Origin of the sequence: Paracoccus sulfuroxidans, assembly GCF_007830335.1 — a bacterium.
Taxonomy (GTDB): domain Bacteria; phylum Pseudomonadota; class Alphaproteobacteria; order Rhodobacterales; family Rhodobacteraceae; genus Paracoccus; species Paracoccus sulfuroxidans.
In genome coordinates, this window is the sequence record NZ_VLKU01000001.1 from 55,815 (window position 1) to 110,229 (window position 54,415).

Genomic DNA, 54,415 nt, shown 5'->3' on the forward strand with positions numbered 1-54,415 from the left:
GAGGGGCCGCAGGGCGAGGCCTTGCAGGCGCTGGTCGCGCAGGAGGGCGTCGCGGGTGCCGTGACCTTCCATGGCTGGCTGGCGCATGGCGATGTGCAACGGGTCGCGGCGCGGGCGCAGCTTCTGACCTTCCCCTCGGTCCGCGAGTTCGGCGGGGGCGTGGTGCTGGAGGCGATGGCCCTTGGGGTCGTGCCGGTGGTCATGGATTACGCCGGGCCGGGTGAGCTGGTCGATGAGGCCACCGGCTGGCGCATCCCGATGGGCAGCCGGGCACAGGTGGTCGCGGCGCTGCGCGCGCGCTTGCAGGCGATTGCGGCAGACCCCTCGGTCCTGCCTGCGATGGGGCATCGGGCGCAGCAGAAGGTGCTGGAGGATTTCACCTGGGACGCCAAGGCGCGGCAGGTGCTGCGGATCTGGCAGGCGGTGCTGGCCGGTGCCTCGCCTCTGCCCGAGGCGCTGCCCCGCCCACACTAGGCGCGCGGCTGGCGCTTTGGGTCTGCGCGTGCAATCCTTGGCCGCGTACCCAGTCACGGAACCCTGCCGATGCGTTTTGCCCTTGCCGTTGCCGCCCTGTTTCTTGCCACGCCCGTTGCCGCCATGGACTGCGTCGGTCGCGATCTGATGACGGATCTTTCGCAGGCGCGCATCGATGAAATCGACGCCGCGACCGCGAAGGTGCCCTATCATCGCGGTCTTGTCTGGCACGCGAGCAAAGACCAGATGAAGGCCACCATCGTCGGCACCTATCACTTCGACGATCCGCGCCATCAGGCCACGCTGGAGCGGATCGGGCCGGAGCTTGACGCCGCAGCCATGCTGCTGGTCGAGGCGGGCCCCGAGGAAGAGGCGGCGCTGGCCAATGCGATGATCTCGGACCCGAATCGGCTGGTCAATGCAGAGGGGCCGACCCTGCCCGAACGCATGACGCCCGAGGAATGGACGCAGCTTTCCGATGAGATGGTCCAGCGCGGCATTCCGGCGGTCATGGCCGCGAAAATGAAGCCCTGGTATGTCTCGATCATCCTTGGCGTCTCGCCCTGTGTGTCGCGGGTGCTGGCGGCCGAGGGCAGCGGCAACGGCCTTGATGCCCAGCTGATCGACCGTGCCGAGGCGCAGGGGCTGCCGATCCGGGCGCTGGAGCCCTGGGACACGATCTTCACCCTGTTCGAGGGGCTGACCCCGGATGAGGAGATCGAGATGATCCGCACCTCATTGCCGATTGCGAAATATGCCGATGACTATACCACGACGCTGGCCAACGCCTATTTCGACGGCGACATCTGGCGGATCTGGGAGTTCGGCCGTTTCGACGCCTATGACAACTCTGGCCTCGATCAGAAGACGGTCGATGAACAGTTCCGTCTGGCCGAGGAATTGCTGATGGAACAGCGCAACCGCGAATGGATCGAGCCCATCGACCTTGCGGCCAGCGAAGCGGCGAAAGGGAACAAAGGCATCTTTGTTGCGTTTGGCGCTTTACACCTGCCCGGCGAGGAGGGCGTGCTGAGACTGCTGGAAAAGGACGGCTGGACCGTCATCCCGGCGAACTGAGCCGCAGGCCCTTTCCGCCGGAGCGGGTCGAATGCGCTGAATTGCGCAATGTCAGGGGGCCTGAGATGACGGCGGAGTTCTGGGACCGAGAGAAAGACTTCTGGAAGCAGGGCCCGGCCGAGGCCGCGCGCCGGCTGGATGTCTCCTGCCTGTTTGTCCATGCCGCCTGGGGCATCCTGAACCGCGACCGACTGCTGACCGCGATGCAGGAGGTGCCGCGCTGGAAAGAGGTCGCGCTGAGCGATCAGAAGGCGACGCTGGCCGATGAGGTGGTGGCGCTGGCCTATCGCGTCCTCGCTTCGCGCCCGGGGCAGCCCGAGTACCGGGCGCTGTGTTCGACCACCTGGGTCAACCGCTCGGGCGAGTGGCGCATCCTGCTGCATCAGCAGACGGCGATCTGAATGCAGATCCGGTGGCGGCGTCATCGGGGCTTCATCGCCTCGTTGCTGGCGGGGGTGCTGACCGGCCTCTGCCTGTTTCCACTGGGCGCGGTGGACCGGCTGCTGATCGGGGCGGATGTGATGTTCGCGCTCTATCTGATCCTGATGGCGCGCACCTCGCGCAGGCTGGATGCCGACAGCCTGCGGAAGCGCAGCGCTGAAACGGATGAGAGCATGAAGATCATCGTGCCCATCGCGGTCGCGGCGATCCTGATCAGCCTTTACGCCATCCAGCAATCGCTGGGTGCCGCGCATCAGGGCGTGATGCGGCCCTTGCTGGCGCTGGCCTCGGTGCCGCTGGGCTGGGCGATGCTGCACACGCTGATGGCCTTCCACTATGCCGCGCTCTGGTATGCGCGGGGCGATGACGGCAAGGACGCGCGCGGGCTGCAATTCGCGGGCAACCCCGATGAGGTCGGCATCAGCGATTTCATCTATTACAGCTATACGCTGGGCATGACCGCCCAGACCTCGGACACGGCGGTCTCGACCCAGAACCTGCGGCGCACGACGACGGTGCATGCGATGATCTCGTTCTTTTACAATACCGTGTTGCTGGCGATTGCCGTCAACGCAGCCGTGGCCTTGGGTCAATAGACAAGCACCAGTCAGCCGCTTATAAGGCGGCCCATCCCGAACCCTTCCCAAGGTATCCCCGTATGATCAAGGTTTTCGGCCACAAGGCCCCCGACACGGACTCGACCGGCTCGCCCATTATCTGGGCCTGGTACCTGACCGAGATGCGCAAGACCCCCGCCAAGGCTCTGCTGCAGGGAGAGCCGAATACCGAAGCCGCATGGATGCTGACCAAATGGGGAATCGCCAAGCCCGAGATCTTCACGGATGTCTCTGCAGGCGATCAATGCGTGATCGTCGACACCAACAACCCGGCCGAGCTGCCCGCCTCGATCAATGAGGCCGATGTGATCGAGATCATCGACCACCACCTGCTGGCCGGCGGCATCAAGACGCGCCTGCCGATCAACATCACCATCCGCCCGCTGGCCTGTACCGCGACCATCATGCACGACCTGATGGGCGATGAGGCCGTGGCCCGCGCACCGCGCGAGATCAAGGGCGCGATGCTGACCTGCATCCTGTCGGACACGCTGGAATTCCGCAGCCCGACCACCACGCCGCATGACCGTTTCGTGGCCGAGAAACTGGCCGCCGATCTGGGCCTTTCCGTTTCGGAATACGCAGCCGAGATGTTTGCCGCGAAATCCGACGTCAGCGCCTTCGCCGATGACGCGCTGCTGCGTATGGACAGCAAGGAATATGAGCTGGGCGGCAAGCAGCTGCGCGTCTCGGTTCTTGAGACCACCGCGCCGCAGGTCCTGCTGGACCGCAAGGCCGCGCTGATGGCCGCGATGCCTGCCGTCGCCAAGGCCGATGGCGCCGATGAGGTGCTGCTGTTCATCGTCGACATCCTGAACGAGGAAGCGACGCTGCTGATCCCCAACGACTTCGTCAAGCAGGTGGCCGAGAAAAGCTTTGGCGCGACCGTCAGCGGCGACAGCGTTGTCCTGCCCGGCATCATGTCGCGCAAGAAGCAGATCATCCCCGCTCTGTCCATCTGACGAACCAAAGGCATCCCCATGACGACGATCATCCGGTCGCTGGACGAGATTTCGGCGAATTACGACGTTCTGTTCTGCGATCTCTGGGGGTGCCTGCACAATGGCGTGCAGGTCTATCCTGCCGCCGCCGCCGCCCTGCAACGCTTCCGCGCTCAGGGGGGGCGGGTCGTGCTGCTGACCAATGCCCCGCGTCCCGCGCGCTTCGTTGAAGAGCAGCTTCAGCGCCTGGGCGCGCCCCGTGACTGCTGGGACGTGATCGTCAGCTCCGGCGATGCCGCGCAGGACGCCATGCTGGCCGGCGTGGTCGGGCGTCGGGTCTGGGCGATCTCGGGCCCCAAGGACGAAGGCTTCTTCGAGGCGATCCCCGCCGAGTGGCAGGATGCTCCCGCCATCGAGCGCGTGGCGCTGGATCAGGCTGACGGCGTCGTCTGCACCGGCCTTTTCGATGACCGGACCGAGGTCCCCGAGGATTATCGCGCACGCCTGACGATCGCGCGCGAACGTGGGCTGAAGTTCCTTTGCGCCAACCCTGATATCGTCGTCGACATGGGCGAACAGCGTCTCTATTGCGCAGGCGCACTCGCGCAGATGTATGAGGATATGGGCGGCAGTTCGCTTTACTTCGGCAAGCCACATCCGCCGATCTATGATCTGGCCCGCCGCAAGCTGGGGCTGGAACGTGACGCGCGCATCCTGGCCATCGGCGACGGCATCGGCACCGACGTCTCGGGTGGCGCGGGCGAGGGGATTGACGTGCTTTTCGTCACCGGTGGCCTCGCGCATGACCAGTTCGGCCCGGATGTCGAAAACCCGCAGCAGGAAATGCTGGACGAATGGCTGCGCATGCGCGAATCTGCCCCTGAGTACAGTATCGGGCGGCTGCGCTAGTCCTCTCGGTAATAATTAGTCCTGATTTCGTATGCGTGCGATATTTTGTTGCGCACGCGAATTGGTGCTGCTATGCAGCATCAAGAAAACCGGGGGTGTTTGATGATGCTGGACAATCTTCCGCGTGGCACGATCGTCATCGAGGATCTTGAAGTCGGGATGATGCGCTATCTCCAGAAGGAGATAACCGATCTGGATATCGAGATGTTCGCCACTGTCTCGACCGACCGCAATCCGGTCCATCTTGACGATGAATATGCGCAGGACACCATTTTCGAAGGGCGGATCGCGCATGGCATGCTGACGGCGGGGCTGATCTCGGCGGTGATCGGGGAACAGCTTCCGGGGCATGGCACGGTCTATCTGGGCCAGACGCTGAAGTTCATGGCGCCCGTGCGCCCGGGCGATGTCGTCCGCGCCGAGGTGACGGTCGAGACGATCGACCATGCAAAGCGTCGCGTGACCCTTGCAACCCGTTGCCTCGTAGGCGATACGGTCGTCCTCAAGGGCGAGGCGGTCGTTCTGGCCCCTAGCCGCAAGTTCGACTGACGGGCCGTCCGGCCCAGCGGGGGCCTCATTGCGAATCCACGACGACTGGAAGGCTGTGCCAGCTGACGCCCGCGGGGCGACGGTGGCCATCGGCAATTTCGATGGCGTCCATGTCGGTCACCGCTCGGTCATCGACCTGGCCCGGCAAAGCCTGAACGCGCCTCTGGGTGTCATCACCTTCGAGCCGCATCCGCGCGAATATTTCTTCCCCCATGCCGCGCCTTTCCGGCTGATGAACGCCGAGGCGCGGGCCAACCGGCTGGCGCGCCTTGGGGTCGATCACCTCTATCAGCTTCCCTTCGGCCCCGATCTGGTCAGCCTGACGCCCGAGGCCTATGCCCGCGACGTGCTGGTGGGCGGGCTTGGCGTGCGCCATGTCACCGTGGGCTCGGATTTCTGCTTTGGCCGCGAGCGTGCGGGCACGCCCGACACGCTGCAGGAACTGGGCGCGAAATTCGGCTTCGGCGTGACCATTGCGCCGATGGTCGGCCATGAGGGCACGCGCGTGAGTTCAACCGCGATCCGCGAGGCGCTGAGCGCAGGCCACCCCCGCGACGCCGAGCGGATGCTGGGCCATTGGCACCGGATCGATGGCGAGGTCCTGCACGGCTTCAAGCGCGGTCGCGAGCTGGGATTCCCCACAGCCAATATGTCGATGGATCGCCTGCATCTGCCAGCCTTCGGCGTCTATGCGGTGTTGGTCGACGTGCTGACCGGGCCGGACCGGGGCACCTACAAGGGCGTGGCCAATCTGGGCATCCGGCCCATGTTCGACGGCGAGAAGCCCAATCTGGAAAGCTATCTCTTCGACTATTCCGGCGATCTTTACGGCCAGCACCTGTCGGTCGCGCTGGTCGACTATCTGCGGCCCGAGATGAATTTTGACGGGCTCGAGACGCTCATCACCGCGATCAATGATGACGTGGCGCGGGCGCGCGCAATTCTGGCGGATCGCTGATGCGTGAACGGTTCTGGGAAATGCCTCTGGCCACGCTGAAACCCGACGAGTGGGAGGCGCTGTGCGACGGCTGCGGCAAGTGCTGCCTCAACAAGATCGAATATGAGGATGACGGCGAGGTGGCCTTCACCCGCGTCGCCTGCCGTCTGCTAGACGGCCACACCTGCCAATGCTCCAGCTATCCGAACCGGCATGACTATGTGCCCGATTGCGTGGTGCTGACGCCGAAGAAGCTGAAGGAAATCGCCTGGTGGCTGCCCGCGACCTGCGCCTATCGGCTGCGCTCCGAGGGCAAGCCGCTTTACGACTGGCATTATCTGATCACCGGCGACCGCGAGTCGATCCACCGCGCCGGGGCCAGCGTGCGCGACTGGACCGTCAGTGAGCTGACCGTCGCCGAGGATGACTGGGAAGACTATATCATCGAGGATCTGTCATGAATTTCGCATCCGATAACGCAGGTGGCGTCCACCCGCGCGTGATGGCGGCGCTGGCCGCTGCGAATGAAGGGCAGGTCCCCTCTTATGGCACGGACCGCATCACCCGCGCCGCGCAAGACCGCGTGCGCGAGGTGTTCGAGGCCCCGGACGCCTCCGTGCATTTCGTCATGTCGGGCACGGCGGCCAATGCGCTGTCGCTGTCACTGCTGGCCCCAGGCTGGGGCAAGATCTATTGCCACAGCGACGCCCATATCCAGACGAGCGAAACCGGATCGCCCGAGTTCTTCACCGGCGGCGCGAAGCTTTTGCTGGTACCCGGGGACGATGGGCGCATCACGCCTGCGGCCCTGTCGCGGGCCTTGGCGGCGAACGGGCGCGATTCGGTTCATGCGGGCGCGAATATGGCGCTGTCGCTGACCAATGCGACCGAATGGGGCACGGTCTATGATCCGGCCGAAGTCGCCACGCTCAGTGCGATTGCCCGCGAGATGGGGCTGTCGGTGCATATGGACGGCGCGCGCTTTGCCAATGCGCTGGCCGCGTTGCAGGTCTCGCCCGCCGATCTGACCTGGCGGGCAGGGGTTGATATCCTGTCGCTGGGGGCCACCAAGAACGGCTGCATGGGCGTTGAAGCCGTCGTCATCTTCGACCCGGAAAAGGCCGAGGAGTTCGAGTTCCGGCGCAAGCGCGGAGGGCAGCTTGCCTCGAAGCATCGCTATCTGTCGGCGCAGATCCTCGCTTGGCTGGAGGGCGGGCTGTGGCTGGATCTGGCGGGACGAGCGAACGCCACGGCGGCTGAACTGGCCGTTGGTCTGGCCGCTTTTCCGGGCGTCAGCATTGACCAGAAGGTCCAGACGAACGCGGTCTTTGCGACCCTGCCGCGCGCCCTGCACGACAAGGCGCGGGCTGCGGGGGCGCAATACCATCTGTGGCCGCATGATCAGGCCGAGGATGGGGACGAGCCGGTCTCGATCCGGCTGGTTGCGGGCTGGGACGCCGATCCGGCGGATGTCCGGGCGTTTCTTTCGGCGCTGGCCTGAGGGCCTAGCGCCGCAGCGCGTTCTTCAGCAGGCTCAATGCATGCTCGACCGTCGCCGCGCGCACCTTGTCGCGGCCGATGGCGCCAAATTCGACGGTCTCGGTCCGGGTGCCTTGGGCGGTGGTGATGCCGAAGCAGACGCGACCTTCGGGCTTGAACTCGGAACCGCCCGGACCCGCAATCCCGGTGACCGACACCGTCAGCCGGGCATCCGAACGCTCGAACGCGCCTTGGGCCATTTCGGCGGCGATTTCTTCACTGACGGCGCCATGCGCCTCCAACGTGGCGGGGTGGATGCCCAGCATCTGGATTTTCGCGGCATTGGAATAGGTGACGAAGCCCCGGTCGACCACATCGGATGAGCCCGCAACATCGGTCAGCCGCCCCGCGATCAGCCCGCCGGTGCAGCTTTCGGCGGTGGCGATCATCAGGCCACGATTGCGGGCCAGTTGCAGGATCAGGGCAGGGTCGGTCACAGCATCGGCTCCAGCACGGCGTGATACAGCCCCGCCAGAATGACCGATCCGATGCCCGCAAACAATCCGGCCCAGAGATCATCCAGCATCACCCCCGCCGCATCGCCGCGCCGGTCGGCCCGGCCGACCAGCCAGGGCTTCCAGATGTCGAACAGCCGGAACAGCAGGAAGGGGACGACATAGGCGGGCCAGGCGTCGAGGATCGACACGCCGTGCCGCCAGAGCGGGATCACCGTAAAGCACATGGCCAGCCACTGACCCGCAACCTCGTCGATGACGATTTCCGAAGGGTCCTTGTCGGCCTGACCGGCGATGGCGCGGGGCACGGCCCAGAAGCCGAGCACGGTCGCCAGCACGAAACCCAGCGGCACCAGCAGAGGCGCGCCCAGCTCATAAACCAGCACGGCCAGCGCCACGGCGGCGGCCGAACCCCAGGTGCCGGGGGCAGGGCGCAGCTTGCCGACGCCGAAAAAGGTGGTGATCATCTGGCTCATGCGGCTTGGTCCTTGATCAGCGTGACGGTGGCGATCGAGGCGATGCCTTCCTCGCGCCCGGTAAAGCCCAGACGCTCGGAGGTGGTGGCCTTGACGCTGATGCGGTCGGCGTCGACGTCCATGATCTGGGCCAGCCTTGCCTGCATCGCCTGCGCATGGGGGCCGATCTTGGGCCGTTCGCAGATCAGCGTCACGTCGGCATTGCCGAAGCGATAGCCCATCTTGCGCGCCAGTTCCGCTGCATGCGCCAGAAAGATGTGGCTGGCCGCGCCCTTCCATTGCGGGTCCGAGGGCGGGAAATGCCGCCCGATATCGCCCTGCGCCAGCGCGCCATAGATGGCGTCGGTCAGCGCATGCATGCCGACATCGGCGTCGGAATGGCCCAGAAGGCCCTTGTCATGCGCGATCCTGACGCCGCACAGCCAAAGATGATCGCCCTCGCAAAAGGCGTGCACGTCAAAGCCGTTGCCCAGCCGGATATCCATGTCATTTCCCTGCAAAATGCGTTGGGCGCGGGGAAAATCCGCCGCCCATGTCAGTTTCAGATTGTCCTCATCCCCCGGCGTGATCGTGACCGGGATGCCTGCGGCGATGGCCAGCCCCACATCGTCGCTTGCGCCATCCGGATGGGTGCGATGGGCGGCCAGAATCTCGGCCAGGCGAAAGCCCTGCGGGGTCTGGGCGCGGTATAGCCCCTCGCGCGGGGTCGATCCCGTGACGCGGCCATCCTCGCCCTGCCAGAGCGTATCGGTCACGGCCAGCGCCGGGGCGGCGGCCGGAGCGCCTGCCTCGAGTGCCGCCATGACGCCGCCGATCACCTCGGTCGGGACCAGAGGCCGCGCACCGTCATGGATCAGCACATGGGTGATGCCGCTGCCCTCCAGCACCTCCAGCGCCGCGCGCACGCTTTCGGACCGCGTCTGACCGCCCGCGACCAGCGTGACGGGACCGGCGATCTCGGCCGCGCCGCGTGCCATGTCATCGGGGTGAAGCGTCACGATGACGCGCTCACAGCCGCGAAAGGCCGCGATGCTGCGCGCCAGCACGCTTTGGCCCGACAATGCCCTCCATTGCTTGGGCATCCCGCCCCCGGCGCGGGTTCCGCGACCGGCAGCGGTGATGATGGCCGCAAAGCGGGCGGAAGGGGCGTCGGGCGAAGGGGCGGTGCTGTTCATCCCGCATGATTAGGCGACCCGCGCGGTCCGTGCAATCGGGCGGAATGCGGCGCTTTGTCTTGACCCGGAACAGTGGCCCCCGCGCGGTGTTAGGCCTATAAGACGTCAAACCCCGCAAACGGAGCCCCCGATCATGTCCGACCTGAAACCCGCCGATCTGGCCAAGGACGCCGCCGCCCGCGCGGCGGTTGCACTGGTCGAGCCCGGAATGAAGCTGGGGCTGGGCACCGGCTCGACCGCATCGGTCTTTGTGCGCCGTCTGGCCGAGCGCGTGGCCGCCGAGGGGCTGGAGCTGCGCTGCGCCGCGACCTCGAAAGCGACGGCGGATCTGGCCACCTCTCTGGGCCTGAAGATCGAGACGCTGGATGAGCTGGGCTGGCTGGACCTGACCATTGACGGCGCCGATGAGGTCGACCCCGACCTGAACCTGATCAAGGGCGGCGGTGGCGCGCATCTGCGCGAAAAGATCGTCGCGACCGCCTCGGACCGGATGGTGGTGATCGCCGACAAGATGAAGGTGGTCGAGCATCTGGGCGAGTTCCACCTGCCGGTCGAGGTCGTGCCCTTCGGCAAGGAGGCCACGAAAAAGCTGATCGAGCGCGTTCTGGACGGCCATGGTCTGGCAGGCCGTCCGGTGAAATGGCGCAACGGTCCCGAGGGCGGCCCGTTCCTGACCGACGAAGGCAATGTCATCCTTGATCTTTATCTGGGCCGCATCGCCGATCCCGAAAAGCTGGGGCGCGACCTTTCGTCCATCGCCGGGGTGGTTGAACACGGGCTTTTCCTGAATATCTGTCAGCTTGCGATCATTGGCGGCGAAGACGGCTCGGTCGTGGAACTGGAACGCGAGGATATCGGATGACTTTCGACTTTGACCTGTTCGTGATCGGTGGCGGTTCGGGCGGGGTCCGGGCGGCGCGCATCGCGGCTGGCGAGCATGGCGCACGCGTCGCGATTGCCGAGGAAAGCCGCATGGGCGGCACCTGCGTCATCCGCGGCTGCGTTCCGAAGAAGCTGATGATCTTCGCCTCGCAGGCCGAGGCTGCAGCCGCCGAGGCGCGCGGCTATGGCTGGAAAGAGGCGACGGCGGGGCAGTTCAACTGGGACGCGTTCAAGACGCGGCTCGACAGTGAACTCGACCGGCTTGAGGGGGCCTATACCAGCGGGCTGGTGGGTGCGGATGTTACCATCATCAGACAGCGCGCGCGGCTGGTCGACTCCCATACGGTCGAGCTGGCCGATGGCCAGCGCCTGACCGCCAAGCATATCCTGATCGCCGTGGGCGGACGCCCGCAGCTGCCCGGCATCCCGGGCGAAGAGCTGGGCATGATCTCGGACGATCTGTTCCTGATGGACCGCGTGCCCGGGCGCATTCTGGTGGTGGGCGGCGGCTTCATCGCCTGCGAATTCGCGACGATCCTTGCCGGGCTTGGTGCGAAGACCACGCTGTCCTATCGCGGCGATGCCGTCCTGCGCGGCTTCGATGACGAGATGCGCGGCCATGTGACCCAGCAACTCCGCAACATCGGCGTCGATGTGCAGCTGGGCAGCATGCCCTCGGCATTGGCGAAAGCGGGCGAGGAGATCGCCGTGACCTTCGCCGACGGTCAGGTGCAGCGCTATGATGCGGTCATGTGGGCCACGGGCCGCCAGCCCTACACCAAGGGCCTTGGCCTTGAAGAGGTCGGCGTCAAGCTGGGCCGCAAGGGTCAGATCGTGGTGGATGAATGGTCGCAGACCTCGGTTCCGTCGATCTTTGCCGTGGGCGACGTGACCGACCGGGTGAACCTGACGCCCGTCGCGATCCGCGAGGGGCATTCCTTCGCCGATACCGTCTTTGGGGCCCGGCCGCGCAAGGTGGATCACACGCTGGTCGCCAGCGCCGTCTACACCCGCCCGCATGAGCTTGCGACCATCGGCCTGACCGAGGAAGAGGCCGCCGCGCGCGGCCCCGCCGATGTCTTCGTTTCCAGCTTCCGCCCGATGCGATCGCTGTTTGCGGGCTCGGAGGCGCGGGCGGTGATGAAGCTGATCGTCGATGCCACGACCGACAAGGTGCTGGGCTGTCACATCTTCGGCCCCGAGGCCGGAGAGATGATCCAGATGGTCGCCATCCCCATCGGCATGGGCGCGACCAAGGCCGATTTCGACAATGCGATGGCCGTTCACCCGACCCTGGCGGAAGAGCTGGTGACCATGCGCAAGCCCACCCGCCGCATTGGCGACAGCACCGCAGCACAGGAAGTTCAGGCCGTTACGGCTTGACTTTCCTGACATCTGCACCAGTTAAAACCACTAAGACACGAACAGAGCGAGGCGAGGCATATGGCAGGGAACGGCCCTTGGGGCGGCGGCGACGGTGACAAGGGTGGCGGCAAGCAGCCACCTCAGGGCGGGCCGCAGCGCCCATGGGGAAGTTCCGAAGGGGATGACCGCGATCAGCAGCCGCAAGGCCCGCGTCGCGGCGACTCGATGCCCGAGATCGAAGATCTGGTGCGCAAGGGCCAGGATCGCCTGCGTGTGCTGATGGGCGGCAAGGGCAATGGCAATCAGGGACGCGGTGGCGGACCCCGCCGTCCGCAGGGTCCGCAGTTCTCGATGGGCCGGGGCAGCTGGGGGCTGATCGCCCTTGGCGTGGTCGCGGTCTGGGCCTTCAGCTCGTTCTATACCGTGAAGCCGGAAGAGCGCGCGGTCGAGCTGATGTTCGGCCGTCCCATCGCAACGGGTGAGCCGGGCCTCAACTTTGCCCCGTGGCCAATTGTCACAGCCGAGGTCGTCTCGGTCTCGGGCGAACGCACGACCGAGATCGGCACCGGACGGGCCGGTCCGATGGACAGCGGCCTGATGCTGACGCGCGATCAGAACATCGTCGACATGGCCTATCAGGTCGTCTGGAACATCTCGGACCCCGAGAAATACCTGTTCAACCTGTCGGACCCGGAAGACACGATCCGCGCCGTGGCCGAATCCGCGATGCGCGACATCGTGGCCCGCTCGGAACTGGCGCCGATCCTGAACCGTGACCGTGGTGCGATTGCCAACGATCTGACCGTCGCCGTGCAGCGCACGCTGGACGAATACGAGGCCGGGATCAACGTGCTGCGCGTCAACCTTGACCGCGCCGACCCCCCGCGCGAGGTCATCGACAGCTTCCGCGAAGTGCAGGCCGCGCAGCAGGAACGCGACCGGCTGGAGAAAGAGGCCGACGCCTACGCGAACCGCGTGCTGGCCAACGCCCGGGGTGAGGCTGCTGCCGTCATCGAGCGCGCCGAAGCCTATCGCGCTCAGGCCGTGAACTCGGCCGAGGGTGAGGCCGCGCGCTTCAACTCGGTCTATGACGAATACGTCAAGGCCCCCGAAGTGACCCGTCGCCGGATGTATCTGGAGACCATGGAGCGTGTCCTTGGCGGCGCGAACAAGGTCATCATGGATGGCGGTCCGAACGGCTCGGGCGTCGTCCCCTATCTGCCGCTTGACCAGCTGCGCAGCGGAACCACCCCGCCTGCACCCGGCAACTCGAACAGCGGAGGGAACCAGTAATGAGCCGCGCACTCTCAATCTTGGTCCTGCCCTTCCTGATCGTCATCGGTCTGCTGGCCGTCGCCGCGCTGTACATCGTTGATGTGCGTGAAAAGGCACTGGTCCTGCGCTTCGGTGAAGTGGTCGAAGTGCGTGAAAAGCCGGGTCTGGGGATCAAGGTCCCGTTCCTCGACAATGTGGTGAAATATGACGCGCGCATTCTGGGCATGCCGACCGCACCGATGGAGGTCACGCCGCTGGATGACCGCCGTCTGGTTGTCGATGCCTTTGCGCGCTGGCAGATCACCGATGTCGTCCAGTTCCGCCGCGCCGTGGGTGCGGGGGGCGTGCAATTCGCCCAGCAGCGGCTTGAGCCGATCGTGACCAACGCGATCCGTCAGGTGCTGGGCTCGGTGCCCTCGACGACGGTGCTGTCGGATGACCGCACGCCCTTGATGAACCAGATCCGCGATCTGGCCCGTCAGGAGGCCGAGAACCTTGGCATCCGCGTCATCGACGTCCGCCTGACCCGCACCGACCTGCCCGAGCAGAACCTGAACGCCACCTATGCCCGGATGCGGGCCGAGCGTGAGCGTGAGGCCGCAGATGAGGTCGCCCGGGGTGGCGAGGCCGCGCAGCGCGTCCGCGCCGCGGCCGACCGGACCGTGGTCGAGCTGACCTCCGAGGCGAACAAGCGTTCCGAGGTGGTTCGCGGTGAGGCGGATGCGCGCCGCAACGCCATCTATGCCGCAGCCTTCGGGCGCGACCCCGAGTTCTTTGCCTTCACCCGCTCGATGACCTCGTATGAGCGCGCGCTGAAGGGCGAGAACAGCTCCCTGGTGATCCAGCCGGATGGCGAGTTCTTCAGCTATCTGCGCGATGATGGCGCGGATCGGGCGAACCCGGTCCCGTCACCTGCACCGGCCCCCGCCCCGGCGGATGATGCGGCGGCCGAAGGCGAGACCGCGCCGGACGCGGAGGCCGTTCCCGCCGGTGGCACGCCCGGAGAGCCCGTCGCGCCGACCGAGACCACGCGTGAGGGCCGCCCCTTGGGCGAGGATGCAGGGGTGACCCTGACCCCGCTGCCCGAGGGGCTGGCCAGCCCGCCGCAGGAAGAGGTCCTCGTGCCGCCTGCCGCGAACTGACGGCAGGGACTATTGGAAGATGTCAGGGCGGGTGCTTGCACCCGCCCTTTCGATTCCGAATATTGAAAGAAAAGTCACGATCAGTTCAATTTCCGAGATCGTGCTTTTATTGCAACGCGACCCATATTGTTCTTGAACTTGGGCATGTTGTTGTCCGACGGATTTTCGCCGGTCGACACGGAAGGAGAGCAGCCAAATGTTGAAAAAATCACCGCATCAGATGCTGACGGTATCGGGGTTGGCATTGATGTTGGCGCTTGGCGCGGCGACCGCCCAGCAGAGCGCACCGACGCAGGAACCTGCCACCGCCGCAGCCGCGAATGAAAACCAGCCGCTGACCGCGCCCGCGACCAGCAGGCAGGTGATGCCCGAAAGCTTTGCCGATCTGGTCGAAAAGGTCAGCCCGGCGGTGGTGAACATCACCACGACCTCGACCGTTTCGACGCCGCTCGGTGGCAACCCGATGTTCCCCGAAGGCAGCCCCTTCGGTGATCTTTTCCGCGACTTCGGCTTCCCGAACGGCCCCGGCGGCCCAGGCGGTCCGGAAGGACGCGGCGGCCCGATGCAGCAGCAGCGCTCGAACGCGCTCGGCTCGGGCTTCGTGGTCTCGGCCGAGGGGCTGATCGTCACGAACAACCACGTCATCGACGGCGCGGATGAGATCGAGGTCGAATTCTTCTCGGGCAAGCGGCTGCCTGCGAAAGTCGTCGGCAAGGATGACAAGACCGATATCGCCGTGCTGAAGGTCGAAAGCAGCGAGCCGCTGCCCTTCGTCAAATTCGGCAACTCGGACACCGCCCGCGTGGGGGACTGGGTGCTGGCGCTTGGCAACCCGCTGGGGCAGGGCTTCTCGGCCTCGACCGGGATCGTCTCGGCGCGCAACCGCGCGCTCAGCGGCACCTATGACGACTACATCCAGACCGACGCGGCGATCAACCGGGGCAACTCGGGCGGGCCGCTGTTCGACATGAATGGCGAGGTCATCGGCGTGAACACCGCGATCCTGTCGCCCAATGGCGGCTCGATCGGGATCGGCTTCTCGATGGCGTCGAATGTCGTCGAAAAGGTCGTTCAACAGCTTGAGCAATTCGGCGAAACCCGGCGCGGCTGGCTGGGGGTGAAGATCCAGCCGGTGACGCAGGACATCGCCGATTCGCTGGGTCTTGCCGATGCCAAGGGCGCGATGGTGACGGATGTCCCGACCGGGCCTGCGGCGGATGCCGGGATGAAGTCGGGCGATATCATCGTCTCCTTTGACAATGGCAAGGTCGAGGATCCGCGCGATCTGGTGCGCCGCGTCGCCGATGCCCCGGTGGGCGAGGCCGTTCAGGTCGAGGTTCTGCGCAATGGCAAGCCCGAGACGCTGAGCGTGACCCTTGGGCGGCGCGAGTTGGCCGAAGGATCAAGCACCAGCGAAGTGACCAGCGCCACCGAGGATGCGACCGGGCTTCTGGGCATGACCGTCGCGCCGATCACGCCCGAGATCGCCGCCGAACTGGGCGTCTCGCGCGATACGAAAGGGCTTGTAGTCCAGTCGGTCGAGCCGACCGGGGCGGCGGCTGACAAGGGGCTGTCGGCCGGTGATGTCATCACCGAGGTCGGCCAGCAGCCGGTCGAGACGCTGTCCGATCTGGAAAGCCGCATCAAGGAAGCCCGCGATGCAGGCCGGAAATCGGTGCTGGTTCTGGTGCGCCGCGCCGGAGAGCCGCGCTTCGTCGCGCTGCCGGTCGAATAAGCGCATGAAAAAGAGCCGGAGGTTTGATCCCTCCGGCCCCTGAGATGAAAGAGGTGCCCTGAGGCACCTCTTTTTTATGTGCTTACTGCCTTGCGGGCGGGGTAGCAGGATCTGCCGGAGCCGCGGGTGCTGCCGGAGCCGCAGCGCCACCGGTCTGTGCCGGGGCAGCGGGCGAACCCGGGATCACGATGTCCTTGTTCGCTTCAAGCAGGGCGTTGTAGCCTGCGGTAAAGCCATTCAGCGACAGCTTCAGGCCGACCATCTGATCGGGCTGCGCGCCGAAGGGCAGCAGCGAGACGGTGGCTTCCTTGCCGCGCTTGAGCGCGTCAACCTCGGCTTGGCTCATCCCCACGCGCGAAATGCAGCCGACCTGGGCGCAGAGCATGAAGGGGAAGCGCGACGGCTTGTTGGCGTCGATCGCCAGACCCAGACCGGCCTGCAGGTCGGTCTCGAGCGGGGCGACGAAGGTCACCACGGCCGCAACCTGTTCCTTCATCGACAGGACCGAGGCTTCGGCGACAGCGCCGCCATCAGCGTCTTTCAGAAGCTGGTACAGTTCGCACGGATCCTTGCCATCGGGCGATTTGATGCAGCGCAGCATCCAGTCGCCGTGGGTTTCGCGCGGATAGGCCTGACCGACCTGTGCCTCATCGGCATTGGCAGGTGCGCTTGGCGGCGCGGCGGGGGCTGCCGCGGCGGGTGCCGCAGGGGCATCGGCTGCGGGGGCCTCTGCTGCCGGGGCTGCAGCTGCCGGAGCCTCTGCCGCGGGCGCTTCAGCAGCGGGAGCTTCCGCTGCGGGGGCTGCCGGAGCTTCGGTCGGGGTCGCGTCCTGCGCAAAAACGGCGCCAGTGCTGCCCGCAACGGTCAGAAATGCAGCGAAAACTGCCGCAGTAGTCCTGTAGGCCATGGTCCTCATCCTATGGTCAATCGTTGTAACCGCTCGTAACACGCGAAATCGGGCTTGTCAGGGCCGATCCGGTTTTGCGGGCGTCACCTTTGCGTTCCCACTCAGCAGGATGGGTGCGGTTTCATCGAAATGTTACCTGGCTGGGCTAGGCAACTGATGGACAAAAAAGAAAAAAGACCCGAAGGCTTGCGCGCTTCGGATCTTTCTATGCCATCCCTGCCGGACTGACCGGTCGTATGAGCCTGAAAACTAAAAGCAGCGCGCCCATGCGTCAACTGTCGGAAAGGTCAGGTTCCAATCCAAAAAAAGCCGCGCCCGAAGGCGCGGCAGTCCAACAGGGAGGAAGCCGGGTCAGCACCGATCCGCATAGCCCGGCATCTTCAGACTGACACAATTTCCCTCGGGTTGTATTGTCCTTTCGAATGATGCTGCACTTTTTTGCCGATGCGAGGACAACCATGGCCACAATCATAGATCTGCAAGCGGGAACGGCCTTTGTCGGTGGCGGGGGCGAGGGGCATGCAACGCCCGAGCTTTTGCTGCTGAAATACGCAAACCGGCACGGGCTGATCGCGGGGGCCACGGGCACCGGCAAGACGGTGACGCTGCAGACGCTGGCCGAATCCTTCTCTCTGGCCGGGGTGCCGGTCTTCATGGCCGATGTGAAGGGCGATCTGGCGGGCATCGCGCGCGCGGGCAGCACCGAGGCCTCGACGAATGAGCCTTTCCAGAAGCGCGCCGCGCAGATCGGCGTCTCGCTGGACTATCAGGCCTTCCCGGTCACCTTCTGGGACATCTGGGGCGAGAAGGGCCATCCCGTCCGCACCACCCCGGCCGAGATGGGGCCGCTGCTGCTGTCGCGCCTGATGGGGCTGACGGATGTGCAGGAAGGGGTGATGAACATCGCCTTCCGCGTCGCGGATGAGCAGGGGCTGGCACTTCTGGATCTGAAGGACCTGCAATCCATGCTGCTGTGGGTCGGTCAGAACGCCAAGGACCTCAGCCTGAAATACGGCAATGTCTCGACCGCTTCGGTGGGGGCGATCCAGCGTGCGCTGATGGTGCTGGAGAATGAGGGCGGCAACCTTCTGTTCGGAGAACCCGCGCTGGAGCTGACGGACATGATCCGGCTCGATGCCTCGGGCAAGGGGATGGTCAACATCCTCTCGGCCGAGAAGCTGATGAACGCCCCCCGGCTCTACGCGACCTTCCTTCTGTGGCTGATGTCGGAACTCTTCGAGCAACTGCCTGAGGTCGGCGATCCCGACAAACCGCGCATCGCCTTCTTCTTCGATGAGGCGCATCTGCTGTTCAACGACGCGCCGCCCGCGCTGGTTGAAAAGATCGAGCAAGTGGCGCGGCTGATCCGCTCGAAAGGGGTGAGCCTGTGGTTCATCACGCAGAACCCCGCCGATCTGCCCGATTCGGTGCTGGGTCAGCTGGGGAACCGCGTCCAGCACGCGCTGCGCGCCTTTACCGCCAAGGATCAGAAGGCGCTGCGTCTGGCGGCCCAGAACTACCGCCCGAACCCGGCCTTCGACATTGCCGAAGCCATCCAGTCGGTCGGCACGGGTGAGGCGGTGACCTCGCTTCTGGAGCTGAAGGGCGTGCCCGGCATGGCCGAGCGGACGCTGATCCGGCCGCCTTTGTCGCAGCTGGGCCCGATCACCGATGCCGAGCGGACGGCGATCACGGCGCAATCGCCGATGGGGCTGAAATACGACAAGACGGTGGATCGCGAATCCGCCTTTGAGCTGCTGGCAGCCCGGACCGAGGCTGCCGCCAAAGAGACTGCCGCCAAAGAGACTGCCGGGGTTCAGCAGAAGGCGGGCGACGATGACCTCTTCTCGATGGATGCGCCGAAAAGTCGGGGACGGCGCTATAATCCCGATCTGCAGATCCCGCGCCAGGAGCGGGCCCAGCCTTCGGCGCGCCGGTCCAGCAGCGATTCGATTGCCGTGACCTTCGGCAAAAGCCTTGCCCGGCAGCTCGGCACGAAAAGCGGACAGGCGCTGGTCAGGGGTGTGCTGGGCTCGCTGTTCCGGGGGCGCTGAAGAAAGAGCCCGCGACGGCCGGAACGGGCTGCGGCATGGCCGCGCGCGTTTCGGCCAGAATGGCAATCAGCAACAGTACATGGCGCTGCAGGTCATAGCTTGCAGCGCTTTCGCGTCGCTCATCCTCCAGCCGCTGCTCTTCCGCGTAAAGACGCGCAAGCACCGAAGCCTCGCTCAGCGGCTGATCGGATTTCAGCGCGCGGGCCAGATGGCGGTCGCGCTTCCAGCCGGACTGACCGGCGCGGGCGGCCTCGACCAGCAGGCGCGGGCGGCGCATCAGCCTGCCGCGCGGTTGGAAGGCATGCACATTTCCCATCATCGACATCGGTGGCTTCCCCTTTGGTATCGTTTGACCGGGGTCAGCTAATAACAACTTAAACGTGTGTTGCGTGCTTGCAGAATGCTGCGCGCGGATCAGCAAGGATTCTTTAGGATTTGTTAGGAAATATTGCCTGAGAGCAAAGATGCTCCTGTCTTTTCGTACAGGCTGAATTCAACCAAAGGGCGAGCTTTGCATGTTCGCTTTCAGGGAAAGAAGGAATGATCATGACAATTCTGACGGGCGATTTTGTTCAGGACGCCAAGATTGCCGGTCTGACTGCGGTTTCCGTTCCCGATGGGAGCGCCAATCGCGTGCTGGAGCCTGCCGGGGACGGCGACCTGCGGCTGTATCTGCGCCATGTCGAAGGGGGCGAATCGATCCGGGCCCTGGCGCGAGAGACGGGGCATCACGCCTCGACCATCCTGCGCCGCATCCGCCGGTTCGAGGCGAGGCGCGACGACCCGCTGGTCGACACGGCGGTCGACGGGCTGGGCGGCCGGGCGACCATTGAGCCGGGGCCGAACGGGCTCAAGCAGGTCCGCCGCGTGCTGCGGCGGCTGGCCGAGCCGGGGGCGATGCTGGTCGTGGCCGAAGGGATGGAGAAGGCCATCGTCATCCGCGATGAGATCCGCACCGCCATTCTGGACCATCAACTGGCCGGATATATGGCCGTTCGGGGCTGGGTCCGGCTGACGGCGCAGGGCAAGCTGAACCGATATGCGATTTCCTCGGCCGGGCGCGATCTGCTGCGCAGCGCGATGAGCCGGCAGCGGGCAGGGCACCTGCCCATGGGCAGCGATCTGGCCAGCGCCCAGCCGGTTGGCTGTGCCGAGGATGCCGCGCCCTTCAGCCATGCCGACCAGCATCGCGTCTGGGACGACAAGGTCATCATCGACCCCGAGGACGGGCAGCGCCGCCGCACCCGCGTGAACATCGCCGAAAGCCCGCTGCTGATGCTGGCGCGCCGCCGGGAAAGCGACGGCAAGCCGTTTCTGGCCCCCGAGCTGGTCGCGGCAGGCGAGCGGCTGCGCGAAGACTATGAGCTGGCGCAGATGGGGCCGCGCGTGACGCAGAACTGGGATGCGTTCCTGACCTCGGGCATCGACGTCAGCCGTCATGGCAGCCGCCACAATGGCGGCTCGGACGGGGCGCGCAACCGCGTGGCGGCGGCGCTGCGCGAACTGGGGCCGGGGATGGATGACATCTGCCTGCGCGTCTGCTGTTTTCTGGAAGGGATCGAGATGACCGAGCGGCGTTTGGGCTGGTCTGCGCGCTCGGGCAAGATCGTGCTGCGGCTGGCGCTTATGCGGCTCGACCGGCACTATCGCGACACCTATGGCGCGGGGGCCCCTTTGATCGGCTGAGCGAACGGCAAAGAAAGAAGGGCGCCCGAGGCGCCCTTTTTCATCCGTTCAGAACCGTCAGGTCACGCGGCCTTGCGCGACGGGTTGGCGCGCAGCCATTCCAGAACCGTTTCGGGCGAGGTCTCGCCATAGGGATCCTCGGGGCAGTTGTCGCTGCGGCCCGGCTCTTCGAACCAGATCTCGACCTTGCCGTCGTCGACGATCGCGGCATAGCGCCACGAGCGCGCGCCGAAGCCCAGGTTGTCCTTGCGCACCAGCATGCCGACCTTGTCGGTGAACTCGCCCGATCCGTCGGGGATCACGGCGACGTTCTGCAGGTCCTGCGATTTGGCCCATTGGTTCATCACGAAGCTGTCGTTGACCGACATGCAATAGATCGCGTCAATGCCCAGATCGCCCAGTTCGGCGGCCGATTTTTCGAATCCCGGCAGCTGATAGGTCGAGCAGGTCGGCGTGAAAGCGCCCGGCAGAGAAAACAGCACGACTCGTTTTCCCTTGAAATAATCGGCGGTCGTCATGTCCTGCCAGCGGTAGGGGTTGGGCCCTGCGACCGATTCGTCCCGAACTCGGGTCTGGAAGGTAACGTTTGGAAGTTGTTCGCCGGTTTTCATGATATATCCTTTCGCCATCCGCGCATCCATGGTCGCCGCTGCGGTGCGGCAACGGGCGTAGATGTGGACTGTCCTGACCCGTTGATCAATGAGGCAAAACGCCCTACTTTCGGCTGAGCCACAATTGAGGAAGCCAACATGGCCGACCCGACACCTCCGGTCCTGCGTCATCCCGAAAAAGCCCACCGTCCGGACCAGCCCCAACCCAAGAAGCCCTCGTGGATCCGGGTGAAGGCGCCGACCAGCCAGGGCTACAAGGAGACGCGCGACATCCTGCGCGAGAACCGTCTGTCGACGGTCTGCGAAGAGGCGGGCTGTCCGAATGTCGGCGAATGCTGGAGCCAGGGCCACGCCACCATGATGATCATGGGCGAGATCTGTACCCGCGGCTGTTCCTTCTGCAACGTCCAGACCGGCAAGCCCAACGCGCTTGACGTGTTCGAGCCTGGCCGCGTCGCCCATGCCGTCCAGACGCTGGGTCTGAACCATGTGGTCATCACCTCGGTCGACCGCGACGATCTGGACGATGGCGGGGCCGAGCATTTCGCCCAGACGATTCGCGCCATCCGCCACCGCTCGCCCAGCTCGACCATCGAGGTGCTGACGCCCGACTTCCTGAAGTCGAAGCCCGGCGCACTGGAAAAAGTCGTCGAGGCGCGCCCCGACGTCTTCAACCACAACCTGGAAACCGTGCCCGGCCTTTATCCGACGGTGCGCCCCGGTGCGCGCTATTTCCACAGCCTGCGCCTGTTGCAGCGGGTGAAGGAACTGGACCCGGCGATGTTCACCAAATCGGGCATCATGGTGGGTCTGGGCGAGGATCGTCAGGGCGTCTTGCAGGTCATGGATGACATGCGCGCCGCCGACATCGACTTCATGACCATCGGCCAGTACCTGCAGCCGACGCCCAAGCACCACCGCGTCGACCGTTTCGTCACGCCCGAGGAATTCGCAAGCTACGAAAAGGCGGCCTTCGGCAAGGGCTTCCTGATGGTCTCGGCGACGCCGCTGACGCGCTCGTCCTATCACGCCGGAGACGACTTCGCGCGCCTGCGCGAGGCGCGACTGACCAAGCTGGGCCGGGCCTGAGAATTTCAGGCCTGCCCCCCGCAGCTTTTGCTTGCAAAATCGCGGCCCGCGCTTTAGCGCTTCAGCCGACGCCCGAGTGACGGAATGGTAGACGTAGCGGATTCAAAATCCGCCGCCGCAAGGCATGTCGGTTCGAGTCCGACCTCGGGTACCACGTTGTTTTCACAGTAACATTCACGATTCTATCTCCCGTCGTGTTTGGTCCAAATTTGGCCGCGTCCCAAACCGCGTCCCACGTTCTCATTTTTCGGTCGATTCGGCCTTGAGGCGGCTGGCCTCTTTCGAGAGACGCTTCCGGCTCGCGAGCCGGTGGTACTAGGCGACCATCTCGGTGCTCTGGTTTGTGATCACTTGGATTTGTGCCTCAGAGCATCCAGACGCATTCCTCGCCCCAGGGTTGGCCATTGGTCGGATGTCAGGCCGAAAGCGGCGGAACAAACCCAAAACATGGCTCATCTTCTCTTGTATTGAACGCAGACTTCAGACTTCCTATCTTGTCTGTCAGCAGGAGACGTAGACTGCCTATTCCGGGGTTACGCCTCTTGGCGAGAAAGGACCTATTCCATGAACGAATTCGCCCAAAACACCCATCCGGTCCTCCCCCTGCGGGACATTGTCGTGTTCCCGCATATGATCGTACCGCTTTTCGTCGGACGCGAGAAATCGGTGCGGGCGCTGGAAGCCGTGATGGAGCAGGATCGCCCGATCCTTCTGGCTGCGCAGAAGGACGCCTCGGTCGATGAGCCCGACGCCGACGGGATCTTCCGCACCGGCGTGCTGGCGAATGTCCTGCAACTTCTGAAACTGCCCGACGGCACCGTGAAGGTGCTGGTCGAAGGGCGCGAACGCGTGCGCATCACCGAATTCGTGCCGAATGAAGATTACTTCGAGGCCCAGTCCGAACCGCTTGGCGAAGAGCTGGGCGATGAGGAAACCCTGACCGCGCTGACCCGCACCGTCGCGGAAGAATTCGAGCGCTATGTCAAAGTGCGCAAGAACATCCCCGATGAGGTGGTCTCGGCTGTGGGCGAGGCCCGCGATCCCGCGCGTCTGGCTGATCTGGTCAGTGGCCATCTGGGCATCGCCATCGACAAGAAGCAGGATCTGCTGGAGACGCTGACCGTCGCCGAGCGGCTTGAGAAGGTCTATGGCCTGATGCAGGGCGAAATGTCCGTCCTTCAGGTCGAGAAGAAGATCAAGTCGCGCGTCAAGAACCAGATGGAGAAGACGCAGCGCGAGTACTATCTGAATGAGCAGATGAAGGCCATTCAGAAGGAACTCGGCGAAGGCGATGACGGCTCGAACGAGCTGACCGAGCTGGAAGAGAAAATTGCTGCGACGAAGTTCAGCAAGGAAGCCCGTGAAAAGGCCGAAGCGGAACTGAAGAAGCTGAAGTCGATGTCGCCGATGTCGGCCGAAGCGACGGTGTCGCGCAACTATCTGGATTGGCTGCTGGCTCTGCCTTGGGGCGTCAAGTCGCGCACCAAGAAGGATCTGAACAAGGCCGAAGAGGTGCTGAACGCCGATCACTATGGCCTCGACAAGGTCAAGGAACGGATCGTCGAGTATCTGGCCGTGCAGAACCGCTCGCAGAAGCTGAAAGGCCCGATCCTGTGCCTCGTCGGCCCTCCGGGCGTGGGTAAGACCTCGCTGGGTCGGTCGGTCGCGAAAGCGACGGGTCGCGAATTCATCCGCATCTCGCTTGGCGGCGTGCGTGACGAATCCGAGATTCGCGGTCACCGTCGGACCTACATCGGCTCGATGCCCGGCAAGATCATCCAGGCGCTGAAGAAGGCGAAAACCACGAACCCGCTCATCCTGCTCGATGAAATCGACAAGATGGGTCAGGACTTCCGTGGCGACCCGGCTTCGGCCATGCTGGAGGTGCTGGATCCGGAACAGAACTCGACCTTCGTCGACCACTATCTTGAAGTAGAATACGATCTGTCGAACGTCATGTTCCTGACCACGGCCAACAGCTACAACATGCCTGGGCCGCTGCTGGACCGGATGGAGATCATCACTCTGGCCGGTTACACCGAGGACGAAAAGCGCGAGATCGCGCGCCAACACCTGCTGCCCAAGCAGATCGAGGCGAACGGGCTGCGTAAAGGCGAATTCTCGGTGTCCGATGAGGCGCTGACGCATGTGATCCGCTACTACACCCGCGAAGCCGGTGTGCGCTCGCTTGAGCGTGAGATCGCGAAACTGGCCCGCAAGGCCGTGACCGAGATCCTGAAAGGGCAGGTCAAATACGTCGATGTCACGCCTGAAAAGGCCGAAGAGTTCCTGGGCGTCCGTCGGTTCCGCTATGGGCTGGCCGAAAAAGACGATCAGGTTGGCGTGGTCACGGGTCTAGCTTGGACGCAGGTGGGCGGCGATCTGTTGCAGATCGAGGCGCTGAAACTGCCCGGCAAGGGCCGTATGAAGACGACCGGGAAACTGGGCGAGGTGATGAAAGAGTCGATCGAGGCTGCCTCCAGCTTCGTGCGCTCGATCAGCCCCGAGATCGGGGTGAAACCGCCGAAGTTCGAAAGCGTGGACATCCACGTCCACGTGCCCGAAGGGGCGACCCCGAAAGACGGCCCCTCGGCCGGTCTGGCGATGGTCACCTCGATCGTCTCGGTACTGACGCAGATCCCGGTCCGCAAGGACATCGCCATGACCGGCGAGGTGACCCTGCGCGGCAATGCGCTGGCCATTGGCGGGCTGAAAGAGAAGCTGCTGGCCGCGCTGCGCGGCGGCATCAAGACGGTGCTGATCCCGGCTGACAACGAAAAGGACCTGGCCGACATCCCGGCCAACGTCAAGGAAGGGCTGAAGATCATTCCGGTCAGCCATGTGCGTGAAGTTCTGAAACACGCGCTGGTCCGGATGCCCGAGCCGATCGAGTGGGACGAGGCTGCCGAAGAGGCCGCCGAGGCCAGCCGGCAGGCCGCAGCCCGCGCGCAAGGGGGCGGCGCAACCGTCGCCCACTGATTGACGCCAACAAGAACGAAGGCCGCGCGGTTCACACAGAACCGCGCGGCTTTTTTATTTGTTTCAGTCAGATGCGCCGTTTTCTGAAGATTTCTCGCAGTCCGGGGAATTTTTTCGCATGCCCGTCGTAAACACCCTGCAGAAGGACTGCATGTCGAAGAAAGAGGAACAGAAACATGGCGATTATCAATGGTAACGGTGGCAACAACCGTCTGAACGGCACCGCTGTTGGCGACATCATCAACGGGCGCGACGGCAATGACAGCATTTTCGGTCTGGGCGGGAACGACAGCCTTTACGGCGGTGACGACCATGACCTGATCCGCGGCGGCTTCGGCAATGATCGCATCTGGGGCGGTAAGGGCGAAGACCGGCTCTATGGCGATGACGGCAACGACTGGATCATGGACGAAAGCGGCAATGACAGCCTCTGGGGCGGCAACGGCAATGACACGCTGCTGGCCGGTGAGGGCGACGATTACCTGGACGGCGGCAACGGCAATGACTCGATGGTCGGAGGCGAGGGCAACGACATCCTGCACGCAGGCCACGGCCACAACCGCGTGTTGGCGGGCAGCGGCAATGACCGCGTCACCGCGGGCTGGGGCAATGATTTCGTCGTGTCGGGCGAAGGCAACGACCGCGTGACCACCGGCGCAGGCCAGGACACCATTTTCGGGGATGAGGGCGATGACCTGATCCTCGCGCAGGACGGTGCCGACCGCCTGTTCGGTGGCGAGGGCAATGACACCCTGAACGGCGGCGCTGGCAATGACCTGCTGACCGGGGGCGAGGGCGCGGACCGTTTCGTCTTCAACGGCGGCAGCGACCGGATCACCGATTTCGAGAATGGCGACGACCAGATCGACCTCAGCGCTTTCGCGCGCTTCACGAGCTACGCCTCGATCCGCGCGGCGGCCACGCAGGTCGGTAATGACGTGGTCATCGTCGCCAATGGCCACCGGCTTGAGATCGACAACTTCCGCCTCAACCAGATGAGCAACGACGACTTCATCTGGTAAGGCTGGCGGTCAATAGATTCCAGGGCAGGGGCGCGAAGGAAGACTTCGCGCCCTTCGCATTTTTCTGCCACGCACCCCTTGCGAGCGGCCATCGATCCCGCTATCTAGCGCGCACCGGGCGATTAGCTCAGCGGTAGAGCGCTTCGTTCACATCGAAGATGTCAGCGGTTCAAATCCGTTATCGCCCACCATTATTCTCCGCAATTCCGGTTTGCTACGTGATGAAGCTAAGCGCGACACAACGCGCTTGGCGGGTTTGTGAGCCTTGGTTTCCGACATCGGCTATTTCCTAGGGCGCCTCTGCGCACATCTCCCTCAGATAATCACGCCGCCACCCGCCTCGTCGCACGCTCGATCAGGGCGACGCCCGGTTCGATGGCCTCTTCCCGGATCGCGGCGTAACCCATGCGGAAATAGGGGCAGGGCTGTGGCGGCGTCTCATAGAAGACATCGCCGGGCTCGATCAGCACCTCATCCGCCTGCAGGGCGTTCGCAAGCCGCGCGCTGTCCGAGCAATGTGGGGAACGGACCCAGATGCTCGACCCGCCCGAGACCGCCGCTCCCGCGACCTCAAGCGATGTCGCCTTCAGCGCGCTTTCGAGGATCGCGCGCTTGCGGCGCAGTGATTCGCGCAGGCGGACGATATGCGCGTCGTAATGCCCAAGCGCCAGAAAATAGGCGGTGATGCGTTGCAGGTGGCCGGGCGGGTGGCGCAGCATGATCGTGCGCAGCGCGCGCGCCTGGGCGATCAGCGGCGCGGGCGCGACCATGTAGCCGATCCGCAGTCCCGGAAACAGCGATTTCGAGAAGCTGCCGATATAGATCACCCGCTGGGAATCATCGAGTGATTTCAACGCCGGGGCCGGGGGCGCGAGATAGGACATCTCGAAGTCGTAATCGTCTTCGATGATCAGGAAGTCATGGTCCTTGGCGCGCCGCAGAAGGTCGATCCGGCGCTCAAGCGACATCGTGGCTCCGGTCGGGATGTGGTGGCTGGGCGTGGTGATGACCAGCCCCGTGCCTTCGGGCAGCATATCCGGGCTCAACCCGTCGCCATCCACCGGCAGGAAGGTGGTGGGGCTTTGGGCGCGGCGCAGGGTCTCGGCAAAATCGGGGTAGCCCGGCTCTTCGGTGACGGCGAGGCGGTCAATGCGGCCCAGCAGTTCCACCGCCAGAAACAGGGCGTTCTGCGCGCCCATGGTGACCAGAACCTCGTCTGGGCCCGCGTGAATGCCGCGCCGGGGCAGGGTGTTCGAACAGATGTAATCGACCAGCAGCGGATCGTCGGCGCCATAGTGGTCGGCGGCGTGGATGGCGAACTCGCGTGTGCCCAATGCGCGCCGCGCACAGTCCCGCCAGGCGTTATGATCGAACAGATGCGGGTCGACCTGGCCATAGATGAAGGGATAGCGGAAGTCGCGCCAATTCGCGGGCTTGCGGATCACCCGGCGCGGCAGTTTGTGGTCCGAAAGCCAGTCCTCCCAACGGGGCGGCTGGCCCTGCGGCTTGTCCTTCATCGGGCGCAGCCGAGCATGCGGAACGGTCGCGGCGACGGCCACACCCGAGCGTGGAAGCGCCTCAAGATATCCCTGACTTTCCAGCTCATTATAGACCAGAGTTACCGTCAGACGTGAGATCTGCAGCGCCTCTGCCAGCTTGCGTGAGGAGGGCAGTCGCGTCCCCGGCGTGGCGCGGCTTTCAAGGATCGCCCGCACGATGGCAGCGGCCAGTTTGCCCTGCAGGGTCGGCGCCTCTTCCTGACGCAGAAAGATCGATTCAAGCGGGATGCGGCGCATCAAACTGGACCTAAAATGAGTATGAACTGGACATATCCCTTTCATCGAAGTGACGCAATGTTCGGCGGGACCAGTCTTGCGCAAAGCAAGCTCATACACCGTGGGAGGAGAGTTATGGGTTACTTCAACCGGGTATTTACCGGGTCCGTCATCATGGCGATGCTGGCCCTGCCAGTGGCTGCGAAGGAATACCGGGTCGCCGTGGGGGATGGCGCCGGTGGCACGCAGGAAGCATTGGGCAAGGCCTTTGCCGAGGCGCTGGCCAAGGAATCCGGCGGTGAGATGACCGCGAAACTGTTCCTGAACGGCCAGCTGGGCGATGAGCAGGACACCGTGACCGCCGCCGCCACCGGGACGCTGGATTTCTCGATCCTTGCGATCAACAACATCACGCCGTTTTCGCCCAGCGTCGGCACGCTGACGCTGCCCTATGTCATCCTCAGCCAGGACGATGCCGAGAAGCTGACCCAGGGCGAGGTCGGCCAGAAGATGATCGAACAGACCGTCGAGGATGCCGGCGTGCGTATCATCGGCTGGGGCTATTCGGGCTTCCGCGTGCTGACGAACTCGAAGCGTCCGGTCGCGACCGTGGACGATCTGAAGGGTCTGGTGATCCGGGTGCCGAAGAACGACATCATGATCGAGACCTACAAATCCTGGGGCGTGAACCCGACCCCGATGGCTTGGGGCGAGACCTTTGCCGCGCTTCAGCAGAAGGTCGTCGACGGTCAGGACAACCCCTATATGACGATCTATTCGATGAAATTCGATGAGGTCCAGAAGTACATCACCGATCTGCGTTACCTCTTCTCGATCGAGCCGCTGGTGGTCTCGGAAGCGACCTTCTCGAGCCTGAGCGAAGACGAGCAGAAGCAGGTTCTGGCAGCGGGTCAGGCCGCGACCAAAGCCTCCGCCGAATTCCTGCGCGCCGAAGAGGCGAAGATCCGCGAAGAACTGGTCTCGCGCGGGATGGAGATCACCGCGCCCGCCGATGAGGAAAAGCAGTTCATCGAACTGGCGACCACCACCGTCTGGCCGAAATTTTATGACCAAATCGGCGGCAAGGAGCATCTGGACGAGGTGCTGACCAGCCTCGGCCGTCCCCCCGCCAACTAGGTTGCGGCAGGCGTGCGGCCGCACCGCACGCCTTACCCCCGCACATTCGCAATGAACTCGCAGCCCCGCTTATCCGGAGGCCATTCATGACTGCATTCTTCAACTTCCTCGATCGGATCGAGAGCCACATCTGTCGCCTGCTTCTGGCTGGCTTCGTGGTGTTGCTCTTCGTCCAGATCGTGGCCCGCCAGTTCTTCAGCTATTCCTACACCTGGATCGAAGAGCTTTCCGTCATCCTGTTCGTCTGGTTCGCCTATCTGGGCGCAGCCTATGCGGCGCGCATCGCTGCGCATAACCGCGTGACCTTCCATCTGAACGCTTTGCCGCGCAAGACCGCGCGCATCATCGAGGCGATTGGCGACCTCTTCTGGATCGCCTTCAACATCGTGATGGTCTGGCAATGCGTCCAGTTCATCAGCCGGATGAAGCCCTTCGTGAAGGCGCAGACGCTCGGCTGGGAAATGCGCTTCGTCTATCTGCTTCTGCCGATTTCCTTCGCGCTGATGACCGTCCGGATCCTTCAGGTGAACTACATGAAGCTGGTCCAGGGCATCGATCCGCGCGACCCCGATGAGATCAAGACCGAGCTCGTGCTCGATCTCGCCCGCGATGAAGTCGCGGCTTACGAAAAGCAGCAGCAGGATCGCAAAGATGGATAATTATCTCGTAGAAATCCTGTTCGGCAGCTTCTTCTTCCTGCTGCTTCTGGGCGCGCCGATCGTTGTCGGTCTGGGCTGCTCGGCGCTGGCGGCGATGCTCTATCTGGGCGACAACCCGATCAAGATGGTGCAGATGGCCTGGTCCTCGGTCGGGGCTTTCCCGCTGATGGCGCTGCCCTCTTTCATCCTTGCCGGTGCGCTGATGGAGGCCGCAGGCCTTTCGCGCCGCCTGATCGCGGTCGCGGAAAGTCTGGCCGGTCCCTTCACCGGCGGCATGTCGGCGGCGACCATCGTGGCCTGCCTCTTCTTCGGCGCGATCTCGGGCTCTGGCCCGGCGACCACGGCGGCGGTCGGCATGCTGATGATCCCCGCCATGTCGCGCGCCGGTTACGGCAAGGGCTATGCGGCGGCGACCACGGCTGCGGCTGGCGGGCTTGGGATCATCATTCCGCCCTCGATCCCGATGGTCATCTTCGGCATCTCGGCCATGGGCATCGCGCCCGATCCGCAGGCCATCGAAAGCTTCGGCCCGTTCCAGAGCGTCTCGATCTCGAAACTCTTCATCGCGGGCTTCATTCCGGGCTGCATCATGGCCGGTGGTCTGCTGATGATGAACTACATCCGCTGCCGCGCCCGGGGCTTTCACGGTTCGGCCGAGCCGCTGTCGCTGCGCAACTTCCTCTGCGCCTGCTACAAAGGGTTCTGGGCGCTGCTGGCCCCCATCGTGATCCTTGGCGGGATCTATACCGGCGCCTTCACGCCCACCGAGGCCGCCATCGTCGCGATCTTCTACACGCTCTTCGTCGGTGTCGTGATCTACCGCGAGCTGGACGTCAAAGAGGTGGTGAAGTCGCTGGATACCACGACCTGGCTGGCCGGACGTGTGCTGCTGGTGCTCTTCGCCGCGACGATCTTTGGCCGCGTTCTGGTTGAAAACAACATCCCCGGCCTGATCGCAGGCGGTGTTCTGGGCCTTACGACCAACCTCTATGCGATCTGGGCCATCGTCATCGGCATCCTGCTGATCGTCGGCATGTTCATGGAGACGCTGGCCGCCATCATGATCCTGGTCCCGGTGATGCTGCCGGTCGCCTATATGGTTGGCATTGACCCGATTCACTTCGGCATCGTCATGATCTGTACGCTGTCGGTCGGCTTCCAGACCCCGCCACTGGGCGAGAACCTCTTCATCGCCTCGGGCATCTCGGGTGTCTCGATCGAGCGGATCAGCCTGCGCGCCATCCCGTTCGCCATCGCCTCGGTCTGCGCAATTTTCATCATCGCCTGCTTCCCGCAGCTCAGCCTCTGGCTGCCTCGGATGCTGGGCTACTAATCAAAGGAGTTTTCCATGTCTCGCACACTGACCGCACAGGATCTGAAGGACACGTTCGACGCCTTCAACCGCCACGACATCGACGGTGTCATGACCCATTTCGCCGATGATTGCGTCTTCTTCACGGTCGCCGGTGACAATGAATACGGCAACCGGATCGACGGGAAAGAGGCGATTGCCAAAGCCTTCACCAATGTTTGGACGACGATGCCGGACGTGCAATGGGCGGATCATTCGCATTTCATCTCGGAAGACGGGACGCGCGGCGTCAGCCAGTGGACTTTCCGCGCCACCAACCCGGACGGCACCCGGACCGAGGTTCAGGGTGTTGACCTCTTCCGCATCAAGGACGGCAAGCTGGTCGAAAAGCAGGCCATCCGCAAGCAACGTCCGGCCATTCCCGCCAAGTGAGGCTGCCATGAAGGCAATCGAAAAGCGCGCGGGTTCGGTCCCTTTCGACCCGCATTATGACCCCATGACCGCGAGGTCGCTTGGACCGAAAAGCGACTATGCACCGACCTACTGGATCGGGACCGCTGGTCCCGCCCCGGAAGACGACGGCCCGGTCACGGGTGATATGGACGCCGATGTCGTGGTGATCGGTTCGGGTTATACCGGCCTTTCCTGCGCCATCCACCTGGCCAAGATGCATGGCATCAAGGCCGTGGTGCTGGAAGCCAATGGCGTGGCCTATGGCTGCTCGACCCGGAACGGCGGGCAGGCGCAGGTCAGCTCGGGGCGGCTGAAGCGCAGCCAGTGGATCGAGCGTTGGGGCCTCGATGTCGCCAAGGGCATGCATGCCGAGGTCTGCGAGGCCTTCGACCTGTTTCGCGACCTGATCAAGGATCCGAATATCGACTGCGATCCTCAGGACGGCGGGCATTACTACATCGCCCATAAGGCGTCGGTCATGCCGACGCTGGCAAAGGAAGCCGCCCTTCTGCGCGACACCTTTGGCTATGACGCCCGCATGCTCAGCCGCGACGAGCTGCACCAGACCGTTGCCCGCGACATGGAGGCCCATGGCGCCATGTGGGAGGCCGACGGGGTCGGCATCCATGCGGCAAAGCTGGCCTTCGGTTACCTGAAGCTGGCACGCTCGCTGGGGGCGAAGGTCCACACCGACAGCCCGGTCGAAAGCTGGGAATATCGCAACGGCGCCCATCACCTGCGCACGCCGCAGGGCACGGTGCGCGCCAAGCGGGTGGCGGTTGCGACGGCGGCCTATGCACCGCGGGGGCTGAACCCCCGCGTCAAGGACCGGCTGATGCCGATTATGTCGAACAGCGTCGTGACGCGCGTGCTGACCGATGCCGAACTGGCCGAAGTCGGGATCCAGAAGCTCTCGCCGCTGACCGACACCCGGACGCTGCGCCATTATTACCGCCTGCTGCCCGACAATCGGCTGCAGATCGGCTCGCGCGCGGCGATCACCGGCAAGGATGCGGCCAACCCTGCGCATCTGAATGCGCTGAAGGAAGGCATGGCGCGTAAATTCCCCGCGCTGCGGGGGATCGAGCTCGACTACAGCTGGTGGGGATGGGTCGATGTCAGCCATGACATGATGCCCCGCATCACCGGCCTGCCCGATATGCCCGGCGCCTTCTACGCGCTTGGCTATGGCGGAAACGGGGTCATGTATTCCGCGATGGCCGGTCGCCGCATGGCGCAGCTGGTTGCGGGCGAAGCTGTCCCGAACCTGCCGATCTTCAACACCGAACTTCCCCACGAGGGCTGGAAGACGCCGTTCAGACGGCTCGGCCAGTGGGGCCTCTATCACCTTTATCACTACCGCGACGAGCGCAAATAAGGAGCGACGCCGATGAAAATGACCACCGAAGAAGCCTTCGTCAAAGTCCTGCAGATGCATGGGATCGAGCATGCCTTTGGCATCATCGGTTCGGCCATGATGCCGGTCTCGGACCTGTTCCCGAAAGCGGGCATCCAGTTCTGGGACACCGCGCATGAGACGAACGCGGGCCTGATGGCCGACGGGTTCACCCGTTCGACCGGCAAAATGTCGATGATGATCGCGCAGAACGGACCGGGCGTCACCGGCTTCGTGACCCCGGTCAAGACCGCCTACTGGAACCACACGCCGCTGCTGCTGGTGACGCCGCAGGCCGCGAACAAGACCATCGGTCAGGGCGGTTTCCAGGAGATGGAGCAGATGCGCTTGTTTGCAGACAGCGTCTGCTATCAGGAAGAAGTCCGCGATCCCTCGCGTATTCCGGAAGTCCTGAACCGCGTCATCATGCAGGCATGGCGGAACAGCGCGCCTGCGCAGATGAACATCCCGCGCGATATGTGGACGCAGGTGATCGACGTCGATCTGCCGCAGGTCGTGGCGTTTGAACGTCCGGCCGGTGGCGAAGAAGCCGTTGCCGAGGCCGCGAAGCTGCTGTCGGAAGCCAAGTTCCCGGTCATCCTCTCGGGGGCTGGCGTGGTTCTGGCCGGTGCGATCCCGGATCTGACCAAACTGGCCGAGCGTCTGGATGCGCCCGTCGCCTCGAACTACCAGCACAATGACAGCTTCCCCGGCTCGCACCCGCTGGCGGTTGGGCCCTTGGGCTATAACGGTTCGAAAGCGGCGATGGAGCTGATCCAGAAGGCCGATGTCGTGCTGGCTCTCGGCACGCGATTGAACCCGTTCTCGACCCTGCCGGGTTATGGCATCGATTACTGGCCGAAGGATGCGAAAATCATTCAGGTCGACATCAACGCTGACCGGATTGGCCTGACCAAGAAGGTCACCGTCGGCATTCAGGGCGATGCGGGCAAGGTCGCGCGCGGTATTCTCGCCCAGCTTGGCGACAATGCGGGTGACGCTGGCCGCAAGGAACGCAAGGATCTGATCGCCACGACCAAATCGCGTTGGGCGCAGGAACTGTCGAGCCTCAACCATGAAGACGACGATCCGGGCACCGTCTGGAACGAAGAAGCCCGCGAGCGTGACGCGAACCTGATGTCGCCCCGTCAGGCATGGCGCGCGATCATGCAGGCGGTTCCGGCGGACGCGATCGTGTCGTCCGACATCGGCAACAACTGCGCGATCGGTAATGCCTATCCGACTTTCGAGGCGGGCCGCAAATATCTGGCTCCGGGTCTCTTTGGTCCCTGCGGCTATGGCTTCCCGGCGATCCTTGGCGCGAAGATCGGCAACCCCGACACGCCAGTGATCGGCTTTGCGGGTGACGGTGCCTTCGGGATTTCCATGAACGAGATGGTGTCGGTCGGTCGCGAAGACTGGCCCGCGATCACCATGGTCATCTTCCGCAACTATCAGTGGGGCGCGGAAAAGCGGAACACGACGCTCTGGTATGCCAATAACTTCGTCGGGACCGAACTTGACCGCGACACCACCTATGCCGGGATCGCGAAAGCCTGCGGCGTCAATGGCGTGCAGGTCCAGACGCCTGAGGAGCTGACCCATGCCCTTCATGAAGCGATCGAGCGTCAGATGAAGAACAAGGAAACCACCTTCATCGAGGTTTTGCTGAACCAGGAACTCGGCGAGCCCTTCCGCCGCGACGCGATGAAGAAGCCGGTGCCGGTCGCTGGCATCGACAAGGCCGACATGCGCCCGCAGCAGGGCGCGGTCTAAGGCCTCGGCGCGGTCCGGCGATCTCCCATCCCTGTCGCCGGGCCGCTTCGTCTATCAGGAGCAAGTCATGACCACCAATCCCGTCGCGCGCCTTTTCGGCGTTCCGGCGCTGAGCCCGCTGTTTCCGGGCTTCGCCGTTTCCGTCCTTGTCGCCGCTACCGCGCAATTCCTGTCCGAACATTATGGCGCGCCCGCGATGCTGATGGCGCTGCTGTTGGGACTGGCGCTGAACTTCCTGTCTGAACCCGGCACCAAGCCCGCGCCGGGGATCGACTTCACCGCCCGCACCGTGCTGCGCCTTGGCGTCGCCCTGCTTGGCGCGCGGATTTCGGTCGATATGCTGGCCGAACTTGGCGGCCCGGCGATTGCGCTCGTGGTCGCGGGCGTGATCCTGACGATCCTCTTTGCGCTGATCGCCACGCGCTTTGTCGGGCGGAGCTGGCGTTTCGCACTGCTGACCGGCGGATCGGTCGCGATCTGCGGCGCGTCGGCTGCGATGGCGATTGCCGCCGTCCTGCCGAAACATGAAAAATCCGAACGCGATCTCGTCTTCACCGTCCTTTCCGTCACGGTCCTTTCGACCATCGCGATGGTGGTCTATCCGATGCTGTCCGACGCCTTCGGCTTCAGCGCGCGCGATAGCGGCGTCTTCCTTGGCGGCACTATTCATGACGTGGCCCAAGTGGTCGGCGCAGGCTTTTCGATCAGCCCCGAAACCGGCGAGACTGCGACGCTGGTGAAGCTGATCCGTGTCTCCATGCTCGCACCCGTCGTCCTGTGCTTCTCCATCATCATCCGCCAGCGCGGGCTGAGTGATGAGGTTGCCGGGAAAAAGCCCCCGCTGCTGCCAAGCTTCGTCGTGGGCTTCCTGATCCTTGCGGCGCTGAATTCTTTCGGGCTGATCCCCAAGATGGTCGCCGATTGGGCAGGTGATATCAGCCGCTGGGCGCTGCTGATCGCGATTGCGGCGGTGGGCATCAAGACCTCGCTCAAGCGCATGCTTGAGGTCGGGCCGGGCGCGATTGCGCTGCTGGTCGCGGAAACCGTCTTCCTCGGTGTCTTCATCGTCACCGGCATTCATCTTCTGGGGTGATCCATGAAACCGCTTGAACGCATCTTTGAGACTGCCCGCGCGACACCCCGCCACATCATCCTGCCCGAGGGCGATGATCCCCGTGTTGCCGAGGCTGCCGCCCGCATCACCGATCAAGGGCTTGCCCGCATCAGCCTGATGAACGGACCCGACCTGCCCGGCGTGACCGCGATCCGCCCGGCCGAGGCCCCGGACCTGCCGGAGCTCGCCGAAAGCTGGTACCAGCTGCGCAAGTCGAAAGGCATGACCCCGGATGTGGCGGTGGTCGAGATGCGCGATCCGATCCGTCAGGCGGCGATGCGGGTGCGGTTGGGGCAGGCGGATGGCACCGTCGGCGGCGCGGTCGCGACCACCGCCGATACCGTGCGCGCCGCGCTGCAAGAGATCGGCAAGGCCCCGAATGCGGGCATTGTCTCCAGCTTCTTCCTGATGCTCGCCTGCGAGAAAACCTCGCCCGTCAAGGGCGGCATGCTGTTTGCCGATTGCGGGCTGGTGATCGACCCGAACGCGCAGGAACTGGCGGCCATCGCGCGCTCGACCGCCGACAGCTGCCGCAGGGTGCTGGGCGAAGAGCCGCGGGTGGCGCTGCTCAGCTTCTCGACCGCAGGCTCGGCCGAGCATCACTCTCTGGCCAAGATTCGCGAGGCGCTGGAGCTGATCCGCGCCGCCGAGCCCGATCTGGAAGTGGACGGAGAACTGCAGTTCGATGCCGCGCTCGACGATGCGATCCGCGCCAAGAAAGCGCCGGGCAGTCGGCTGACCGGGCGACCGAATGTCTTCATCTTCCCCGACCTCGCCTCGGGCAATATCGGCTACAAGATCGCCCAACGCCTCGGAGGGCTTTCCGCCATCGGCCCGATTTTGCAGGGGCTGGCGAAGCCCGCGAACGACCTGTCGCGGGGCTGCAATGTCGACGACATCGTCGCCGCCACCGCCATCACCGCGCTGCAGGTGGGCGCGTAACGCGCGCCCCGGCGGGAACAACCGCTGCCCGGCGCCCGTTGAACCACAACAATCACGATCAACCCAGGGAAAGAGAATGTCATGAAGGACACATCCAGTACTCAGATCTCGGATGACCTGCCCGACACGCAGGACCAGCCGGGGGCCTCGCGTCGCCGCTTTCTGAAAACCACCGGCTTGTCGGCCCTGGGTGCGATGCTGGGGATGACCGTCCCGTTCGAGCGCCATCTACCCTCGGGGCTTGTTCCCGTGGCGCTGGCGCAGGACACCGGGATTGACCTCATGTCGGGCAAGGACGGGCTCACGATGCTGGGCGACCGGCCGCTGAACGCCGAGACGCCGCCGCATCTCTTGGATGATGACGTCACGCCCTACAAGCACCTGTTCGTGCGGATGAACGGACTTGTGCCGCAGACGGCGCTCGACGCCAATGCCGAGGGCTGGACGCTGACCATCGACGGTGAGGTCGACAACCCTCTGACCCTGACGCTTGAGGATCTGAAGTCGAAATTCGAGAACGTGACCAGCCGTCTGGTCATCGAATGCGGCGGCAACGGGCGGGCGTTTTTCCAGCCCGGCACCTCGGGCAACCAATGGACGCTCGGCGCCATCGGCTGCCCCGAATGGACCGGCGTGCGGCTGGCGGATGTGCTGAAAGAGGCGGGCGTCAAACCCTCGGCCGTCTACACCGGGCATTATGGCAATGACGTCCATCTGTCGGGGGAAGAGGGCAAGGACGTGATCTCTCGCGGTGTGCCGATCGAGAAGGCCATGGAGTCTGATGCGATCATCGCCTGGGCGATGAACGGCGAGGATCTGCCTGCGCTTCACGGCTTCCCGCTGCGGCTGATCGTGCCGGGCTATCCGGCCTCGGTGTCGCAGAAATACCTCAACCGCATCTGGATCCGCGACAAGGAACATGACGGCGCGAAGATGACCGGCGATTCCTATCGCCTGCCAGCCTATCCGGTCGCGCCCGGTACCGAAGTTCCCGAAGAGGACATGGTCATCCTGACCGAAATGCCGATCAAATCGATCATCACCTTCCCTCAGACCGGGGCCAGTGTGAAGGCCGAGGCGGCGACCGAAGTGCGCGGCCATGCCTGGTGCGGCAAGGGCGATGTCGCGGCGGTCCATATCTCGACCGATTTCGGCCAGACCTGGCAGGAGGCGAAGCTGGAACCCGCGCCGAACCGCTTCTCGTGGCAGCGCTGGCGGGCCGAGGTGGTGCTGCCCCAGCATGGCTATTACGAGGTCTGGGCCCGCGCGGTCGATCAGGATGGCATCAGCCAGCCGCCGGTCTCTCCGACGTGGAACCCGCAGGGATATGCCAACAATATCCAGCACCGCATTGCGCTGGTCGCCGAAGCCTGAGCCTGTGCCGCCCGCGCGTCCCTGCGCGGGCCCACGCTTGAAACGCAGGAGAGGTTACATGTCCCGCATATTCTCACGCGCCCTTGCAGGCGTCGCCGCGCTGACACTCGCGACCGGGTTTGCGCTGGCCAATACCCAACTTGATCCGATGCAGGCGCTGGCCGGGCGTCCCGCCGCTGGCAATGTCATGGACCCGATGACCACGCTGACCGCGACCGCCAAGCCCGAGGCCGAGACCACAGCCAACCCCGAATTCGACGGGCTGCCGGATGGACCGGGCGCGGAAGAGACCTATTATCAATGTGTTGCCTGCCATTCGACCGGCATCATCATGCAACAGCGCGTCACCGACCAGCGTTGGGATGAGCTGTGGGTCTGGATGGTCGACAAGCAGGGCATGGTCGAGCCTGACGCCGAAACCAAGGCCGTGATCCTGGCCTATCTGAAGCAGAACTTCTCGTCCGAGCGCTAGGCGCGGTCGCCCGAACTTCGCAAGACCTGCACCCGATGGCTTTCTTTGGCCTTCGGATGCAGGTAGTTGGCGATATCGGATCGGGCGACAGGGCAGGAACGACGGTGCAGGACTATCCGGATCTCTACCTGCTGCGGCACGGGCAGACCGCCTGGAACCGCGAGGGCAGGCTGCAGGGGCTTCTGGATTCCGAGCTGACCGCGCTTGGCCGCCAGCAGGCCCGCCGTCAGGCGAGGCTGCTTCAGCGCCTGCCGCAGGGCGTGCGCCGCTACTCAAGCCCGCTGGGCCGGGCCGAGGAAACCGCGCGGATTGTCTTTGGGGATGACGCCTTCGGGCGCGATGCGCGACTGCAGGAAATCGACATCGGCAGCTTCACCGGCCAGCTGGAGGCGGATCTGAAATCCGCCCATCCGGCGGTGTTTGCGGGGGCTGAGCTTGACTGGTACGACCGCGCGCCGGGGGGCGAGCATTTCGCTGGGCTCAGGTCCCGTGCCCAGTCGTTCCTTGATGGGCTCGACGGTCCAGCGATCATCGTGACGCATGGGATCGCGCTGCGCATGCTGCGGCTGATTGCGATGGGGTCGCCGGATGACCAGCTGGCCCGGATGCCGGTGCTTCAGGGCGCAGTCCATATCGTCAGGGGCGGGCGGCACCAGATCCTTTACTGACGCCGCAGGCCCCGGCGTTTACATGAAGCCCAGTTCCAGACGGGCCTCGTCCGACATCATGTCCATGCCCCATTGCGGGTGGAAGGTCATTTCGACATCGACCTGCTTGATGCCCGGCACGGCCTCGACCGCATCGGCCACCCAGCCCGGCATCTCGCCCGCCACGGGGCAGCCCGGGGCGGTCAGGGTCATGACCACGCGCACGGCATTCTCATCCGAGATCTCGATCGTGTAGATCAGCCCCAGATCATAGATATTCACTGGAATTTCAGGGTCATAGACCGTCTTGCAGGCCTCGACCACATTGTCATACATCGGATGATCGGTCGACGACGGCGCAATCAGCGGTGCGCCTTCCATCAGCGGTTCAGCGGTCATAAGCTGTTTGTCCCGGATCGATTGAAATCTGACCGTTTATATAGGCATCCTTGGCCGCCCGGTCCAGAGCGGCGGCACCAGCCAGATCAAACGCCGTGCAGAAATCCGGCTCAGAACTTGAAATCGATCCGGCGCACGATGCCCAGACGGACGGTCGGTTCGCTTTTCGACTGGACCAGAGGCGAGTCCGCCGCATCACCCAGCAGGCGCGAATATTCGATCTCGCCCAGAATTGCCATGTTCTCGGTCAGCGAATAGCGGGCCTCAAGATTGATCGCCGCTGCATAGAAGCCGCCACCCGGTTCATAGGCGGCCATGCCGCTGGCCAGTGATTCGTCCGGGGTCACGCCGAAATAGGTCTCGCTGAAGCTGCCGTCCGAGAATCGCGCTTCGGCGCCTGCGGTCAGCAACAGCCGGTCTGCCGGCGAGAAGCGGTATTGCGCGCCGAATTCGCCGACCAGACCGTCATGCCCGCCAAAGCCCTTGCGCACGGCGACATAGCCCCGCGTCGGACCCTGATCATAGTTCAGTTTTGCACCGACTTCGCCCGCCGCGTCGACATCGTTCATGCCCGCCAGAGCGTTATGATCCGAGGCTTCACGCTTGCCGACATAGCCGAAGGAGGGAACGATCGAGAAACCGTCCGTCGTCTCGCCGCCCGCCGCATCACGGCGCGAGAGCGAGCCGTTGCGCAGGATCAGCCACAGGCTGTTTTCGCTTTCATCCGCGCCCAGATAGGCCGGGCCACGTTCCGCGCCGATGCCCACATCCGCCGACAATTGGTAATTGCCCCAGTCAAGCGACTGGGCATGGACCGGAGCGGCGGCAAGGAACAGAAGTGGAATCAGGCAGCGCATGGGCGGACCCCTCGTTCAAAGGATTGGGGATGCAATGTCCGCATTGTAGCCCCGGGGCAAGCAAAAATCACGCCCGTTCGGCAGATTCCAGAACCTCGAGCGCTTTCAGCCACAGTGCCTCGGCGCGCTGCATGGCTTCGCTGGCCTCGGCGTGTTTGCGACCCCATTTCTCGGCATATTGCGCGTCGTCATAGGTGGCCGGATCGGCCATGATCGCGTCCAGCTTTTCCAGCATCTCGGTCAGCTTGGTGACGCGGTCCTCGGCCTTGCGGGCCTCGGCGCGCAGTTCCAGTATCCGGTCGCGCGAGGGGCGCTTGGCTGCTGCGGGCTTTGCAGGCTCGGCCAACTTGGCGGAGGACGCATCATCGCCGCTGAGCAACAGCTTGCGGTAATCGTCCAGATCTCCCTGCCAGGGCGTGACCGCACCCTGATCGACCAGCCACAGCCGGTCGGCGACCAGGCTCAGCAGATGCATGTCATGGCTGACCAGCACCACCGCGCCGGTGTAGTCGTTCAGCGCCTCGGTCAGCGCCTCGCGGCTTTCGATGTCGAGGTGGTTGGTCGGTTCGTCAAGGACCAGCAGATGCGGGGCGTCGATGGTCGCGAGCAGCAGCGAGAGCCGCGCCTTCTGACCGCCCGAGAGCTGCCCGACCTTCGTTTCGGCCTGTGCCTCCATCAGGCCAAAGCCCGCAAGACGGGCGCGCAGCCGGGCAGGGGTCTCATCCGGGCGCAGACGGCGGACATGGGTCAGCGGCGTCTCGTCCAGCTCCAGCTCATCGACCTGATGCTGGGCGAAATAGCCGACGCGCAGCTTGTTCGAGCGCGTCATCCGTCCCTCCATCGGCTGCAGCCGGTCGGCCAGCAGCTTCGAGAGCGTCGACTTGCCCTGACCGTTGCGGCCCAGAAGGGCGATGCGGTCGTCCTGATCGATGCGCAGGTTCAGCCGGCGCAACACCGCGCGGTCACCATAGCCGACCGTCACCCCGTCCAGCGCCAGAATCGGCGGCGAAAGCTGGTCGGGCTGGGGGAAGGTGAAGCGGTGAAAGCGCGCCTCCTCGGGCGCGGTGATCGGCTCCATCCGTTCCAGCATCTTGACGCGGGCCTGCGCCTGCTTGGCCTTCGAGGCCTTGTAGCGGAAGCGGTCGACGAAGCTTTGCAGATGCGCGCGGCGGGCATCCTGCTTTTTCGCCTCGGCGGTCTGCAGGGCGCGCTTTTCGGCGCGGGTGCGGGCGAAGGTGTCGTAGCCGCCGGTGTAGAGGACCAGCTTGCGGTCCTCGAGATGCAGGATATGGCCGACGGCCCGGTTCAGAAGGTCGCGGTCGTGGCTGATGACGATGACCGTGTGCGGATAGCGCGCCAGATAGCCTTCCAGCCACAGCGCGCCTTCAAGGTCCAGATAGTTCGTCGGTTCGTCCAGCAGCAGCAGGTCCGGCTGCGAAAACAGCACGCCCGCCAGCGCCACGCGCATCCGCCAGCCGCCCGAATAGTCGCGGGTGGGCCGGGCCTGATCCTCGGTCGAGAAGCCAAGGCCGCGCAGGATGGTGGCTGCGCGCGCCTCGGCCGACCAGGCGTCGATATCGGCAAGGCGGGTCTGGATCTCGGCGATGCGGGTGGGGTCGGTCGCGTGGGCGGATTCCTCCAGCAGTGCCGCGCGTTCGGTATCGGCGGCAAGGACGGTGTCCAGCACGCTGATCCCGGTCCCCGGCGCCTCTTGCGCGACACCGCCGACCCGCGACCGGCTGGGCAGGCTGATCGAGCCGCTGTCGATATTGGTCTCGCCCCGGATCAGCCGGAAGAGCGTGGTCTTGCCCGCGCCGTTCGGGCCGACAAGGCCGACCTTGTGGCCATAGGGGATCGTGGCCGAGGCGTTTTCGAACAGCGGCCGTCCGGCGATGGAATAGGATATGTCGTCAATGCGCAGCATGATCGCGCAGTGCCGCATCCTGCGGGCATCGTCAACCGCGTCCTGTCGTTCCGGCGCTGCGACAAGCAAAGTTGACAGAACCCGGCGCGATGGCGAATAGCTGAAGCATGAAAACCATGCCCCACGGACCCCGACACAGCTCTGGCGTTGCGCTTTATTTCGTCTCGGACGCCTATGATCCGGGGCGGCACGGGCTGAACGGGCGGCGGGTGGCGGGCCAGTCCTTCCTGACCGGCTATCTGCGCCATATGGGCGAGGGGCCGTTGACGCTGTGCGTGGACACCGCGCAGGCCGCCCGTGCGGCACGCGAATTTTGCGAAACCGTCAGCCCCGGGCGTGAGCTGCGGATCGTGCCGACCTATAGCCCGCAGATGACGGGGATCGGGACGATGTATTACCCCGCCCTGACGATTGCCGACCGGGCCTGGGCGCGGATGCCGCGCGGCCAGTCGGCCTGGTCGCTGTGCGGCATCACCCATACGACGGCCACGCGCGGCTCGATGGCGCAGATTGCGCAGCTGGGCGTCGCGCCGCTGGAGCCCTGGGATGCGGTGATCTGCACCTCGCGAGCTGTGCAGTCGGGGGTGCAGACGCAGCTTGCGCTGACCGAGGAATATCTGGCCCGCCGCATGCCGGGCGGCGCGCCGCCCCCGCGCCCGATCACCGAGGTGATCCCCTTGGGCATCGACACGGCGGCCTTTGCGCCCGACCCGTCCGAGGGCGCAAAGCTGCGCCAGAAGCTGGGGATCGCCGAGGGTGACGTGCTCTGCATGGTGCTGTCGCGGCTGGTGCCCTGGGGGAAGTTCGATCCGATTCCGCTTTATCTTTCGCTCCAGAAGGCCGCGCAGATGACGGGCAAACGCCTGCATCTGGCGCTGGTCGGGCGTCTGGACGTGGGCGCGCGGGAACGCGATTTCACCGATCCCGCGCGGCTGATGCCCGACGTGACGCTGCATATTCTGGATGGCGCGGATGCCGCCGTGCGCAAGGCCAGCTTTTCGGGCGCGGACATGTTCCTGTTCCCCATCGACAATTTGCAGGAAACCTTCGGCCTTGCCCCCATCGAAGCGATGGCGGCGGGGCTTCCGGTCATTGCGACCGATTGGGACGGGCTGCGCGACACCGTCTCGCCCGAGAGCGGCTTCCTGATCCCCACGGTCACGGGCGACGCCGATCATTCGCGGGTCGAATCCGTCCGCTATCTGATCGGCACGGATACTGAGCTGCATTTTCAGGGGCTCGCGGCCTCGATGACCTCTTATGACACCGGCGCGATGGCCACGCGGATTGCGCAACTGGCCAATGACGACGATCTGCGCCGCAGGATGGGGCGGGCGGCGCAGGCGCATGCGATCTCGACCTTCGACTGGGCGCAGGTGATCCCGCAGATGCAGGACCTTTGGGCGCGGCAGAATGACCTGCGCGCCGCCGTCAGCCGAGAGGACAGCGCCCGCTATGCGCGGCTGGAGGTGCCGGTCCTGCCCTCGGCCTTCGCGACCTTCGCCGCCTGGCCCAGCCAGCGCATCAAGGCGGGCATGCTGCGGGTCGCGGCCACCCCGGCAGAGGGCCGCGCGGGCATCGACGAAATCCTGACCCTGCGCCGCCACCACGAATTCAAGCGCGGGCTCGAGACGGACGAGAGGTTTCACAAGGTGCTGGCCGCGCTGCGGGCCGCGCCGGGGCCGCTGACCTCGGGGCAGCTCGCGAAAAGCCTGAACCTGCCGGTGCTGGCGATCGAGCGGGTGGTGCTGTGGCTGGTCAAATACGACCTCGCGACGCTTGCCTGATCTTTCCAAAACCCCGGCTGCGTGCTAACCGGGCGCGGATTTTCGGGCCATCCGCCCGGAACATGGAAAAAGGACATCCGCCATGGCGACCGAACGCACGCTTTCGATCATCAAACCCGACGCCACCAAGCGCAACCTGACCGGCAAGATCAATGCCAAGTTCGAGGACGCGGGCCTGCGCATCGTCGCGCAAAAGCGCATCCAGCTGACCCTGGCTCAGGCCGGCCAGTTTTATGCCGAGCACAAAGAGCGCCCCTTCTTCGGCGAACTGACCGAGTTCATGGTGTCCGAGCCGGTCGTCGTGCAGGTCCTGGAAGGCGAAGGCGCCATCCTGAAAAACCGCGAAGTCATGGGCGCAACCAACCCGGCCAACGCCGATGAGGGCACCATCCGCAAGGAATTCGCCCTGTCGGTCGGCGAGAACTCGGTCCACGGTTCGGACAGCCCCGAAGCTGCGGCGCGCGAGATTGCCTTCTTCTTCTCGGGCCTCGAACTGGTCGGCTGATCGGTCATCCCTTGAATGGAAAGGGCCGCCCGGTGGGGCGGCCCTTTTTCGTTTCGTCAGCACTCGCGCGGCCTAAAGACGCTTGGCGTTCAACGCAAACTCGATGTCGACGGCAAAGCCCACGGTGGTTTCATCGGCATAGGTCGCGCCCACGCCGAAATCCTGACGGTTCACCGACATCTTGCCATTGGCTTTGGCACTGTCGCCCTCGATGGTCAGGGTGAAGGGCAGCTCGGCATCGACGGTCTTACCCAGAATGGTCAGCGTTCCCTTGGCCAGATGCGGCTGGCCCTCGGCCTCGGGTGGCAGCAGATCCGCCTGGAAGCGCGCTTCGGGGAATTGCGTGGTGTTGAGGAAGTCCGGGCCCTTCGCGGTGTCGCTGACCGAACCCAGCGTCAGAGAGCCGGTGTTGATCGTGACATCGACCTTGCCGGTCTGCGTGTCGGGGTCATAGTCGATATTGGCGTTCCAATCGGCGAACTGGCCGGTGACCGGATTGCCGCCCTGCGTGACCGAGACGCCCAGCGTGCCGTCCTGCACCTGCCAGACCGGCGCGCCGGACGAGGCGGTTTCCTGCGCCGCCTCGGCCGAGGTCGCAGAGGCCGGAGCGGTCACTGCCGGCTGCGAGGCGGCAGGCGTTTCGTCAAACAGCGGATCGGCCTCGCGCGGGGCAAGGGTCGCGGCAACCAGCACGGCTGCCCACAGCAGCACCGCGCCCGCGATGCCCGTCAGCTTGGTGAAGCGGCTGTCCTTCGGAGGCTCCTCAAGGTTGCGGCCATGGGTCATGCGCGCCAGCGTCTGGTCGCGGTCGATGACCAGATGCTTCATCGCACCGCCGACATGCAGCACGATCAGCGCCGCCAGCACCCACCAGCCGATGCCGTGGAAGGCGGCAAAACGCTCGCTGAGGGCGGGGTCCTGCGGCACCGCCGGAAGGCGCTGACCGAAGGGCCAGAGGATGCGGGCAAAGCCTCCCGGGGCCGAGCTGTGCACCAGCCAGCCCGAGAGCGGCATGATGATCATGCCCAGATACAGCGCCCAATGGACCAGATCGGCCACATAGGTCTCGACCCGCCGCTGCGGGTGCAGGGGGCGCGGCTTCGGCTGGGTCAGCATCCAAAGGACGCGCAGCACGCCCAGGATCAGGACCGAGACACCCAGCGTCTTGTGGACCGAGAACGCCTCGAACACCTTCTGCAATTCTTGCGCCTGACTGTCGCGCAGGCTGGCGGCGTAAAGCCCAAGCGCCAGCGAGGTCAGGATCAGCAGCGCGATCAGCCAGTGAAAGCCCTTGGCGACCCAGCCATATCCGCGTTCGTCGTTACCTGCCGACATGTTTACTCCTCAGACATTTTCATCGCCTCGCGCCAGTGCCTGCGGCACAGCGAGACATAGGTTTCATTGCCGCCGATCTGGACCTGCGCGCCGTGATGCAGGACGCGGCCCTTGTCGTCATGGCGTACGACCATGGTGGCTTTGCGGCCGCAAAAGCAGATCGTGCGGACCTCGCGCATGTCATCGGCCAGCGCCAGAAGGGCCGCCGAGCCGGGAAACAGATTGCCCTGAAAATCGACCCGCAACCCATAGCACATCACCGGTTGGCCAAGGTCATCGGCCACCCGCGCCAGTTGCCAGACCTGATCCGAGGTCAGAAACTGCGCCTCATCCACGAAGATGCAGGCGCTGTCGCGGCCAAGCGTGGTGACCAGCGCGAAAAGATCGGTCTCGGGGGTGAAGCCGGTGGCGGGCTCGGAAATGCCGATGCGGCTGGCGATCACGCCCTCGCCGCCGCGATTATCCAGCGCCGCGGTCAGCAGAAGCGTCTGCATGCCGCGTTCGCGATAGTTATAGGACGCCTGCAGCAAAAGCGTGCTCTTGCCGGCGTTCATCGTTGAATAGTGGAAATAAAGCTTGGCCATGCGCGCAGATAGCCTGTCGGGGCAGGGGGCCGCAATCGGCCCCCTGAAAGATCACGCCGGGTTCACGCGCTTTTGGTCGCCCGGCGATGGTTGCGTCAGTGCTGCGCGGCCTTGGGTGCGCGCGACGGACGGCGCGCCGGGCGTTTGCGCGCGGCGGTCTTGCCCGCGCCGCCACCCGGAGCGCCCGCGCGGCCATGACCATTGCCGCCACGTCCGGCGGGCTGGGTCGTGGCCCAGCTGGGCGCTTCGCCTCCCACCACCGGGATCGGCGATTTCATCGCCTTTTCGATGGCGCGCAGCTCGCCCAGCTCGGCCGGGGCGCAGAAGGCGATGGCGCGGCCCTTGCGACCGGCGCGCGCGGTGCGGCCGATGCGGTGGACATAGTTCTCCGGCACGTTCGGCAGGTCATAGTTATAGACATGCGCGACCTCGGGAATATCCAGACCGCGTGCGGCCACATCCGTCGCCACCAGCACCTTGGTTTCGCCCGCCCGGAACGAGGCGAGCGCGCGCTCGCGCTGGCCCTGGCTTTTGTTGCCGTGGATCGCGGCGACCTTGAAGCCCCATTTCTCCAGCACTTTCGACAGCTTTTCCGAGCCATGCTTGGTGCGGCCAAAGACGATCGCCAGTTCCTGCGTGTGCTTGGACATGTATTCGGCCAGCAGCGTGGCCTTGTCGCCCTGCGTCACGAAATGCACGCCCTGCTCGATCTTCTCGGCGGCCTGACCCGGAGGGTTCACGGCCACGCGGACCGGATCGGTCAGGTAGCTGTCGGCGAGTTCCTCCATCAGCTTCGGCATGGTGGCCGAGAAGAGCAGCGTCTGGCGGTCGCGCGACAGCAGTTTCGAGATGCGGCGCAGCGCATGGATGAAGCCGATGTCCAGCATCTGGTCGGCCTCGTCCAGCACCAGATAGGTGGTTTTCGACAGGTCGATGGCCCCGCGCTCGATCAGGTCGATCAGGCGGCCTGGGGTGGCGATCAGCACGTCGACGCCACGCTCCAGCCGCTGCACCTGCACGTTGATCGAGGCACCGCCGACGACGCGGAACTGCCGGATGGCGGTGCCTTCGGCGTAGGAATCGATGTTGTTCGCGATCTGGGTCGCCAGTTCGCGGGTCGGCGCAAGGATCAGCGCGCTGCAGGTGCGCGGCGCAGGCCTGCGGCCGGCCTTCAGCAGACGGGTCAGCATCGGCAGGCCGAAGGCCGCCGTCTTGCCGGTGCCGGTCTGGGCCAGGCCCAGCAGATCACGACCCTCGACAATCGCGGGGATGGATTTTTCCTGAATGGGCGAGGGGGTCTCGATCCCCATGCCGGACAGGTTGATGGCCACGCGCGGGTCGATGCCCATGCGGGTGAAGGGCGTGTCCATGTCGGGGATGGCACGGCGGATGAATTTCTCTTCCGGCTCGGTGTTACGGCGGCGGAAGTTGCTGACCTCTTTGGGGGCGCGCGGGACGCGCGGGCGATCTTCGCCACCAAAGGGCTTGGCGCCACGCGGTTTGCCGGGGCGGCGGGGACGGTTGTTATGTTCAGTCGTCATCATGTCTTTCGGCGCATGCGCCCTCGTATCGGCGCATGGCTGAGGGCCGCGATCAGGCGCGGCGGTTGCGAGGGGCGGGTGCAAGATTACGAAACCCGCAAGCCTCCCCGCGTGAATGGGAAACTGGATGAGAATGGCGACTGCCCTGCGATCAGAATCGCGGCTGCTCACGCGGCAGCAAGAGACGCCAACCCGCCAGATGGGCCGCCGCGCCCGAAAAGTCAAGCGCGGTCGGTGCTGTCCATCCAGATTGTGACCGGCCCGTCATTGACCAGCGCGACTTTCATATCGGCGCCGAATTCGCCCGTGGCGACGGTCAGACCCAGTGTGCGCAGCGCTTCCACGAAGTCCAGATACAGCGCCTCGCCCCGGTCAGGCGGGGCCGCGCTCGAAAAGCCCGGACGGTTGCCGGTGCGCGTGTCGGCGGCCAGGGTGAACTGGCTGACGACCAGAACCGAGCCGCCGATATCTGTGACCGAGCGGTTCATCTTATCCGCCTCATCGCGGAAGATGCGCAGCTTGGCGATGCGCACGGCCAGTTTCGCGGGCGCGTCGTCGGGATCGCCCTGCATGGCGCAGACCAGCACCAGAAGCCCGGCCCCGATCCGTCCGGTGCTGCGGCCGTCGACGGTGACCTCGGCCTGAGAAACCCGTTGGATCAGGGCACGCATCAGCTTTTCCCTTTCAGGGCGGCGTTCAGGAAGACACCGGCCAGCATGGAGGCCCCGAAGATCCAGATCGACGCGCCGCCAAAGCCCAGCGAGGCCAGCGCCGGTCCGGGGCAGAGCCCGGCGATTCCCCAGCCAAGGCCAAACAGCGCAGATCCGATGACCAATGGCCGGTCGATGTGCCGGGGCGCGGGACCGGGCAATGCAGCGCCGCTGACCGAGCAGGGCATGCGCCGCGCCACCCGCCAGGCGATGGCCATGGGGATGATCGCGCCGCCCAGCACGAAGGCCAGTGTCGGGTCCCAATTCCCGAAGATGTCCAGCCAGCCCTGCACCTTGGCCGGGTTCGTCATCCCCGAGACCAGAAGCCCCGCGCCAAAGAGCGCACCGGACAGAAGGGCGATCAGCAGGCGCATCAGAGGCTCCATTCCAGGGCGCGGGCGATCAGCACGCCCAGCACGCCGAAGACCAGATAGACCGCCGTCGCGACAAGGCCGCGAAGCGCCAGCCGCGAGATGCCGCAGACCCCGTGACCCGAGGTGCAGCCATTCGCCATGCGCGTCCCCAGCCCGACCAGAAGCCCTGCCGCGATCAGGCCCGCTGTGGTCGTCACGGGCTTGGAGGCCTCGGCCACGCCCAGCCAGACGATGATCGCGGGAAAAAGGATCAGCCCGGCCAGAAAGACCAGCCGCTCGCGCCGCTCGGCGCCTTGGGCGCTGCCGTCAAGCGCGCCGCCGAAGATGCCGCTTGCGCCCATGATGCGACCATTGACCAGCAGGTAAAGCGCCGCCGCACCACCGATCATCAGGCCGCCCAGAAGCCCGCGCACCCAGTCCCATTCCATCGCCGCACCCCTTGTCGGCTGGCTGCCGACCTGTCTTGTGGGTTGTGATTACTTGCCCAGCATGATGCCAAGCACCACCAGCATCAAGCCCAGCACCGAGGCGCAAAGGGCCGCCATATTGACCGCGACCACGCGGCGCATGGTCTGGCGCAGCGCCTCTTCACTGGCGCCGCTGCGACGGGCCCGTATCACCGTCAGGATGCACCAGCCAAGGGCGATCAGCCCCAGCACGGTGATGGCGGAACCGCTCCAGATCAGACCGTCCCAGATCGTCATATCCAGCCTCCTTGCGAACTCGCATCCGCCTAGCGGTGATTGCGCCTGCCCGCAAGACCGCCTAATTCCTGCGCGACAGGCAAAGGAGCAGGACCATGCAGGACGACAACTCGTACGGGATCGCGGCAGGAGAGCTGCGCCAGTTCATCGAGCAATACGAGCAACTCGAGGCCGAGAAGAAGGACGTGACCGAGCAGCAGAAAGAGCTGATGGCCGAGGCCAAGGCGCGTGGCTATGACACCAAGGTCATGCGCAAGGTCATCGCGCTGCGCAAGCGTGACAAGGACGATATCGCCGAGGAGGAAGCCATCCTCGAGATGTACAAGGCCGCCCTAGGCATGGGCTGAGGCAAGAGTGCGGAGGGGCCTTTAAGGCCCTCCGCTTTGCTGAAGACCGGGGCACGGGCAGGGGGATCTGCCGCTCTCATGGCCCTCGACGGCGTTTGCGCCTGAAGTGGGTGCAGGCCTATGAAAGGGAGCGCAATGTCGAATATCATCGCGTCCGGCCAGGAGAAGTTTCTGGTCCTTCCCGCAGAGGGGCAACCTATCGAGAAAGCATCGGATGCCAATGACCTCTTGGCCGCGGCGATGGCTGCGGGTGCTGCATGGGTGGTCATCCCGATCGGTCGCTTAGGGCAAGAGTTCCTGCAATTGCGTACGCGGATTGCGGGCGAGTTCTTCCAGAAATTTGTGACCTATCGCATTGGCTGCGCCGTCATCGGCGACATCACTGATCTGGTCGCAGCCAGCAGCGCTTTGCGTGATTTCGTTCACGAGACCAACAAGGGCCGCACGATTTTATTCGCGCCCGACTTGGATGATCTGCTGGTGAAGCTAGGCTGAAACTGCGTGAAATGGTGCCGGTTATAGGAATCGAACCCACGACCTTCTGATTACAAATCAGCTGCTCTACCTGCTGAGCTAAACCGGCGCACTGGTGCCTCCGATACCCTCTGACGCGGGCTTTCGCAAGTCAAGGTTGGCGCGCACCAGCAACCCGACCGCGATCAGCCCCACCGCCATCACCAGCAGCGCGGCGGGGGCGGCGTTGCCCAGATCCTCGATGCTGGCGCGTTCATGCGTACGGGTGGCCAGCGTCTCATAGTTGAAGGGGCGCAGCAGCAGCGTGGCGGGCAGCTCTTTGGCGCAATCGACGAAGACCAGCAGCAGGGCCGAGCCGACCGAGCCGCGCATCAGTGGCAGATAGATCTCGCGCAGCACGCGGGCATTTCCGCGCCCAAGCGAGCGCGCGGCCATCGGCAGTGAGGGGGGGACGCGGGCAAAGGCCGCATCCGTCGCGCCCTGGGCGATGGCGAAGAAACGCACGACATAGGCCAGCACGATCGCGAATCCGGTGCCGGTCAGGATCAGGCCGGGATCGGTGCCGGTCACCAGCTCGGCCAGATCGGCCATGCGGTGATCCAGCGCGGCCAGCGGCAGCAGGATGCCGACCGCCAGCACCGCGCCCGGCGCGGCATAACCGATGGTGGTGACCGGCAGCAGCAGGCCCGGCAGCCGGAGCCCAGAAAGCCGCACGCCATAGACCATGATCAGCGCAAGGATCACCGTGAGAAGCGCCGCCACCCCGCCCAGCGTGACGGTATGGATCAGCGCCTGCATCAAGCCGGGCCCGAACCAGCCTTGCGGATAGGCCAGCGCATAGCGCAGGATCACGCCCACCGGCAGCAGGAAGCCCAGAGCGAAGGGCAAGGCGCAGGCCAGCAGCGCCAGCCCCGCCCGCCAGCCATTCAGCGGCTGGCGCAAGACCGGACGGATCTGGCGCGCACCCTGATGATAGCGGGCGCGGCGGCGGCTGATTCGCTCAAGTACGGCCAGCACAAGGATGATGCCCAGCATGACCATGGCGAGCTGGGCCGCGCCGCCTGCGTTGCGGGCCTCAAGCCAGGTGGTGAAAATGCCGGTGTTGAGCGTCTGGATGCCGAAATAGCTGACGACGCCGTAATCGGCGACCGTCTCCATCATGGCGATGGCTGCGCCCGCGACGATGGCGGGCCGCGCCAGCGGCAGGCCCACGCGCCAGAACAGGCGCGCGCCGCCGGTGCCAAGGGCGCGGGCAACCTCATAGACGCTGCCGGATTGTTCGCGGAAGGCGGCGCGGGCCAGCAGATAAACATAGGGGTAAAGCGCGGCCGACAGGACCAGCACGGCCGCTGGCAGCGATCTGATGCGGGGGAACCAGTAGTCGCGGGCCGAGGTCCAGCCAAAGAAATCGCGCAGCGCGATCTGCACGGGGCCCGAATAGTCCAGAAAATCTGCCAGCGCATAGGCACCGATATAGGCAGGCACGGCCAGCGGCAGCAGCAGCAGCCATTCAAGCCAGCGCCGCCCCGGGAAGCTGTACATCGTGACCAGCCACGCCGTTCCGGCCCCCACGACGGCGGCCAGAAGGCCCGTGCCCAGCGTCAGCTTCACGGTATTGCCGAAATAGCGGGGGAGGGTGGTGGCCAGCATATGCGGCCAGATGTTCTCGGTCGGGAACATGGCGATCCACAGGACCGCAATCACCGGCGCCATCACCAGTGCCGCGATCAGAAGCGCCGCGATGGACCAGCCCATGCCTCCCGCCTGACGAAGCGATTGGGAACTCTGACGGGAAACGGTCTGATCGCGCTGCGTATTCATGCCGATTGGCTATATCAATGCGGTTTCCCTGTCTATGAATGGCGGCTAGTGTGCGGCGATCTGAATTCGCGAGTCTGGAGTAACGGTTGATGCAGATGGTCTTTCATTGCGGGGTTCACGGCACGGATCTGGACCGCATGGTCAAGACCCTGGCCCAGAACCGGGACTGGCTGCTGAAGAACGGGATCGAGCCACTGACCCCGAATCGCCACCGCGGCATCTTCGAGGAAGCCCTGACCGCCCTTTCCGGTGGCGAGGCCACGCCCGAGATGGAAGAGGTGATGCTGGATGCGATCCTTGAAACCGACGCGCCGCGCCGGGTGATCTGCTCGAGCCCCGGGTTTCTGGGGCTGCCCTATCGCGCGATTGCTCCGGGCGGGCTGTTTGTCACCGCAGGCCCCAAGATGGCGGCCATGGCGAACCTCTTTCCCAGTGCCGAGGTCGAATTCTTTCTGGCGCTGAAGAACCCGGCGACGCTCGTCCCCTATGTGCTGAGCCGGATGGAGAACCGCACCTATGATCAGGTGATGGGTGGCGTCGACCCGATCAGCCTGCGTTGGGGGCCCTGTATCCAGCGCATCCTGAGCTCGCTTCAGGGCCGCCGGATCGTGATCTGGTGCCATGAGGATACGCCGATGATCTGGCCCGAGGTCGTGCGCCGCATCGCCACCATGCCGGGGGACGTGCCGCTCAAGGCGGGGCTGCAGATTCTGGGCGATCTGCTCCATCCCGAGGGGATCCACATGATCCGCGACGAGATGGCTAAGCAGGAACGCCTGACCGTCGAGACCCGCCGCGCGATCTTTGCCGCCGCACTGGCGAAATACGCCCGCACCGAGATGATCGACATTCCCGTCGACCTGCCGGGCTGGGATCAGGATCTGATCGACGCGATCACCCGCAATTACGACACCGACGTGGCCGAGATTGCCGCCATGCCGGGCGTGGAGTTTCTGGTTCCCTGAAATGTGGGAGTTGGCGAGCTGGCTGGAGCAGATCTGTTGCCCTCGGTCATTGGCGTCGTCAGCCAGATGACGAACTGTTGCGCTCTATCTTGAGCAGTTGTAGGCGTTCGACCGGAATTCTGAGGTTGTCATGCAAGACATCTATATTATTGGCGGGTCCAACAGTCTGTTGTCCGGGGGCTGGGTCGCCAACTTGCGGGCCGGTTATTCCGATAAGTTCAAGATCACGAACCTGTCCATCGGCGCCGCAACAACGCTGATCGGCATCTACCGCATTCTCTGCGATGAGGTCCCTGACGGGGCGACCGTGGTGTGGGAATATGCGCTCAATGAATCGAACCACCGGAACGCCGGTCAAAGCCTGCAAAGCCTGATGTGGCATTTTGGCTGGTTCATGGAGCTTGCGCATCGCAGAAGTCTACATGTTCTTCCGGTTGTGATCTGGACTCGACCCGAGCATGTCAAACTGAAGCACAATGACTATCGGGCGGCTGTCACGGAGAAAATCGACAGGCTGGGCCTGAATTGCATTGACGCCTGGGACCCCATGATCGCGTTTGCCGAGGGTCGGCAGGTGCCCGTTTCGGATCTCTATCTCGACGATATGCATTACGCGCCGCAGGGTGGCTTCCCCGCGGCCTTGGCAAATCTTATCGCGGCTGCGATCTCCACAGCGAGGATCCCGGACGCCCAG

The 54,415-nt window shown here is 64.6% G+C and carries 56 protein-coding genes and 3 tRNA genes (2 of these 59 only partly in view); 39 read left to right on the plus strand and 20 right to left on the minus strand.

The features are described 5' to 3' along the window. From IQ24_RS00275 to IQ24_RS00320, 10 genes are all read left to right on the plus strand, one after another. Nucleotides 1-474 carry the 3' portion of a glycosyltransferase family 4 protein gene (locus IQ24_RS00275; protein WP_242007843.1) on the plus strand. 816 nt of this gene lie to the left of the window's left edge, so the window shows 474 of its 1,290 coding nt (coding positions 817-1,290); its start codon lies beyond the left edge, outside the window; its stop codon occupies nucleotides 472-474. 69 nt (nucleotides 475-543) lie between these two features. Then, nucleotides 544-1,551: a TraB/GumN family protein gene (locus IQ24_RS00280; protein ID WP_145395715.1), complete on the plus strand. Its 1,008-nt coding sequence runs from the start codon at nucleotides 544-546 to the stop codon at nucleotides 1,549-1,551. A gap of 65 nt (nucleotides 1,552-1,616) precedes the next feature. Then, nucleotides 1,617-1,952, plus strand: coding sequence for a DUF4440 domain-containing protein (locus IQ24_RS00285; RefSeq protein ID WP_145395716.1), 336 nt, complete (start codon nucleotides 1,617-1,619; stop codon nucleotides 1,950-1,952). After that, nucleotides 1,953-2,588 carry a DUF1345 domain-containing protein gene (locus tag IQ24_RS00290; protein ID WP_145395717.1) on the plus strand — a complete coding sequence of 212 codons (636 nt, stop codon included), beginning with the start codon at nucleotides 1,953-1,955 and terminating at the stop codon, nucleotides 2,586-2,588. 62 nt (nucleotides 2,589-2,650) lie between these two features. Beyond that, complete coding sequence (locus tag IQ24_RS00295) at nucleotides 2,651-3,571, plus strand: manganese-dependent inorganic pyrophosphatase (RefSeq protein WP_145395718.1); 921 nt, start codon at nucleotides 2,651-2,653, stop codon at nucleotides 3,569-3,571. Between the two features lie 18 nt (nucleotides 3,572-3,589). Beyond that, entirely contained in the window at nucleotides 3,590-4,459 is an 870-nt protein-coding gene (locus IQ24_RS00300; protein WP_145395719.1) for a TIGR01459 family HAD-type hydrolase, read from the plus strand. Nucleotides 4,460-4,564: 105 nt separating this feature from the next. Then, entirely contained in the window at nucleotides 4,565-5,008 is a 444-nt protein-coding gene (locus IQ24_RS00305) for a MaoC family dehydratase (RefSeq protein WP_145395720.1), read from the plus strand. A 28-nt stretch (nucleotides 5,009-5,036) separates the two neighbouring features. Continuing rightward, nucleotides 5,037-5,966, plus strand: a complete 930-nt coding sequence (locus IQ24_RS00310) for a bifunctional riboflavin kinase/FAD synthetase (RefSeq protein ID WP_145395721.1) — start codon at nucleotides 5,037-5,039, stop codon at nucleotides 5,964-5,966. Beyond that, nucleotides 5,966-6,406, plus strand: coding sequence for a YcgN family cysteine cluster protein (locus IQ24_RS00315; RefSeq protein ID WP_145395722.1), 441 nt, complete (start codon nucleotides 5,966-5,968; stop codon nucleotides 6,404-6,406). The genes IQ24_RS00310 and IQ24_RS00315 overlap by 1 nt, the downstream gene beginning before the upstream one ends. After that, nucleotides 6,403-7,446 carry a threonine aldolase family protein gene (locus IQ24_RS00320; protein WP_145395723.1) on the plus strand — a complete coding sequence of 348 codons (1,044 nt, stop codon included), beginning with the start codon at nucleotides 6,403-6,405 and terminating at the stop codon, nucleotides 7,444-7,446. Before IQ24_RS00315 ends, IQ24_RS00320 begins: the two co-directional genes overlap by 4 nt. 4 nt (nucleotides 7,447-7,450) lie before the next feature. Here IQ24_RS00320 and IQ24_RS00325 read toward each other — a convergent pair whose 3' ends face one another. From IQ24_RS00325 to IQ24_RS00335, 3 genes are read right to left on the minus strand one after another with little or no spacing between them, the layout of a single operon-like run. Continuing rightward, entirely contained in the window at nucleotides 7,451-7,921 is a 471-nt protein-coding gene (locus IQ24_RS00325) for a CinA family protein (protein WP_145395724.1), read from the minus strand. Beyond that, the gene (locus IQ24_RS00330) at nucleotides 7,918-8,415 is read right to left on the minus strand and encodes a phosphatidylglycerophosphatase A family protein (protein ID WP_145395725.1); all 498 of its coding nucleotides are present in this window, start codon (nucleotides 8,413-8,415) and stop codon (nucleotides 7,918-7,920) included. The genes IQ24_RS00325 and IQ24_RS00330 overlap by 4 nt, the downstream gene beginning before the upstream one ends. Further along, nucleotides 8,412-9,590 (minus strand): bifunctional 2-C-methyl-D-erythritol 4-phosphate cytidylyltransferase/2-C-methyl-D-erythritol 2,4-cyclodiphosphate synthase, encoded by a 1,179-nt coding sequence (locus tag IQ24_RS00335; protein ID WP_145395726.1) that lies wholly within the window; start codon nucleotides 9,588-9,590, stop codon nucleotides 8,412-8,414. The genes IQ24_RS00330 and IQ24_RS00335 overlap by 4 nt, the downstream gene beginning before the upstream one ends. A gap of 130 nt (nucleotides 9,591-9,720) precedes the next feature. Between IQ24_RS00335 and rpiA the strand changes: the two genes are divergently transcribed. The 5 genes from rpiA to IQ24_RS00360 all read left to right on the plus strand — a co-directional run bounded on the left by rpiA (nucleotide 9,721) and on the right by IQ24_RS00360 (nucleotide 15,989). Next, nucleotides 9,721-10,452 carry a ribose-5-phosphate isomerase RpiA gene (gene rpiA / locus IQ24_RS00340; RefSeq protein WP_199756461.1) on the plus strand — a complete coding sequence of 244 codons (732 nt, stop codon included), beginning with the start codon at nucleotides 9,721-9,723 and terminating at the stop codon, nucleotides 10,450-10,452. Continuing rightward, nucleotides 10,449-11,855 carry a glutathione-disulfide reductase gene (gene gorA, locus IQ24_RS00345; RefSeq protein ID WP_145395728.1) on the plus strand — a complete coding sequence of 469 codons (1,407 nt, stop codon included), beginning with the start codon at nucleotides 10,449-10,451 and terminating at the stop codon, nucleotides 11,853-11,855. Before rpiA ends, gorA begins: the two co-directional genes overlap by 4 nt. A 60-nt stretch (nucleotides 11,856-11,915) precedes the next feature. Further along, entirely contained in the window at nucleotides 11,916-13,130 is a 1,215-nt protein-coding gene (gene hflK, locus IQ24_RS00350; protein ID WP_145395729.1) for an FtsH protease activity modulator HflK, read from the plus strand. Next, nucleotides 13,130-14,254, plus strand: a complete 1,125-nt coding sequence (hflC, locus tag IQ24_RS00355) for a protease modulator HflC (RefSeq protein ID WP_145395730.1) — start codon at nucleotides 13,130-13,132, stop codon at nucleotides 14,252-14,254. Before hflK ends, hflC begins: the two co-directional genes overlap by 1 nt. 196 nt (nucleotides 14,255-14,450) lie before the next feature. After that, entirely contained in the window at nucleotides 14,451-15,989 is a 1,539-nt protein-coding gene (locus IQ24_RS00360; RefSeq protein WP_145395731.1) for a DegQ family serine endoprotease, read from the plus strand. An 82-nt stretch (nucleotides 15,990-16,071) separates the two neighbouring features. Here the strand turns inward: IQ24_RS00360 and IQ24_RS00365 are convergent, their stop codons facing one another. Then, nucleotides 16,072-16,896 carry an invasion associated locus B family protein gene (locus IQ24_RS00365; protein WP_199756446.1) on the minus strand — a complete coding sequence of 275 codons (825 nt, stop codon included), beginning with the start codon at nucleotides 16,894-16,896 and terminating at the stop codon, nucleotides 16,072-16,074. 458 nt (nucleotides 16,897-17,354) lie between these two features. Here IQ24_RS00365 and IQ24_RS00370 point away from each other — a divergent pair, with 458 nt between their 5' ends. Then, on the plus strand, nucleotides 17,355-18,950 hold the full coding sequence (locus IQ24_RS00370) for a helicase HerA-like domain-containing protein (RefSeq protein WP_145395733.1): 1,596 nt from the start codon (nucleotides 17,355-17,357) through the stop codon (nucleotides 18,948-18,950). Here the strand turns inward: IQ24_RS00370 and IQ24_RS00375 are convergent. Next, on the minus strand, nucleotides 18,913-19,275 hold the full coding sequence (locus tag IQ24_RS00375; protein WP_145395734.1) for a DUF6477 family protein: 363 nt from the start codon (nucleotides 19,273-19,275) through the stop codon (nucleotides 18,913-18,915). The two genes, IQ24_RS00370 and IQ24_RS00375, sit on opposite strands and share 38 nt — an antisense overlap. Before the next feature lie 221 nt (nucleotides 19,276-19,496). Here IQ24_RS00375 and IQ24_RS00380 point away from each other — a divergent pair, with 221 nt between their 5' ends. Further along, on the plus strand, nucleotides 19,497-20,636 hold the full coding sequence (locus IQ24_RS00380; protein WP_479684925.1) for a DUF6456 domain-containing protein: 1,140 nt from the start codon (nucleotides 19,497-19,499) through the stop codon (nucleotides 20,634-20,636). 62 nt (nucleotides 20,637-20,698) lie between these two features. On the opposite strand, the gene IQ24_RS00385 is transcribed toward IQ24_RS00380, so the two are convergent. Beyond that, entirely contained in the window at nucleotides 20,699-21,247 is a 549-nt protein-coding gene (locus IQ24_RS00385) for a peroxiredoxin (RefSeq protein WP_145395736.1), read from the minus strand. A 138-nt stretch (nucleotides 21,248-21,385) separates the two neighbouring features. On the opposite strand from IQ24_RS00385, the gene lipA reads away from it, so the two are divergent. Then, complete coding sequence (lipA, locus tag IQ24_RS00390; RefSeq protein WP_145395737.1) at nucleotides 21,386-22,336, plus strand: lipoyl synthase; 951 nt, start codon at nucleotides 21,386-21,388, stop codon at nucleotides 22,334-22,336. Between the two features lie 70 nt (nucleotides 22,337-22,406). Next, nucleotides 22,407-22,490, plus strand: a tRNA-Leu gene (locus IQ24_RS00395). A 403-nt stretch (nucleotides 22,491-22,893) separates the two neighbouring features. Here IQ24_RS00395 and IQ24_RS20565 read toward each other — a convergent pair. Further along, complete coding sequence (locus IQ24_RS20565) at nucleotides 22,894-23,025, minus strand: hypothetical protein (protein WP_422386251.1); 132 nt, start codon at nucleotides 23,023-23,025, stop codon at nucleotides 22,894-22,896. On the opposite strand from IQ24_RS20565, the gene lon reads away from it, so the two are divergent. From lon to IQ24_RS00410, 3 genes are all read left to right on the plus strand, one after another. Beyond that, the gene (gene lon, locus IQ24_RS00400) at nucleotides 22,967-25,315 is read left to right on the plus strand and encodes an endopeptidase La (protein WP_422386252.1); all 2,349 of its coding nucleotides are present in this window, start codon (nucleotides 22,967-22,969) and stop codon (nucleotides 25,313-25,315) included. The genes IQ24_RS20565 and lon overlap by 59 nt on opposite strands. A gap of 176 nt (nucleotides 25,316-25,491) precedes the next feature. Beyond that, a complete protein-coding gene (locus IQ24_RS00405; protein WP_145395739.1) occupies nucleotides 25,492-26,337 on the plus strand; it encodes a calcium-binding protein in 846 nt (281 codons plus the stop codon). A gap of 116 nt (nucleotides 26,338-26,453) precedes the next feature. Then, nucleotides 26,454-26,528, plus strand: a tRNA-Val gene (locus IQ24_RS00410). 132 nt (nucleotides 26,529-26,660) lie between these two features. On the opposite strand, the gene pdxR is transcribed toward IQ24_RS00410, so the two are convergent. Then, nucleotides 26,661-28,136 (minus strand): MocR-like pyridoxine biosynthesis transcription factor PdxR, encoded by a 1,476-nt coding sequence (pdxR, locus tag IQ24_RS00415; RefSeq protein WP_145395740.1) that lies wholly within the window; start codon nucleotides 28,134-28,136, stop codon nucleotides 26,661-26,663. Nucleotides 28,137-28,247: 111 nt separating this feature from the next. On the opposite strand from pdxR, the gene IQ24_RS00420 reads away from it, so the two are divergent. From IQ24_RS00420 to IQ24_RS00470, 11 genes are all read left to right on the plus strand, one after another. Beyond that, nucleotides 28,248-29,249 (plus strand): TRAP transporter substrate-binding protein, encoded by a 1,002-nt coding sequence (locus IQ24_RS00420; RefSeq protein WP_145395741.1) that lies wholly within the window; start codon nucleotides 28,248-28,250, stop codon nucleotides 29,247-29,249. 86 nt (nucleotides 29,250-29,335) lie between these two features. After that, nucleotides 29,336-29,908: a TRAP transporter small permease gene (locus tag IQ24_RS00425; protein ID WP_145395742.1), complete on the plus strand. Its 573-nt coding sequence runs from the start codon at nucleotides 29,336-29,338 to the stop codon at nucleotides 29,906-29,908. Next, nucleotides 29,901-31,241, plus strand: coding sequence for a TRAP transporter large permease (locus IQ24_RS00430; protein ID WP_145395743.1), 1,341 nt, complete (start codon nucleotides 29,901-29,903; stop codon nucleotides 31,239-31,241). Before IQ24_RS00425 ends, IQ24_RS00430 begins: the two co-directional genes overlap by 8 nt. Before the next feature lie 15 nt (nucleotides 31,242-31,256). Beyond that, nucleotides 31,257-31,652 carry a nuclear transport factor 2 family protein gene (locus IQ24_RS00435; protein ID WP_145395744.1) on the plus strand — a complete coding sequence of 132 codons (396 nt, stop codon included), beginning with the start codon at nucleotides 31,257-31,259 and terminating at the stop codon, nucleotides 31,650-31,652. 7 nt (nucleotides 31,653-31,659) lie between these two features. Next, entirely contained in the window at nucleotides 31,660-33,051 is a 1,392-nt protein-coding gene (locus tag IQ24_RS00440; protein WP_145395745.1) for an NAD(P)/FAD-dependent oxidoreductase, read from the plus strand. A 12-nt stretch (nucleotides 33,052-33,063) separates the two neighbouring features. After that, nucleotides 33,064-34,845, plus strand: a complete 1,782-nt coding sequence (gene xsc, locus IQ24_RS00445) for a sulfoacetaldehyde acetyltransferase (RefSeq protein ID WP_145395746.1) — start codon at nucleotides 33,064-33,066, stop codon at nucleotides 34,843-34,845. Between the two features lie 67 nt (nucleotides 34,846-34,912). Continuing rightward, entirely contained in the window at nucleotides 34,913-35,938 is a 1,026-nt protein-coding gene (locus IQ24_RS00450; protein ID WP_145395747.1) for a YeiH family protein, read from the plus strand. A gap of 3 nt (nucleotides 35,939-35,941) precedes the next feature. Next, nucleotides 35,942-36,901 carry a phosphate acetyltransferase gene (gene pta, locus IQ24_RS00455; protein ID WP_145395748.1) on the plus strand — a complete coding sequence of 320 codons (960 nt, stop codon included), beginning with the start codon at nucleotides 35,942-35,944 and terminating at the stop codon, nucleotides 36,899-36,901. An 81-nt stretch (nucleotides 36,902-36,982) separates the two neighbouring features. After that, the gene (locus IQ24_RS00460) at nucleotides 36,983-38,275 is read left to right on the plus strand and encodes a sulfite oxidase (RefSeq protein WP_145395749.1); all 1,293 of its coding nucleotides are present in this window, start codon (nucleotides 36,983-36,985) and stop codon (nucleotides 38,273-38,275) included. Nucleotides 38,276-38,333: 58 nt separating this feature from the next. Beyond that, nucleotides 38,334-38,747: a cytochrome C-552 gene (locus IQ24_RS20170; protein ID WP_199756447.1), complete on the plus strand. Its 414-nt coding sequence runs from the start codon at nucleotides 38,334-38,336 to the stop codon at nucleotides 38,745-38,747. 104 nt (nucleotides 38,748-38,851) lie between these two features. Further along, nucleotides 38,852-39,415: a histidine phosphatase family protein gene (locus IQ24_RS00470; RefSeq protein WP_242007844.1), complete on the plus strand. Its 564-nt coding sequence runs from the start codon at nucleotides 38,852-38,854 to the stop codon at nucleotides 39,413-39,415. A gap of 18 nt (nucleotides 39,416-39,433) precedes the next feature. On the opposite strand, the gene IQ24_RS00475 is transcribed toward IQ24_RS00470, so the two are convergent. The 3 genes from IQ24_RS00475 to IQ24_RS00485 all read right to left on the minus strand — a co-directional run bounded on the left by IQ24_RS00475 (nucleotide 39,434) and on the right by IQ24_RS00485 (nucleotide 42,574). Beyond that, a complete protein-coding gene (locus IQ24_RS00475; RefSeq protein WP_145395750.1) occupies nucleotides 39,434-39,793 on the minus strand; it encodes an SUF system Fe-S cluster assembly protein in 360 nt (119 codons plus the stop codon). Between the two features lie 110 nt (nucleotides 39,794-39,903). Continuing rightward, entirely contained in the window at nucleotides 39,904-40,650 is a 747-nt protein-coding gene (locus tag IQ24_RS00480) for a MipA/OmpV family protein (protein ID WP_145395751.1), read from the minus strand. 67 nt (nucleotides 40,651-40,717) lie between these two features. Continuing rightward, complete coding sequence (locus tag IQ24_RS00485) at nucleotides 40,718-42,574, minus strand: ABC-F family ATP-binding cassette domain-containing protein (RefSeq protein ID WP_145395752.1); 1,857 nt, start codon at nucleotides 42,572-42,574, stop codon at nucleotides 40,718-40,720. A 116-nt stretch (nucleotides 42,575-42,690) separates the two neighbouring features. On the opposite strand from IQ24_RS00485, the gene IQ24_RS00490 reads away from it, so the two are divergent. Further along, nucleotides 42,691-44,361, plus strand: coding sequence for a glycosyltransferase family 4 protein (locus IQ24_RS00490; protein ID WP_158637458.1), 1,671 nt, complete (start codon nucleotides 42,691-42,693; stop codon nucleotides 44,359-44,361). An 82-nt stretch (nucleotides 44,362-44,443) separates the two neighbouring features. Next, nucleotides 44,444-44,866 carry a nucleoside-diphosphate kinase gene (gene ndk / locus IQ24_RS00495; RefSeq protein WP_134680709.1) on the plus strand — a complete coding sequence of 141 codons (423 nt, stop codon included), beginning with the start codon at nucleotides 44,444-44,446 and terminating at the stop codon, nucleotides 44,864-44,866. A 72-nt stretch (nucleotides 44,867-44,938) separates the two neighbouring features. On the opposite strand, the gene IQ24_RS00500 is transcribed toward ndk, so the two are convergent. The 7 genes from IQ24_RS00500 to IQ24_RS00530 form a co-directional block, all read right to left on the minus strand. Then, entirely contained in the window at nucleotides 44,939-46,201 is a 1,263-nt protein-coding gene (locus tag IQ24_RS00500; RefSeq protein ID WP_145395754.1) for a cytochrome b/b6 domain-containing protein, read from the minus strand. Between the two features lie 2 nt (nucleotides 46,202-46,203). Continuing rightward, on the minus strand, nucleotides 46,204-46,785 hold the full coding sequence (locus IQ24_RS00505; RefSeq protein WP_145395755.1) for a thymidine kinase: 582 nt from the start codon (nucleotides 46,783-46,785) through the stop codon (nucleotides 46,204-46,206). A gap of 95 nt (nucleotides 46,786-46,880) precedes the next feature. Next, entirely contained in the window at nucleotides 46,881-48,326 is a 1,446-nt protein-coding gene (locus tag IQ24_RS00510) for a DEAD/DEAH box helicase (RefSeq protein ID WP_422386240.1), read from the minus strand. A gap of 221 nt (nucleotides 48,327-48,547) precedes the next feature. After that, nucleotides 48,548-48,997 (minus strand): D-aminoacyl-tRNA deacylase, encoded by a 450-nt coding sequence (gene dtd, locus IQ24_RS00515; protein ID WP_145395757.1) that lies wholly within the window; start codon nucleotides 48,995-48,997, stop codon nucleotides 48,548-48,550. Continuing rightward, entirely contained in the window at nucleotides 48,997-49,410 is a 414-nt protein-coding gene (locus tag IQ24_RS00520; protein WP_145395758.1) for a DUF6691 family protein, read from the minus strand. The genes dtd and IQ24_RS00520 overlap by 1 nt, the downstream gene beginning before the upstream one ends. Continuing rightward, nucleotides 49,410-49,838 (minus strand): YeeE/YedE family protein, encoded by a 429-nt coding sequence (locus tag IQ24_RS00525; protein ID WP_145395759.1) that lies wholly within the window; start codon nucleotides 49,836-49,838, stop codon nucleotides 49,410-49,412. The genes IQ24_RS00520 and IQ24_RS00525 overlap by 1 nt, the downstream gene beginning before the upstream one ends. A gap of 48 nt (nucleotides 49,839-49,886) precedes the next feature. Continuing rightward, the gene (locus tag IQ24_RS00530; RefSeq protein ID WP_145395760.1) at nucleotides 49,887-50,114 is read right to left on the minus strand and encodes a hypothetical protein; all 228 of its coding nucleotides are present in this window, start codon (nucleotides 50,112-50,114) and stop codon (nucleotides 49,887-49,889) included. Between the two features lie 95 nt (nucleotides 50,115-50,209). Here IQ24_RS00530 and IQ24_RS00535 point away from each other — a divergent pair, with 95 nt between their 5' ends. Together IQ24_RS00535 and IQ24_RS00540 are read left to right on the plus strand one after the other, a co-directional pair. After that, nucleotides 50,210-50,461: a DUF2312 domain-containing protein gene (locus IQ24_RS00535; protein ID WP_145395761.1), complete on the plus strand. Its 252-nt coding sequence runs from the start codon at nucleotides 50,210-50,212 to the stop codon at nucleotides 50,459-50,461. A 135-nt stretch (nucleotides 50,462-50,596) separates the two neighbouring features. Continuing rightward, nucleotides 50,597-50,956 (plus strand): DUF4180 domain-containing protein, encoded by a 360-nt coding sequence (locus tag IQ24_RS00540; RefSeq protein WP_145395762.1) that lies wholly within the window; start codon nucleotides 50,597-50,599, stop codon nucleotides 50,954-50,956. A gap of 12 nt (nucleotides 50,957-50,968) precedes the next feature. Here IQ24_RS00540 and IQ24_RS00545 read toward each other — a convergent pair. Together IQ24_RS00545 and IQ24_RS00550 are read right to left on the minus strand one after the other, a co-directional pair. Beyond that, a tRNA-Thr gene (locus IQ24_RS00545) sits at nucleotides 50,969-51,044 on the minus strand. Continuing rightward, complete coding sequence (locus tag IQ24_RS00550; RefSeq protein WP_145395763.1) at nucleotides 51,035-52,690, minus strand: ABC transporter permease; 1,656 nt, start codon at nucleotides 52,688-52,690, stop codon at nucleotides 51,035-51,037. Before IQ24_RS00550 ends, IQ24_RS00545 begins: the two co-directional genes overlap by 10 nt. Before the next feature lie 155 nt (nucleotides 52,691-52,845). On the opposite strand from IQ24_RS00550, the gene IQ24_RS00555 reads away from it, so the two are divergent. Together IQ24_RS00555 and IQ24_RS00560 are read left to right on the plus strand one after the other, a co-directional pair. Beyond that, nucleotides 52,846-53,721 (plus strand): hypothetical protein, encoded by an 876-nt coding sequence (locus IQ24_RS00555; RefSeq protein ID WP_145395764.1) that lies wholly within the window; start codon nucleotides 52,846-52,848, stop codon nucleotides 53,719-53,721. 130 nt (nucleotides 53,722-53,851) lie between these two features. Beyond that, nucleotides 53,852-54,415, plus strand: partial view of a hypothetical protein gene (locus IQ24_RS00560; RefSeq protein WP_145395765.1) — the 5' portion only. The gene runs 435 nt beyond the window's last position; the window shows 564 of its 999 coding nt (coding positions 1-564); it begins with the start codon at nucleotides 53,852-53,854; the stop codon falls past the right edge of the window.

What these genes read in the sequence shown, in the direction of transcription:
- IQ24_RS00280 (WP_145395715.1), top strand. Translation starts at nt 544, where the DNA reads ATGCGTTTTGCCCTTGCCGTTGCCGCCCTGTTTCTTGCCACGCCCGTT.
- IQ24_RS00285 (WP_145395716.1), top strand. Translation starts at nt 1,617, where the DNA reads ATGACGGCGGAGTTCTGGGACCGAGAGAAAGACTTCTGGAAGCAGGGC.
- IQ24_RS00290 (WP_145395717.1), top strand. Translation starts at nt 1,953, where the DNA reads ATGCAGATCCGGTGGCGGCGTCATCGGGGCTTCATCGCCTCGTTGCTG.
- IQ24_RS00295 (WP_145395718.1), top strand. Translation starts at nt 2,651, where the DNA reads ATGATCAAGGTTTTCGGCCACAAGGCCCCCGACACGGACTCGACCGGC.
- IQ24_RS00300 (WP_145395719.1), top strand. Translation starts at nt 3,590, where the DNA reads ATGACGACGATCATCCGGTCGCTGGACGAGATTTCGGCGAATTACGAC.
- IQ24_RS00305 (WP_145395720.1), top strand. Translation starts at nt 4,565, where the DNA reads ATGCTGGACAATCTTCCGCGTGGCACGATCGTCATCGAGGATCTTGAA.
- IQ24_RS00315 (WP_145395722.1), top strand. Translation starts at nt 5,966, where the DNA reads ATGCGTGAACGGTTCTGGGAAATGCCTCTGGCCACGCTGAAACCCGAC.
- IQ24_RS00320 (WP_145395723.1), top strand. Translation starts at nt 6,403, where the DNA reads ATGAATTTCGCATCCGATAACGCAGGTGGCGTCCACCCGCGCGTGATG.
- IQ24_RS00330 (WP_145395725.1), bottom strand. Translation starts at nt 8,415, where the DNA reads ATGAGCCAGATGATCACCACCTTTTTCGGCGTCGGCAAGCTGCGCCCT.
- IQ24_RS00335 (WP_145395726.1), bottom strand. Translation starts at nt 9,590, where the DNA reads ATGAACAGCACCGCCCCTTCGCCCGACGCCCCTTCCGCCCGCTTTGCG.
- gorA (WP_145395728.1), top strand. Translation starts at nt 10,449, where the DNA reads ATGACTTTCGACTTTGACCTGTTCGTGATCGGTGGCGGTTCGGGCGGG.
- hflK (WP_145395729.1), top strand. Translation starts at nt 11,916, where the DNA reads ATGGCAGGGAACGGCCCTTGGGGCGGCGGCGACGGTGACAAGGGTGGC.
- hflC (WP_145395730.1), top strand. Translation starts at nt 13,130, where the DNA reads ATGAGCCGCGCACTCTCAATCTTGGTCCTGCCCTTCCTGATCGTCATC.
- IQ24_RS00360 (WP_145395731.1), top strand. Translation starts at nt 14,451, where the DNA reads ATGTTGAAAAAATCACCGCATCAGATGCTGACGGTATCGGGGTTGGCA.
- IQ24_RS00365 (WP_199756446.1), bottom strand. Translation starts at nt 16,896, where the DNA reads ATGGCCTACAGGACTACTGCGGCAGTTTTCGCTGCATTTCTGACCGTT.
- IQ24_RS00370 (WP_145395733.1), top strand. Translation starts at nt 17,355, where the DNA reads ATGGCCACAATCATAGATCTGCAAGCGGGAACGGCCTTTGTCGGTGGC.
- IQ24_RS00375 (WP_145395734.1), bottom strand. Translation starts at nt 19,275, where the DNA reads ATGTCGATGATGGGAAATGTGCATGCCTTCCAACCGCGCGGCAGGCTG.
- IQ24_RS00380 (WP_479684925.1), top strand. Translation starts at nt 19,497, where the DNA reads ATGACAATTCTGACGGGCGATTTTGTTCAGGACGCCAAGATTGCCGGT.
- IQ24_RS00385 (WP_145395736.1), bottom strand. Translation starts at nt 21,247, where the DNA reads ATGAAAACCGGCGAACAACTTCCAAACGTTACCTTCCAGACCCGAGTT.
- lipA (WP_145395737.1), top strand. Translation starts at nt 21,386, where the DNA reads ATGGCCGACCCGACACCTCCGGTCCTGCGTCATCCCGAAAAAGCCCAC.
- lon (WP_422386252.1), top strand. Translation starts at nt 22,967, where the DNA reads ATGATCGTACCGCTTTTCGTCGGACGCGAGAAATCGGTGCGGGCGCTG.
- IQ24_RS00405 (WP_145395739.1), top strand. Translation starts at nt 25,492, where the DNA reads ATGGCGATTATCAATGGTAACGGTGGCAACAACCGTCTGAACGGCACC.
- IQ24_RS00420 (WP_145395741.1), top strand. Translation starts at nt 28,248, where the DNA reads ATGGGTTACTTCAACCGGGTATTTACCGGGTCCGTCATCATGGCGATG.
- IQ24_RS00425 (WP_145395742.1), top strand. Translation starts at nt 29,336, where the DNA reads ATGACTGCATTCTTCAACTTCCTCGATCGGATCGAGAGCCACATCTGT.
- IQ24_RS00430 (WP_145395743.1), top strand. Translation starts at nt 29,901, where the DNA reads ATGGATAATTATCTCGTAGAAATCCTGTTCGGCAGCTTCTTCTTCCTG.
- IQ24_RS00435 (WP_145395744.1), top strand. Translation starts at nt 31,257, where the DNA reads ATGTCTCGCACACTGACCGCACAGGATCTGAAGGACACGTTCGACGCC.
- IQ24_RS00440 (WP_145395745.1), top strand. Translation starts at nt 31,660, where the DNA reads ATGAAGGCAATCGAAAAGCGCGCGGGTTCGGTCCCTTTCGACCCGCAT.
- xsc (WP_145395746.1), top strand. Translation starts at nt 33,064, where the DNA reads ATGAAAATGACCACCGAAGAAGCCTTCGTCAAAGTCCTGCAGATGCAT.
- IQ24_RS00450 (WP_145395747.1), top strand. Translation starts at nt 34,913, where the DNA reads ATGACCACCAATCCCGTCGCGCGCCTTTTCGGCGTTCCGGCGCTGAGC.
- pta (WP_145395748.1), top strand. Translation starts at nt 35,942, where the DNA reads ATGAAACCGCTTGAACGCATCTTTGAGACTGCCCGCGCGACACCCCGC.
- IQ24_RS00460 (WP_145395749.1), top strand. Translation starts at nt 36,983, where the DNA reads ATGAAGGACACATCCAGTACTCAGATCTCGGATGACCTGCCCGACACG.
- IQ24_RS20170 (WP_199756447.1), top strand. Translation starts at nt 38,334, where the DNA reads ATGTCCCGCATATTCTCACGCGCCCTTGCAGGCGTCGCCGCGCTGACA.
- IQ24_RS00475 (WP_145395750.1), bottom strand. Translation starts at nt 39,793, where the DNA reads ATGACCGCTGAACCGCTGATGGAAGGCGCACCGCTGATTGCGCCGTCG.
- IQ24_RS00480 (WP_145395751.1), bottom strand. Translation starts at nt 40,650, where the DNA reads ATGCGCTGCCTGATTCCACTTCTGTTCCTTGCCGCCGCTCCGGTCCAT.
- IQ24_RS00485 (WP_145395752.1), bottom strand. Translation starts at nt 42,574, where the DNA reads ATGCTGCGCATTGACGACATATCCTATTCCATCGCCGGACGGCCGCTG.
- IQ24_RS00490 (WP_158637458.1), top strand. Translation starts at nt 42,691, where the DNA reads ATGCCCCACGGACCCCGACACAGCTCTGGCGTTGCGCTTTATTTCGTC.
- ndk (WP_134680709.1), top strand. Translation starts at nt 44,444, where the DNA reads ATGGCGACCGAACGCACGCTTTCGATCATCAAACCCGACGCCACCAAG.
- IQ24_RS00500 (WP_145395754.1), bottom strand. Translation starts at nt 46,201, where the DNA reads ATGTCGGCAGGTAACGACGAACGCGGATATGGCTGGGTCGCCAAGGGC.
- IQ24_RS00505 (WP_145395755.1), bottom strand. Translation starts at nt 46,785, where the DNA reads ATGGCCAAGCTTTATTTCCACTATTCAACGATGAACGCCGGCAAGAGC.
- IQ24_RS00510 (WP_422386240.1), bottom strand. Translation starts at nt 48,326, where the DNA reads ATGACGACTGAACATAACAACCGTCCCCGCCGCCCCGGCAAACCGCGT.
- dtd (WP_145395757.1), bottom strand. Translation starts at nt 48,997, where the DNA reads ATGCGTGCCCTGATCCAACGGGTTTCTCAGGCCGAGGTCACCGTCGAC.
- IQ24_RS00520 (WP_145395758.1), bottom strand. Translation starts at nt 49,410, where the DNA reads ATGCGCCTGCTGATCGCCCTTCTGTCCGGTGCGCTCTTTGGCGCGGGG.
- IQ24_RS00525 (WP_145395759.1), bottom strand. Translation starts at nt 49,838, where the DNA reads ATGGAATGGGACTGGGTGCGCGGGCTTCTGGGCGGCCTGATGATCGGT.
- IQ24_RS00530 (WP_145395760.1), bottom strand. Translation starts at nt 50,114, where the DNA reads ATGACGATCTGGGACGGTCTGATCTGGAGCGGTTCCGCCATCACCGTG.
- IQ24_RS00535 (WP_145395761.1), top strand. Translation starts at nt 50,210, where the DNA reads ATGCAGGACGACAACTCGTACGGGATCGCGGCAGGAGAGCTGCGCCAG.
- IQ24_RS00540 (WP_145395762.1), top strand. Translation starts at nt 50,597, where the DNA reads ATGTCGAATATCATCGCGTCCGGCCAGGAGAAGTTTCTGGTCCTTCCC.
- IQ24_RS00550 (WP_145395763.1), bottom strand. Translation starts at nt 52,690, where the DNA reads ATGGGCTGGTCCATCGCGGCGCTTCTGATCGCGGCACTGGTGATGGCG.
- IQ24_RS00555 (WP_145395764.1), top strand. Translation starts at nt 52,846, where the DNA reads ATGCAGATGGTCTTTCATTGCGGGGTTCACGGCACGGATCTGGACCGC.